Source organism: Thiocapsa sp. UBA6158, assembly GCF_002423035.1.
Taxonomy (GTDB): domain Bacteria; phylum Pseudomonadota; class Gammaproteobacteria; order Chromatiales; family Chromatiaceae; genus Thiocapsa.
This window is the reverse complement of record NZ_DIUM01000114.1, coordinates 1-57,671: the sequence shown is the minus strand read 5'-3', so window position 1 is coordinate 57,671 and position 57,671 is coordinate 1. Positions and strand designations below refer to the sequence as shown.

Genomic DNA, 57,671 nt, shown 5'->3' with positions numbered 1-57,671 from the left:
ACCCCTGGAGCCTGCGCGGTTTAAAAATCAAATAAATATATAGACTTAAACCGCGTCCCTGCTAAAGGCCGTGGATGCACCAAACGTCGAGCTCACTATAACTGCCCCATCCTAAACCGCGCCCACCGAGGCCGTTATTCACCGCGACGGAAGACCGACGCAGAGACGTCGCATGTCACCAAAGGCGCGGTTTCGTCACTGAATCCCTTCGCGCTCGAGCTGCTTCTTCAGCACCTCGATCTGGATATCGAGGTCCATCACGTCGGTCTTCAGCAGCCTCTGGTGTTGCTCGTCGAACACCTGCTCGACCGTCACCAGGACATTGCGAAAATTCTGCTCCAACTCGCGCGAATCCGCCAGGCGATGGGTCCGCGCATAACCGTCGGCGACCTGCTGGACACCGTCGAGATAGACGCTCAAAAACTTGCGCGCCCGAAACAGATCGGTGGGGCGATCGGCGATCTGATTCAGGATCGACCGGCCCTGCGAGCCGATCCGTTGCAGGCGGATCTTCAGCTCCGGGTTGGCGATCGTCGTCGCCGCACGGTCCAGGTCGATCAGCTTGCGCTCCGCCTCTTCCAAGGCCGCCGCGACCTTGCGCGCCCGCTCGTCGTCGGTCGCGAACGGACGTGCCCGAGCGAGCGGCTCGAGCCCGTAGACCAAATGAAAGCCGATCATCGCGACCGTCGCATAGACGAGGCTGAGCGCTGGCCCCTGACCGACCGACAACCAGGCGGCCAATCCGGTCGCAACGCCTGTCAGTAAACCGCCGATGGTCTTCAGCGGGATACGCTGGAGCCGCGTAAACCGCAGGATCTGTTGGGCGTGCTCCGCGCGCAGCCCGCGACGGGTCAGATCGGCTGCCGCCATGAAAAGCGCAAAGATCCCGCCGTCGAACAGGACGACATCCAACCGACCCGCCCCGAGCCCGATCAAGGCACCGATCAGGAGCGGGATCGGCAGCAGGAACAGGAGCGTGCCCTTCGCGCGAGGTTTACCCCGAGCGGGCATGTTCGTATCGGGATCAGGGTGACGATCCGGCCTGACCCCGAGAATCAGCTCGGTCAGACTCAGGGTCCGACGTTGCTCGGGAGGTGTGCTCGCGGGGCCGGCCATCAGAGGACGAACATCGCCTGACAGGAGACCAGACCCACGCTGAAGGTGAGCAAGACGCCGCCGAGCAGACGGATACCTAAAGGGGGTCGCGTTGGCGATGGAGGGACGATCGTCCGTAACTCGGGCATACGAGGATTCCGCTGCGGGATGTACTCTAGGGCGTAAGCCCGACCTGCTCAGAGCAGCTTCACCAGCGCCGTCAGTGCGCCGACCTGAGCGAACATGAGAGGGATGAGCCACATCAGCAAGGTGTTGCGGCTGCGCTCGATCGCGGTCATGACCTCGCCGCGGATCTGTTGGATCTCCTTCTGGAGTCGCAACTCGGTTTCGCGTAGCTCGCCGCGTAACTGCTCGATGTCGGTCTTGACCTCGCCGCGGAGCTGCTCGATCTCCGTCTTGACCTCGCGGCGAAGCTGCTCGATCCGCACCACAGTTTATCGCAGAATATCCCAGATTCGATGTCCCGGTCCCGACCGGCCTCGGACGATCGGCAGCCGGAGGTCGAACGCCCGTCATCCGGTATTGCGCATCCCGGCCGCGATCGCATTGATCGAGCGCAGCAGCGGGTCCAGCCACTCTTCGCGCTTGGCCTCGTCCTGCTCGGCACGGTAGCGTTCCAGCAGAGCGACCTGGATATGATTCAAGGGATCCAGATAGATGTTGCGACGCGCCAGGGAGTGCTGAAGATCCGGGGTCTCCTCCATAAGACCGCGCAAACCGGCGACGTTCATGACCTGTGTGAGGGTGCGTCCGTATTCGGCCTCGATGACGCCGTAGATCGCCTGCGCCCGCTCCTGGTTCTCGGCCAAGCGGGCGTAGGCCCGTGCGATATGCATCTCGGCCTTGAAGAGCGACATCTGCGTGTTGGACAACAGCGCGCGGAAATAGGGCCACTCCTGATACATTTTCTGGAGCTTCACGAGGCGATCCAGCTCGTTGCCGCGATAGCGCTCGATCGCGTAGCCGATGCCGAACCAGGCCGGCAAGGTCTGACGCGACTGGGCCCACCCAAAGACCCAAGGGATGGCACGGATGGATTTCAACGAACGATCCGCCTTTTTGCGATGCGACGGGCGCGATCCGATATTCAGCAGGGCGATCCCGTCGAGCGGCGTACACTCGTAGAAATAGTCGAGGAAGCCCTCGGTGTCTTGCGTCAGTTGCCGATATGCCTCCTCGCCGTAGCGGGCGAGCTCGTCCATGATCCCGAGATAATCCTTGCGGTCCTCGGGCGGCGGCTCGATCAGGCAGCGGCTGGCCTTGATGAGCCCGCTGATGCCCAGGGTCAGCTCGTAGCGCGCGGTCTCCGGATTCGCATAACGATACGACAGCACCTCGCCCTGCTCGGTGAGCTTGATCTGTCCGTGCACCGTATCGGTCGGCTGCGCGAGGATGGCCTCGTGGGTCGGCCCGCCGCCGCGCCCGACCGTACCGCCGCGCCCGTGGAAGAGGCGACAGGAGACGCCCTGATCGTCGGCGAGCTGGATCACGCGGCGCTGCGCCTCGTAGAGACGCCAGCTCGAGGCCAGGATGCCGCCGTCTTTACAGGAATCCGAATACCCGAGCATCACCTCCTGCTGATTGCCCGAGGCCTTCAGCAGCGCACCGTAGGTCGGATCCCGGAACAACCGCCCCATCACCTCGCCGATGCGATTCAGGTCATCGATGGTCTCGAACAGTGGCGAGATCTGGATCTTGCAGAACCAGCCCTGGCGATCCTTGCCGGCGAGTCCGGCAAGCCGCGCCAACAGCATGACTTCCATGACATGACTGGCGTAATGGGTCATGGAGATGACGTACTGACCAAACAGGTTCTCGCTGATCTCCGCGCGCATGCGCGCCATCACCTCGAAGACCTCCAGTGTCTCTCGGGTCTCCGGGGTCAAGGTCGCCTTGTCGATCACGAAGGGGTGCGGATGGGCAATGGCCTCCGCCAAGGCCATCAGGCGCTGCTCTTCGTCGAAGGCCTGATAGTAGGGAGCACCGGCCTGGCGCGCGAACAGCTCGGTCACGGCCTCGGTGTGGCGGATCGATTCCTGGCGGATATCGAGATGAACCAGGTGAAAGCCGAAGGTCTCGGCGAGCCGGATGAGATCCTGCAAGGGGCCGGCGGCCGCGTTGGCATCGCCGTGGTGGTGCAGCGAGTCGCGAATCAGATAGAGGTCGGCGAGAAAGTCGCGCTCGCCGGCATACCCGGCCGGTTGTGTCGGATCGTGCCGTCCCGACATGCGCGCGCGTATCCGCTCCAGATTCGCGTCGAGACGATGATCCATCATCGCCAGTTTGCGCCGATAGGGCTCATGCACGTAGCGGCGCAGGCTTTGGCCCATGGTGTCGACCCAATAGTCCTCGTCGGAATCGAGGCTGTCCATGAAGGCCGGCGACGGCTGGCAGATGGAGCTGGCATGACTGAGCATACGGTGCAGCTTGCGGATGCGCTCGAGATACAGCTCCAGGACCAGCTCGCCGTGCATGCGAACGGCAAGCTCGGTGGTCTCGGGTTTTACAAAGGGATTGCCGTCGCGGTCCCCGCCGATCCAGGAGCCGAAACGGATGAAGCTCGGGACCTTGATCCCGCATTGCGCCCCGTAGACTCGGCGCACCGCCTTCTCAAGGAAGCGATAGATCTGCGGCACGGCCTCGAACAGCGACTCGCGGAAGAAATAGAGCCCTTGGCGCACCTCGTCGGTGACCTGCGGCTTGTGGATCCGGACCTCGTCGGTCTTCCACAGGATCTGGATCTGGGTCAGGATCTCCTGGAGTCGGTCCTCGAGCTCCTCGTCGTTGAGCTTGCTGCGGTGCAGATCCTGGCCGACCAGAAAGATCCGCCGGAAGGTCTCCAAGGTCGTGCGTCGCTTCGCCTCGGTGGGATGGGCGGTGAAGACCGGCAGATAGATCAGGTGCTCGAGCAGACTCTGGAAGTTTTCCGGGCTCACACCGTCGTCCTTGAGCCCTCGCGCCATGTCGTCGAAGGAGCCGACCCAGAGCCGTTGCCCCGCCGAGATCAGATCCATGCGGGCGAGATAGGCGTTGAGCTCCTCGGCGGTATTGACTAGGCCGAAATAGATGTTGAAGGCACGGATGACCTCCGAAAGGGTCTGGGCGTCCAGCCCCTCGATCCGCTTCATCAGCTTCTCGCGCAGCTCGGGGTCGTCGCCTTCGCGCAGCTGCATGAAGCCGTCGCGCAGACGCTCGACGATCACCAGCACGCGCTTGCGGCTGTGCTCGCGCAGCACCTCCCCGAGCAGGGCAGTGAAGAGCTGAACATCGCGCTCCAGGACTTGATCTTGCGGAACATCATTCATCGGGCGTTACTCTGTGCGGACAGCCGCCATAGGGGCCATCGCGAATAGGGTGCGAATCGAGACCCGGATACTACCCTGCCGAAGGCCGACCGACAAAAACCATGCGCATATCACGGATATCCCGTCGAACCAAATGGATGGCGCTCTTGCCCTTGATGTACCCGACCACTTCGGAGACGGCGTACTTGGGCGGAATCGCAATCAGCATGTGCACTTGTCGCTACGGGCTATTCGGCCGACACCTTCGCGAGACGAAACGTGACGGGCGTAGAATAAGAGCCACGGATTCAGGAGAGTATTGCACAGACGGATCAGCAAGCCGCGGACGCGGCATCGCAGAGTTCGATCTGGTTCTGCTCGCCGCGCTCCATGCGGGGAACCTAGCCGTATCGCGAGGAGGGCTTTCGGGAGGGCGAGCCCTACCGATCCTTCGGATTGGAAACCGACGACGGTCGGGGCAATATCGTCGGTATGGCAACCGACAGCGACACAGGCGAATCCTATCGCTTCACCGGCACCGACCGGGTCGACGGGGATTGCAGCGGCAGAGTCATGTACACCGGCGGTTTCTATTACGATCGTTATGTCAGTCCGAACGGTTCTTCCGTCGAATTCATCTCGACCGACTTGGGCGCTGTTCTGTCAGGACCCTCACGACGCATTTCGACGCGGGCTATCGTAAGGTAGCCGTTCGGGCAGTCGAACAAGGCTTCGGCTCGGTCGAACTGCGTGGTTCATCAAAATCCGACGCCGACGCCAACAACGCGGCGGCGCTCCTTGGCCGGCAACATCATCTCGCCGAGCCGTTGTCGACACGCAGACAGTGCACGCTGAAGAGACCCTGCTGATCCGTCCAGACCTGCTCGGCGACGAAGCCGGCGTCACCGGCGAGTCGATGGAAGGAGTCGATCCCGTACTTATACGAATTCTCGGTATGAATGGTCTCGCCGGCACGAAAATCGAAGGTGCTTCCCGCGACCTCCACGCGCTGTTCGACCCGGCTCACCAGGTGCATCTCCACGCGACTCAAGTCGGTATCGAAGAAGGCCCGATGCGTGAAGGCATCCAGATCGAAGTTGCCATCCAGCTCGCGATTGATGCGTGACAGAAGGTTGAGATTGAATGCCGCGGTCACGCCTTGGGCGTCGTCGTAGGCCGCATTGAGGATCGCCGGATCCTTTGGCAAGTCGACCCCGATCAGAAGCCGTCCGCCGGTGCCGAGCAGCTCGGCAACCCGACCGAGCAAGAGGCGCGCATCGTCGGGGTCAAAGTTCCCGATGCTCGAACCCGGAAAGAAGGCGGCCAGGTCGGTCCAGTCCGGCTCCATGGGGAGTCTGAAGGGCGCCGAGTAATCCGCGCAGGCGGCGCGGATCGACAGACCCGGGAAACGCTCGGCGAGGGCATGCGCAGACTCCAACAGGTGCTCTTTGGAGATATCCACGGGCATGTAGACGCTGGGCTGCAGCGCGGCGAGCAGGGTTCGGATCTTGAGACTGCTGCCGCTCCCGAGCTCGATCAGGACATTGTCCCGGCCGAGCAGGTCGGCCATCTCCGAGCCGTACTCGCGCAGGATCCCGATCTCGGTCCGCGTCGGGTAATACTCGGGCAACTCGGTGATGGCATCGAAGAGCTGCGAGCCGCGCTGGTCGTAGAAGAGTTTGGGCGACAGACGCTTGGCCGGACGCCCCAGCCCTTCCAAGACCTCGGCGCGCACGTCCGCCGGAGTCGGACGGTAATCGAAGAACCGGATCGTTCCCGGGGTCTGCAGCGGGCGGCGTGCGCTTGCCGTTTCTCGGTCCGTCGTCTCCGGCGTAAACAGCTCCGTCTCGGAGCGTTGCAAGGCGCTGAATTGGGTCATGGTGTCGTCTCCGCGAGTCGAAATCCCTTGAACTGCCAGCGCTCTTGGGGATAGAAGAAGTTGCGATAGGTCGCACGTATGTGGTCCTGCGAGCTGGCACAGGAGCCGCCCCGAAGCACCATTTGATTGCACATGAATTTGCCGTTGTACTCGCCCAGTGCACCCGGCACCGCACGATAACCCGGATAGGGCAGATACGCGGACGCCGTCCACTCCCAGACATCGCCGAAAAGCTGTTTGAGCCCGCCCATCTGCCCCGCTGTGCCGCGTGGGGCAGGACACGGATGGAGATACCCTGCGCCGACGAAATTGCCCGTGATGTCGACACCCTCCGCGGCATGCTCCCACTCCGCCTCGGTCGGGAGCCGCTTGCCGGCCCAGGTCGCGAAGGCGTCGGCCTCATAGTAGCTGACGTGGCAGACCGGCTCGGCTGGATTCAGCGGGCGCATCCCCCCGAGCGTCATGATCTGCCAGTCCCCGTCGACCTCCTCCCAATAGAGCGGTGACTGCCAGCCCTCCTTGCGGACGGTCGCCCAACCATCGGACAACCAAAGGGCCGGATCGCGGTAGCCGCCGTCGTCGATGAATTGTCGAAATTCGCCGTTGGTCACGGGCCGATCGGCAAGGGCAAAGGGTGCGAGAAAGACCCGATGGCGGGGCCCTTCGTTGTCGTAGGTAAACCCCTGCGGGTCCGCGCCGATCTCGAGCAGCCCGCCCTCGAAACCGACCCAGCGCAGCGGATCCGGATCATTCGGCGGGGCGTACGGCAAGTCGTCGCGGTAGGCGGGCCGCAAGGGGTTGTAGGCAAAATTGCCCTTGATGTCGGTGACCAAGAGCTCTTGATGCTGCTGCTCGTGATGCAGCCCGATGCTCAGACGTTGGGCGACGGTCGGCCAATCGACCGAGGGACAGTCCTCGATCAGCCGGAGCATCGCCTCGTCGACATGATGCCGATAGTCGTAGACCTCCGCGACCGTCGGCCTGGACAGGAGACCTCGCTCGGGCCGAGGCCAGAAGCCGGTTCCGGTCTGCTCGTAGTAGCTATTGAAGAGGTACTCGAAACGCGGGTGGAAGACCCGGTAGCCGGGCAGGAAGGGACGCAGCAGGAAGGTCTCGTAGAACCAGGAGACATGCGCCAGATGCCACTTCGGCGGGCTCGTCTCGATCCGTGTCTGAAGCATATAGTCTTCGATCGCGAGCGGCTTGCACAGCTGCTCGGTCAAGGCGCGGACACGCCTGAAGACGCCCGACAGATCCGCTCGCACGGCATCGTCCTGGTGGACCCTTGCGGGATGAAGGGGCATGTGAGTCTCGCTCTCGGTTGTTGACGGATCAGGTTCCATGGACACGTGCAGCCGAAGCGGCGACTCGTTGGAGCTCGGTGACACCCGAATCCCACGCCGCCTCACCGCCGAGCTCGGGAGATCGTGGAAGTGCCGCGCACGGTCGTGCGACGGATCCCTATTATCGCATTGATCGCCGGCCCGCTCGCAATGGTGCGTCCAGGTCGCCGAATTTCCAGCGTGGCGACGAAAGAATGGCGAATGCCTGGGCTTAATCCGCAACGAGCGCTAGGGATGTGCTGCGGACACCCCATCTAACCCGAAAGATATCGCAAACGTTCAACCGCATCGCCGGGACCTCTCGCGGGTTCGGGCGCTGGAGCAGCCGATGACCCGCACCCCGTTCTTCCCGAAATTCTCCGACCTGCCCGCCGAGCTCCCGATTTTCCCCCTGCCCGGCGCAATCGTGATGCCGGGAGTCCAGTTACCGCTCAACATCTTCGAGCCGCGCTACATCAATATGGTCGCCGACGCGTTGGGATCGAATCACTTGATCGGCATGATTCAGCCCACCAGCGAGACGATGACCGATGAGGTCCCGGAGATTCACCGCATCGGCTGCGCCGGTCGTATTACCTCCTACAGCGAGACGACCGACGGCAGAATCGTCCTGGTACTCACCGGCGTGTGCCGCTTTCAGGTGATCAGCGAGATCGCCGGAGAGCACGGTTACCGGCGAGTCCGCGCGGACTGGGAGCGCTTCGCGGCAGACTTCCAGGAGAGCGACTCGCCGATCGCGGATCGCAAGGGATTCTTGACCTCTCTGAAGGCCTACTGCGCGCTGCGCGGCGTCGAGGTCCCCTGGGAGGACGTCGAGCAGATGGCCGACAAGGACCTGACCAACCTTCTGTGTGCCCATCTCCCGCTGAGCCCGGAGGACAAACAGGCATTGATCGAGACCCTTCCGACGGGCGACCGGGCCGCGCTGATGCGGGGGCTTCTGGATATGTCCGCGGCGGCGAGCATGGATACCGCCGAGCACCGTCACTGAACCGCATCGGCACGAACAGACGGCGTCGGTGATCGGATCGGCGCCGCTGCGGACAAGGTCGGTTTCCGAGTCGAGCGGGGTTGAAAAACTGTCCGTAGATCTCAGTTCCGTATGCTGAGAGTCGTCAACGAGCGAAGGGTTAATCCAATGGCAGTAACACTGACAGAAGCCGCCGCCAGTCATGTGGCCGGTATGCTCAGCAAGCGTGGACATGGCCTGGGTTTGCGCGTCGGCACCCGCAAGAGCGGCTGCACGGGATTTGCGTACGACGTCGATTACGCGGACGCCGTGGACCCGACCGATCGAATCTTCGAAAGCCACGGCGTCAAGGTCGTCGTCGACGAAGACAGTCTCGGCCGCATCGACGGCATGGAGATCGATTTCGTGCGCTCCAGCCTTCTCAACCAAGGCTTCGAGTTCCGCAACCCCAAGGTCAAGGATACCTGCGGCTGCGGGGAGTCCTTCAGCGTCTGAATCGCGTCCGGGACGACACGGGATATCTTGGCGTTGTCTTGGATCGACGATCTTCACACTGCCGCGGGGTCGACGCAATACAGGGTTTTCGAAGATCGCGAGGTCAAGGCACCGTCGCGGCGCGCGGCCGAGGCGATACCGATGCTCGACATCGAGCAGCCTGTCTCGATCGGAGCCCCGTGATGAACCCTTCAGTCTCAACTTGGAACGATCCGCATCCATGCTCAACGACGAAATGACCGAGATCCTCGAGAACTTCGAGCTTCTCGGCGATTGGGACGAGCGCTATCAGTACCTGGTCGAGATCGGCGAGCGTTTGGCGCCGATGCCGCCCGAGGATAAGACCGACCGCAACCGTGTCATCGAGTGCATGAGCCTGGTTCATACGGCTGCGCACCCGATGCCGGACCAACCCGGACATCTGACCTACAGGGGTGATTGCGACACCGCGATCATCAAAGGCGTCGTCGCCCTGCTGGTCGGACTCTTCTCCGGGAAACGTCCCGAGGAGATCGAGGCACTGGATGTCGAGGAACTGTTCGAGGCGCTTCGGCTCCAAGAGCACCTAAGCCCCAATCGACATGTCGGTGTTTACGCAATCGTCAACAAGATGAAGGGCCAGGCAAAGTCCGCAATCGGTTGAGATTCCGGCGCCCTCGGCTCGAGCACCGAGCAGATACCCCACGCTTCAGGGTTCGTCGTCTCTCCGTGGCCCCCGTTGCATGACCGTCACGCCGGATCCCGGGCGAGTCGTCGCACGGCGCGCCGGCATGGTGCATGGAGCCGCCGAGCGTACGTCCGCCCGACAACATGGATTCGATGCATGTCCTCACTACGACCCCTGACCCGTTGGTTGATGTCTGTCCCCCTCGTCGTCGCCGTGACCCTGACGGCGCCGAATTCCGCCTCGGCTGTCGCCGTCTTGGTCGCGGAGGTCGGATCCATGCCCTGGGCCGAACGGGTCGAAGCCCTCGGGACGCTGAAGGCGAACGAATCGGTCAACATCACCGCAAACGTCACCGAGACCATCTCGGCAATCCATTTCGACGACGGCCAACGGGTCGAAGAAGGCGACATCCTGGTGGAGCTCACCAGCGTCGAACAGCACGCGCTGCTCGACGAGGCACAGGTGCGGGTCGGCGAGGCGGATCGGCAATACGAGCGGGTGAAGGCATTGGTCGCACAAGGTGCTGCATCCGAATCGCTTCTCGACGAGCGCAAGCGTGACCTCGACACAGCCCGCGCCGTCTTGGTAGCCATCGAGTCGCGCCTGTCCGACCGTCTTATCAAGGCGCCGTTCGACGGCGTGCTGGGTCTGCGCAACGTCAGCCGCGGGACCCTGGTCGAACCCGGCGATACGATTACGACGCTCGACGACGACAGCTTCATGAAGCTGGATTTTACGGTCCCGAGCGTCTTCATGAACGCGCTTGCGCCGGGGCTGAGAATCGAGGCACGCGCCGCGGCCTATGGGGATCGTACTTTCGAGGGCGTGGTGCGGGGTGTCGACAGTCGGGTCGACCCAGTCACCCGCTCCATTCAGGTCCGCGCACTCATCCCCAACCCGGAGCGCACGCTCAAACCCGGCCTGCTGATGCGGGTCGAGCTGTTGGTGGACCCGCGCGACGCACTGGTCGTGCCCGAGGCCGCGATTCTGCACCAAGGCCAGGAGCACTTCGTTCAGCTCGTCGTCGAGGGCGAAGCGGGTCTGACCTCGGAGCGGCGTCAAGTCCGAATCGGCGCGCGCAAGCCGGGGCTGGTCGAGGTGCGCGAAGGGCTCGCGGAAGGCGATCGCGTCATCGAAGACGGCCATCTGAAGGCTCGGCCGGGACAGCCTGTCGAGATCGTGATCAGGGATGACTCCTCGGTCGATGCGCGGGCCGCGAGGAACCCGACCCCATGATCCTATCCGACATCTCGGTCACCCGCCCTGTCCTCGCCACCGTCCTCTCGCTCCTGCTTGTCGCCTTCGGTCTGGTCGCCTTCGATCGGCTTGCGCTGCGCGAGTATCCAGACATCGACCCGCCGGTTGTCTCGATCGAGACCGTCTATCCGGGTGCCGCGGCCAACGTCGTCGAGACGCGGATCACCCAGCTGATCGAAGACCGAATCGCGGGTGTGGAGGGCATCCGCACGGTCGAGTCCGTCAGCGAGGACGGACGTTCGGCCATCACCATCGAGTTCAACATCAACCGCGACATCGACGGTGCAGCCAACGATATCCGCGATCGTGTCTCGGCCGTGCTCGATCAACTCCCGACCGAGGCCGATCCGCCCGAAATTCAAAAGGTCGACAGCAACGAAGACGTGATCATGTGGCTGAATCTGGTCAGCGATCGGATGAGCGTTCCGGAGCTGACCGACTACGCCAGACGCTATCTCGTCGATCGATTCTCGGTCATCGACGGCGTGGCCCGCATCCAGGTCGGCGGCAGTCAGGTGTATGCGATGCGCGTCTGGCTCGACCGCAACGAGCTGGCCGCGCGCGCTTTGACGGTGGCCGATGTCGAGGCAGCACTGCGTGCCGAGAACCTGGAGCTCCCCGCGGGCAGCATCGAATCGGTCGATCGCCAGTTCAGCGTGCGCATCAACCGCACCTTCAACGGCTCGGACGACTTCGCACGTCTCGTGCTGGCGCGCGGGACCGACGGTCACCTGGTACGCCTCGGCGACGTCGCGCGCGTCGAACGCGGCACCGAGGAGAATCGCACCTTCTTTCGCGGCAACGGCGTCCCCATGGTCGGCATCGGCGTGGTGAAGCAATCGACCGCAAACACGGTTGCGGTGGCGGACGCAGCCAAGGCTGAGGCCGCTCTCATCAACGCGAACCTGCCGGAAGGCATGGAGATCAAACAGAGCTTCGACTCATCGGTCTTCGTCAAGGACGCCATCAAGGAAGTCTACAAGACGCTCGCGATCGCCATCGGCCTGGTCATCTTGATCATCTTCCTGTTCCTGGGCAGCGTGCGCGCGATGCTGGTGCCGGCCGTTACCGTCCCGGTCTCGATCGTGGCGACCTTCACGGTCCTGCTCGGACTCGGTTTCTCCGTCAACATCCTGACCCTGCTGGCATTGGTCCTGGCGATCGGGCTGGTCGTGGACGACGCCATCGTGGTCCTCGAGAACATCCATCGCCGCATGGAACAATATGGTGAGACGCGGCTCGTTGCAGCCTATCGCGGGACCCGTCAGGTCGCCTTCGCCGTTGTCGCCACCACCATCGTCTTGATCTCGGTCTTCGTGCCCATCGCCTTTCTGCAGGGGGATGTCGGACGACTCTTCGCGGAGTTCGCACTCACCATGGCCGCGGCCGTGGCCTTCTCGTCTTTCGTCGCCCTGTCGCTGTCACCGATGCTCGCCTCCCAGATCCTGCCGCAATCGCATCGGCGCGCATCCCTCACCCACGGGGTCGATTGGGTCTTTCAGCGGGTACGGCGCGGCTACGGCACCCTGCTACGGTTCCTGCTGCGTCAGCCCTGGATCGTCGTGCTCGCCTTCATCGGCACACTCGGCGCTGCCGTCTGGCTGCTTGAGCAGATCCCGCGGGAATATGCGCCGAAAGAGGATCGCGGTGCCTTTTTTGTCCTGATCAACGGCCCCGAAGGCGCGTCTTTTGGATACATGAGCGGGTATATGGACGAAATCGAGAAGCGACTCATGCCCTATGCCGAGTCGGGGGAGGCGATCCGACTGCTGGTGCGTGCGCCTCGTACCTTCTCCAATACAGCGCTCTTCAATACCGGCATCGTCGTGATGGTCCTGAACGACTTCGACAAGCGTCGTTCGGGCTGGCTCATCATGGACGAGGTGCGCGCCAAACTTGCCGACCTGCCCGGCGTGACCGCCTTCCCGGTGATGCGTCAGGGATTCGGCGCGCGCATCCGGAAGCCGGTACAGTTCGTGATCGGAGGCGGGACGTACGAAGAGCTGGCGCAGTGGCGCGACCTGCTGCTCGAGGCGATCGAAGAGGATAACCCCGGCCTGAGCGGCATCGATTGGGACTACAAGGAGACCAAGCCGCAGCTCAAGGTCGAGATCGATTACGATCGCGCGGCCGATCTCGGGGTGACGGTCGGCAACATCGGGCGCACGCTCGAGACCATGCTCGGCTCGCGCAAGGTGACGACCTATCTGGACGCAGGGGAGGAATACGACGTCATCCTCGAAGGTGAGCGCGACGAGCAACGCACGCCGGGAAGCCTGGAAAACCTCTATGTGCGCTCGGACCGCAGCGGCGAGCTGATCCCGCTCTCCAACCTCGTCCGGGTGATCGAGTCGGCCGATTCGCAGAGCCTGAACCGCTACAATCGGCTGCGCGCCATCACCATCGAGGCAAACCTGGATTCAGGACTTGCCCTCGGCGACGCGCTGAGCTACCTGGAGGCGAAGGTCGCCGAGCACCTGCCCGAAAAGACCCAAATCGACTACAAGGGACAGAGCCGCGACTTCCGATCGAGCAATCAGGATATTCTCTTCGTCTTCGTTCTTGGCCTGCTGGTGGTGTTCCTGGTTCTGGCCGCCCAGTTCGAGAGCTGGATTCACCCGTTCGTCATCATGTTGACAGTCCCGCTGGCCATTGCAGGTGCATTGCTTGCCCTCTGGCTGACCGGACAAACGCTCAACATCTACAGTCAGATCGGGCTGATCATGCTGGTCGGGCTCGCCGCCAAGAACGGCATCCTGATCGTGGAGTTCGCCAACCAGCTGCGCGACCAGGGCAAGGAATTTCGCGAGGCGCTGCTCGAAGCGGCCGACGTGCGTCTGCGCCCCATCGTGATGACCGGCATCACGACGGCTGCCGGCTCGCTCCCGCTGCTGCTCTCGAGCGGTGCCGGCGCCGAGACCCGCACGGTCATCGGTACCGTCATCCTCGCAGGTGTCCTCGCAGCAACCGTCTTCACCTTGTTCGTGGTTCCGGTCGCCTACGACCTGCTCGCCCGTCACACCGGGTCGCCCGGCGACGTGAAGCGTCGACTGGAGCGCGAAATGGAGGCATCCTGAGGAACCGAGCGACTCGGCCGAGCGTGTCCGCCAGCACCAACGGGATACCGACCAGGGCCGGCAGGTTCGCGACGAGGTCGATCAGCCCATGATCTGGATCAACGCCCGGACCGGGCCAAAACTGCGCCTGTGCTCCGGACAGGGTCCGAGTCGGCGCAGCGCCTCGATGTGTGCGCGTGTTGGATAGCCCTTGTGCCCGGCAAAGCCGTAGCCGGGAAAAGCCAGATCCAGGTCGCACATGAGACGATCGCGCGCAACCTTGGCCAGGATCGATGCAGCGCCGATCGATGGGACCAAGCCGTCGCCGCCGACGATCGCCTCGGCCTCGCACCCCACATCCGGACAACGATGACCGTCGACGAGCACCCGTGTCGGCCGCACAGTCAAGGCCGCAACCGCGCGCTGCATCGCCAGCATGGATGCCTGGAGGATATTGATCCGGTCGATCTCCTCCGCACTGGCCCAAGCGATCGACCACGCCAGTGCCCGTTCGCGGATCTCGAGATCCAAGACGTCGCGCCGAGCCGGAGTCAGTTTTTTCGAATCGTCGAGGCCCGAGATCGGGCGAGCCGGATCCAAGATCACCGCCGCGGCGCTGACCGGCCCCGCAAGTGGTCCCCTCCCCGCCTCATCGACGCCGGCGACCCATAAAACCGCGTCCGGAGTGACCAATTCTGCCTGCCTCATATCCGCATCGTCGAGGCCATCAAATCACTTATCCCCGACACGGTTTTAGTAAAAAACGAAAAAATTCTTGAATCGCGTCCCCACCGGGGCTGTTTGCACATCCAAGTGACCATCCAAGGCGAGACGCCACCGTTCAAACCGGACGCGATTCAATACGCCAGGAGATCGAGAACTGCTTGTGCTGCGCTCGCGGCGGCATCCTGTCGCAGCCAAAGATGGATGCGTCGATACTCGGCCTGAATCTCGGCGACGCGCTCCGCATCATCCAGAAACGCCAGAACGGCCGGCGCCAAGAGATCGGCGCGGCAGCGGTCTTGGATAAACTCGGGCGCCAGATCCTTCTCGGCCAGGAGATTCGCCATAGCGATATAGGGCACCTTGACCAGACCGAGCTGTTTGACCAGGTGATAGGAGATCGGATGGACGCGATAGGCGACCACCATCGGGCGCTTGGTCAGCAGGGTCTCCAGCGTGGCCGTTCCCGAGGCGGTCAGCACGACATCGGCGGCGGCGAGGACCTCGCGGCTGCGACCGTCGACCAGAGTAATCGGTAGATCGGGCGCAAGCTGCGCCAAGACTTGGCTGAAGCGCTCGCGCAGCCGAGCATTGACCAACGGGATCAGGAACAGCAAGTCCGGGCGGGCGGCGAGACAACGCGCGGCGGTCTCGATAAAGGGTCCGGCCAGACGCTCGACCTCGCCCATCCGACTGCCCGGCAGTAGGGCGAGGATCGATCCGGCCTGCGGCAGACCGAGGGCACGTCGCGCGCCGTCACGATCGATCTCGATCGGGATCTCGTCGGCGAGCGGATGACCGACATAGCGTGCCGGCACGCCGTGCTCGCGCAGAAAAGTCTCCTCGAACGGAAAGACGCTCAGCATGAGATCCACCGAGCGTCGGATCGACTTCACCCGACCCGGACGCCAGGCCCAGACGGTGGGACTGACCATGTGCACGGTGCGGATGCCTGCACCGCGCAGCCGGCGCTCCAGACCGAGATTGAAATCGGGCGCATCCACGCCGATGAAGACATCCGGGGGATTCTCGACGAAATAGCGCACCAGCTCGCGTCTGAGTCCGAGAAGCTCGCGAAGCTGACCGAGGACCTCCATCAACCCCATCACGGAGAGCCGTTCCATGGCGAAGAGGGTCTCGCAACCCTCCTCCTGCATCCGTGGCCCGGCAACACCGACGAAGCGGACCTCGGGGACCCGTTTGCGGATCTCGCGAGCCAAAGCGGCTCCCAAGATGTCGCCCGACGCCTCGTTGGCGACGATCCCGATGCGCAACATCAACGCACGATGCTGCGGTTGCTGTCGGCGATGAAGTCGGCCATGACGCCGAGTTCCGGAACGTCCGCGGACATCCGATTCAGCTCCGCGATCGCCTCGGCGAGCTTCAGGTTTCCCATGTAGAGCGTTCGATAGGCCCGCTTGATCGCCTGAATGGCGACATCGGAAAACCCGCGACGCCGCAACCCCTCGGCGTTGATACCGCGAGGCTCGGCCGGGTGCCCGCCGACGGTCACGTAGGGGGGAACGTCTTTGCTCAGAACCGATCCCATGGCACAAAAACCGTGAGCACCGATCCTGCAAAACTGGTGGACGATGGTGAAGCCGCCGAGGATGGCCCAGTCCTGGATCTCGACGTGTCCGCCCAAAGAGGCGGCGTTGGCCATGATGACGTTGTCGCCGATGCGGCAGTCGTGTGCCACATGGACATAGGCCATGAAGAGATTGTCGTTGCCGATCCGGGTCACGCCCTTGTCTTGGACGGTGCCGCGATGCAGCGTCGTGAACTCGCGGATCTGATTGCGATCGCCGATCTCGAGGCGCGTCGTCTCGCCGCCGTATTTCTTGTCCTGGGGATCTTCGCCGACGCTCGCGAACTGAAAGACGCGATTGTCCCGGCCGATCCGGGTCGGTCCCTTGATCACGGCATGGGGGCCGATCCGGCTTCCCGCGCCGATCTCGACATCCGGGCCGATGACGGCGAAGGGGCCGACCTCGACATCGGAATCCAGCGCCGCCCCCGGATCGACCAAGGCGGTCGGGTGAATCAAGCGGTAAAGTCTCGGGCCGTACACATGATCTCGGCGCTGGCCACGAGACGATCGTCCACGCGCGCCTCGCCATCGAATTTCCAGATCCCGCGACGCACGGGGCCGAGCTTCACGTCCAGAATCAACTGATCGCCGGGCTCGACGGGTCGTTTGAAACGCGCCTTGTCGATGCCGACGAAGTAGTAGAGCTTGTTGCCGACCTCTTCCGGGCGCGAGGCCATCGCCAGCAATCCGGTCGCCTGCGCCAGCGCCTCGATGATCAAGACGCCGGGCATCACCGGTCGTACCGGAAAATGGCCGGTAAAAAACGGCTCGTTGTAGGAGACGTTCTTCAAGGCGATCAGGTACTCGTTCACCTTGTAGTCGATGACCTTGTCGACCAATAGAAAAGGATACCGGTGCGGCAAGAGGCTCAGTATCTTGTGGATATCCATTGTGCTCACGACGTCCTCCGAGCGATCAAGACGCAAATCAGAATCCGTCGGCGTGGGATGCGATCCCTCCATGCTAGGTAGCCTCCCGCCCAGTTGTTTCGTTCATCGTATCGATATGGTTCTCAAGTTGTTTGATGCGTCGCGCCAACTCGTCCAGATGTCTGAACCGAGCCACGTTGCGACGCCAATCAGCGCTTGGCATGGCCGGGATCCCGCTGCTGTAGGAGCCGGGCTCCAAGACCGATCGGGTCACCATGGCCATCCCCGTAAAATGGACTCCGTCGCCGATCTCCAGATGACCGGCCATCCCGACGGCACCCGCGATGGTGCAGTTTCGACCGATTCGGGTCGAACCCGAGATACCGGTATTCGCCGCCATCGCCGTATTCTCGCCGATCTCGACGTTGTGGCCGATCTGAATATGGTTATCCAGCTTCACCCCGTCGCCGATCAGGGTATCTGCGATCGCACCGCGATCGACCGTCGTATTCGCGCCGATCTCGACATCGTCGCCTAGAATCGCGCGCCCGACCTGCGGGATGCGCACCCACCGATCGCCGTCGCGCGCAAAACCGAAACCTTCCCGCCCGATAACGCTGCCGGGGTGCAGGAGTGCGCGTTTGCCGACAAGGGTGCCCGAGCAGAGTGTCACGCGCGCCACCAATCGACTCTCCTCGCCGACCCGCACACCCTGTCCGAGGATACAACCGGGTCCGAGAAAGGCGCGTGCACCCACGACCACGCCGGCCTCCAGGACGCAGGTCGGACCGACCCATGCCGTCGGGTCCACCAGTGCCGTCGGATCCACGACCGCGCTATGGTGGATACCGCCGACGATTGTCGGCTCCGGATACAGAATCCTCGCCGCTTTCGCAAAGGTCAGGTAAGGGTTGTCGCTCAGCAGGACGGGTACCCGACAGGCATCTGCATCCGCATCCGATAGGATCACGCAGCCGGCCCGAGTCTGCCCGAGATGGCGCTTGAAGCGCCCGTCGCCGAGAAAGGTCAGTCCGGTTGCATCGGCGGAACTCAGCGGCGCAATGCGGCAGACACGCGCGTCGGGATCGCCCCGTAATGGAACCGACAAACGTTGCGCCAATTCGCCGAGCGAGATCTCCAAGGCCTCACCAACCTCGCCGCATCGGTGCGGACGGCATCATCACTTGTCGACGAACTCCTGCTTGAGTCGCTCGATGACTTGCGCAGAAATATCGATGCGTGGACTGAAGTAAACCAGCCCCTCGCTGATGACGAGATCGATCTTCTCCTCCTTGGCGACCTCGACGATCACCTCGCGGACCTGCAGGGCCAACTTGGTACGAAGCTCGTTCTGCCGCAACGCGAAGTCTTCCTGAAACTCGTCCCTCGCATATTTGAGCTTACGGGTTCGACTTCGAATATCGTTCTGCAAGCGCTGAATCTCGCTCTCGCTCATCAAGGCACCTTCTCGCTCCAGGCGACCTTGCAACGCCGAGATCTGATCCTGCTGCTCGCGCAATATCCGCTCCCGATCTTCGACCTCGCGTTGAAGCGCAGCGCGGGCAGCCTCGTATTGAGGAGACTGCTCGACGACCCGGTTGGGATCGACTACCGAGATCCTGTAATCGGATGCGAGCACAAGGCTCGACAGCAGGACCGACGCGAACAACGACGACCAAAGAGCGGCTAACCTCACGCATCGACTCCCTTAGAAGGTCTGTCCGAAACCGAACTGGAAGACTTGGGTGTCGTCGCCTTCTTCTTCGTTGAGCGGAGCCGCCAGACTGATCGAAAGTGCACCGATCGGCGACAGCCAGGTTGCCGAGAGACCCGCCGAATAGCGCAGGTCACCGATGTCGAATCCAGTCGGCTCGATGAGATTGGAAGCGTTGGTCTCCCAGACGTTGCCGAAGTCCAAGAAAGCTCCGAGTCGCAGAGTCTTGGCCAGCTCCGCTCCGCCGGGTGCGGGGGCGAACAGCTCGACACTGCCGGCCATCCTTAAGTTACCTCCGACCGGATCGTCGTCGCCGATCTCGCGCGGTCCGAGCGAGTTGGCGACGAAACCGCGCACCGACCGGGGACCACCTGCATAGTAGTTCTCGAAGAACGGAAGAGACTCGGTGTCGCCGTAGCCCTCGCCGTATCCGACATCGCCGCTCAAGGACACCACGAAGCGCGAGGTCAGAGGGACATAGAGCTGCTCCTGGTAGGTGAGCTTGTAATATTGTAGATCGCTTCCCGGGACAGCGAGGTCTGCCCTCAGCACGCGCAATCCACCCTTGGTCGGGAAGATCGCGGTATCTCTGCTGTCGTTCGTATAGCTCGCCGAGAGTATAAAGTCATTGAAGACATTGCCGTTTTCCTCGACGAACTCTTGTGCAAGCTCGGAAAAGTCGCCGGCGATGAAATTCGTATACTGATAACGGATACCGAGGCCGGCACGGCTGGTCTCGGAAATGGGCAGACCGAAGTTCATGCCCAGTACGCCGACGTCGGTCGAGTAATCCGCACCGATCAACTCGTCGAAATTCGTTTCACGGTAGGCGATATTAAAACCCCGACTGATACCGTCCACCGTATAGAAGGGGTTGGTATAAGCGATCTGATAGAGCTGGGTCGCTTCGCTCGTGTTGACTCCGAACGAGACACGCTTGCCGGTTCCCAGGAAATTGTTCTGCGTCACGCTGGCGTTGAGCAAAATACCCTGCGATTGGGAGTAACCGACGCCCGCCGAAAGGTTCCCCGCAGGTTTCTCGGTCACCGTCACATCGACATCGACTTGGTCGGCGGAACCGGGCACGGCAGGCGTCTCGATGGCGACATCCTCGAAGTAGCCCAAACGCTGGAGACGCTCGCGCGACTTGCGGACCAGCTCGGCCGAGAACCAGGCCGACTCCAGCTGGCGCATCTCCCTGCGCAGGACCTCGTCGCGGGTTCGGGTATTGCCCTTCATGTTGACGCGACGCACGTAGACGCGCTGTCCTGGATCAACGAAGAAGGTCACCGTGACCGTGCGCGCCTCCTCGTCGATCTCGGGAATGGTGTTGACGTTCGCGAAGGCATAACCGCGATCGCCGAGCAGGTTCGAGATCCGCTCCGAACTTTCGGTGGTCGCCCGACGGGAGAAAAAGTCGCCGCGTTTGAGCTGAATCAGAGGGAACAGCTCCTCGGCCGGGATCGATGGCTCGCCGGCAAGCTTGATGTCGCCGATCCGGTAGGGTTCGCCCTCGTCGACGACGACGGTGATATAGATCTCCTTCTTGTCGGCGCTGATGGAGACTTGAGTCGACTTGATGTCGAACCGAATAAAGCCACGGTCTAGATAGAAGGAGCGCAGGGTCTCCAAATCACCGGCGAGCTTTTGCTTGGAATACTGATCGTTCTTGGAATAGAACGAGGTCCAGCCGGTGGTGCCGAGCTCGAAGCGCTTGAGCAGCTCTTTTTCGGGGAACGCCTCGTTGCCGATGACGGTGATCTGCTTGATCCGCGCTGTCAGCCCCTCGGTGATCTCGATGCGGACCGCCACGCGGTTTCGCTCGAGCGGCGAGACCGTCGACTGAATCAGCACGCCGTATTTGCCGCGGGAGAAATACTGACGCTCGAGCTCCTGCTCGATCCGGTCGAGAACCGAGCGATCGAAGACTCGCCCTTCCTTCAGCCCGATGTCGGACAAGGCAGCCGTCAACGCCTTGGTGTCGATGTCGCGGTTGCCGGTAATGTCGATCGAGGCGATCGCGGGTCGCTCGCGGACCCACAGCACAAGGACGTTGCCCTCACGCTCGACACGCACATCGTCGAAGAAACCGGTTTGGTAGAGCGAGCGAATGATCCCGCCGGTCACGCCGTCTCCGACCGTGTCCCCGACCTGTACCGGCAGATAGTTGAAGACGGTGCCGGGTGCGATCCGCTGCAGGCCCTCCACGCGGATGTCGGCGATCTGAAACACCTCGGCGGCGACCGGCATGTTGATCGCCAGCAGAAGGGTCACCAAAGCGAGCTGCCGACGTGCGCAGCAACGGAGCATCAGAGGTATCGCGCGCAAGACAGGGTCCCCTCGATCAAGCCGAAGTCTGCGGCGCAGTCGGCGTTTTAGGGTCGCCAGTATAAGGGATTCGACGCGCCTAGCCCAATAGCCGGGAGAGATCCAAGTAGAAGGCCAGCGACATGAGTGCCGCCAGGAGAAAAAGGCCGATCTTCTGGCCCTGCATCTGGGCCTCCTCGGAGAGGGGACGACCCTTGACCCACTCGATAAAGAAGTACAACAGATGCCCTCCGTCCAGCACAGGCACCGGCAGGAGGTTGAGGATGCCCAGGCTGATGCTCACGACCGCGAGGAATTTCACGAAGGATTCCAATCCATAGCTCGCGGTTCTCCCGGCCGTCTCCGCGATCGTGATGGGACCGCTGAGGTTCTCGACCGACGCCTGACCGATCAACATGCGCCCCACGACACGCAGCGTCATGACGCTCATCTCGACGGTCTTGGAGACGGCCCGATCAAGCGATTCGACGGGACCGTAGCGCACCTCGACGCTGTAATCGTCCATCAAGCCCTCCGGAACCAGCACGCCGGCCCCGATCCGACCAATGGTGTTCCCCTCGACCTGAGTCGATCGCGGCGTCACGCTCAACGTAAGGCGCTCGCCGTCGGCACGCTCGATCTCGATCGACAAGGCCTCGTCCGGATGCTCCTGGACCACGCCGACCCAGTCCTGCCAGCCTTCGATCGGACGGCCGTCGGCCGACAGGATACGATCACCGGTCTGTAGTGCGGCGTCCTCGGCCGCTTCGCCGGGGACCAGCTCGCCGATCACGGCGGGCAAGGTCGGACGTTTCGGAGAAAGACCCAGGCGACCGAGGAGGTCCGGCTCCTCGGCCAGACTGCGCACCGCATCGGAGGGGATCCAGCGCGTCAGCTCGAGGCCCGAGGCGTCGCGCACCTGAACCGCCAACTCACGCCCGTCGAGCGATTTCCCGACGAATGCGATCAGGGCCGTCTCCCAACTTCCCGCCTCGCGGTCGCCGACCCGAATCAGCTCGTCGCCGGACTGGAAGCCGGCCGCGGCAGCAATCGATTGAGGCTCGACGTCGCCGACGATCGGCCTTAAGCCCGAGTCGCCGGACATGAAGATCGCCCAATACGCGAAGATCGCGAAGAGGAAGTTGAACAGTGGACCGGCGACGACGATCGCCGAGCGCTTCCAAAGCGCCTGGCGGTTGAAGGCGAGATGAGCCTGTGTCGCCGGAACCTCCTCTTCGCGCTCGTCGAGCATCTTGACATAGCCGCCGAGCGGGACCAGCGCGACGACATACTCGGTCGCATCCGGATGACGCTGAACGCGAATCAAGGGCCGTCCGAAACCGATCGAGAAGCGCAGAACCTTCACGCCCAAGCGTCTGGCGACCCAAAAGTGCCCGAACTCATGTACGGCGATCAGGATCGCGAGCGCGACGACGAAGGAGCCGATCGTAAAGAGGATGTCCATCTTAAATCGCGTCCGGAGTGGCTAATGAGGGAGGAGTTGCGGGCAAGGACTCCGGTCATCAACGGCGATCGGAGTGACGCGATTTAAGTCTTTGATTTAAATTCTGAGTTAAACCGCGTCGGCGACGACATCACCGGGGAGCAGGGACAGCCCCCTCTGTAGGGCGACTGAATACCGGTCCGGAGGCAGTTTAAATCACCCGCGATCGGACCAGGTGTTCAGCGCGCTCGCGTGCCCGCCGATCCACGTCCAGGAGGAATGCGAGATCCTGGCCCGCAACGTCTTCGTTCGGAAGCGCCTCGAGCGTCGCGTCGACGACGGCGGCGATCCCCGGGAGATCGAGGCGTCGATCCAGGAAGGCGGCCACGGCGATCTCGTTGGCCGCGTTCAGGATCGCCGGCGCGGTGCCGCCTTGGCGTGCAGCCTTGAAGGCCAGCCCGAGGCAGGGGAAACGCGCAAGATCCGGCTCTTCGAAATTCAGCTGTCCGACCTTGAAGAGATCCAGGGGCGCTACGCCGGCATCCAGGCGCGCCGGCCATCCGAGCGCATGGGCGATCGGGGTACGCATATCGGGGTTGCCGAGCTGGGCGAGTACGGAGCCGTCTTGGTATTGGACCAAGGAGTGGATCACGCTCTGCGGGTGGACGACAACCTGGATGCGATCGGTGTCGGTCCCGAACAGCCAGCAGGCCTCGATGACCTCCAGACCCTTGTTCATCATGGTGGCCGAGTCGACCGAGATCTTGCGACCCATCGCCCACGTGGGATGCGCGCAGGCCTGATCGGGGGTGACCGACGCGAGTCGTTCGATCGGCCAATCGCGCAGCGGGCCGCCGGACGCGGTCAACAGAATGCGTTCCACCCCGACCGACGGCAGGCCCTCGCAGAAGTTCGGCGGCAGACATTGGAAGATGGCGTTGTGCTCGCTGTCGATCGGAAGCAGCTCCGCACCGCTCTCCTCCACGGCACGCATGAGCAAGGCTCCGGCCACCACCAGCGACTCCTTGTTGGCGAGCAGCAGACGCTTGCCTGCACGGGCTGCGGCCAGCGTGGGCGGCAGACCCGCGGCACCGACGATCGCCGCCATGACGTATCGGGTCTCGGGCATGGTCGCGACCTGCTCGAGCCCTTCGACACCCGAGAGGATCTCCGGGCGCCCCGGCATGTCCGCGAGCAGCTCGCGCAGACGCTGCGCCGCAGCCTCCTCGACCATCACCGCGATCTGCGGTCGGTGACACCGGCACTGCTCGGCCATGCGCTCGCTGTCGCGATTTGCCGTCAAGGCGACCGCGTGAAACTGCTCGGGATGACGGGCGACGACATCGAGGGTGCTTACGCCGACCGAGCCGGTCGAGCCGAGGACAGTTACGCCGATCACGTCGCGACTCCAATCAAGGTGATACCCAAGGCAAACACGGGCGCGGCTGCCGTCAAACTGTCGATTCGGTCGAGCATGCCGCCATGTCCGGGCAAAAGATGACTCGAATCCTTCAGACCGCGGCGACGCTTGAGGAGACTCTCGTAGAGATCCCCCACGATCGAGATCATGACCGATACGCCGCAAACCAGCAGTATCAGGAGGGTTGCCATCGGCGTCGCGGACAGGATCCACCCGAACATCAGAGCGCAGGCAACGGCCCCGGCCATCGCTCCGTAGACGCCGACCCGCGTCTTGCCAGGACTCAGCACGGGCGCAAGCTTTGCGCGACCACCACCCCAGGCACGGCCGACGAAATAGGCCATTGAATCGGCCGTCCACATCAGAAAGAGCAGGAAGAGGACGAGTGCCGGCCCCGTATTCGGGAGCCCATGCAGATGAATCAGTGCTGCCCAAGGACCGACCAAGACAAGAAAACCGGCACCAAGCAGAGACCACTGAAGGTCCTCGACCCTCGGGATCTCCCTGATCCGCGGCAGGGCCACCGCCTGACCCGCCCACCAGAGGGCACTCAGACCGAAGAACCAAGACTGCCCCTGCGGCCAGATCCAGAGGAGCGCCATCGCGAACAAGATCGCAAACGAATAGAGGATGCGTGGGATCGGCCGCGTCAATCCGGCCAGCGTGCACCATTCCACGGCCGCCAGCATCAGGACCCCGGCCAAGACGAGTGCGAAGGCAGGGGTCGGCAGCCAGAGGACTGCAGCGATGACGAGCGGCACCAAGGAGAGTGCCGTGATGGTCCGACGCTTCAGTGCGTTGGATGCAGGCAAGGCGTCAGCCCCGGCCATAAGCTCTCATCGGGGCCTGCATCTCGACCTGCTCGCCGGTTCGCCCGAAACGCCGCTGCCGGCACGCATAGTTCTCCAGGGCTCGACCATAGGCGGCCGCATCGAAGTCGGGCCACAGCAGATCGGTGAAATACAACTCGGCATAGGCGGATTGCCACAGCACGAAGTTGCTCAGGCGTTGCTCCCCGCCGGTGCGAATAAAGAAGTCCGGCTCCGGGAGATCGGGGAACGACAGGCGGCTTGCGAGGGCATCCTCGTCGATCGCATCCGGATCGAGTGCCCCGCTGAGCGCGTCGGCCACGAGTCGCCGGGCGGCCGCAGTGATGTCCCAGCGCCCCCCGTAATTGGCGGCCACTTGCAGATTGAGGGACCGGTTGCTTGCGGTCAGCTCTTCGGCCTCGGCGATCCGTCTCTGGAGCTTCTCCGGGAAGGCCCCGCGCTCGCCGATGATACGCAGTCGAACATCGTTCTCGTTGAGGCGGCGCACCTCGCCGCGCAACGCGCTCATGAAGAGCTCCATGAGGATGTTGACCTCCGAGCGCGGGCGCCGCCAATTTTCGCTGCTGAAAGCAAAGAGTGTCAGGGTTCCCACACCGCGTCGGACGCTTTCTTCGACAATGGCACGGACGCTTTTCACGCCCTCCCGATGGCCTGCCGTGCGGGGACGATCGCGCTGCTTGGCCCAGCGGCCGTTGCCGTCCATGATGATGGCGACGTGCCGAGGCACGGATGGATCCGGATCGCTCATTCCGATTGCGGGCGTTGCAATATCCACGGTGGTCATTGTCCGGATTGCCCGCCCGCCTCAGATCGACATCAAGTCCGCTTCTTTCTCCGCCAAGACCGCATCGACATCCTTGATGTACTGATCGGTCAGCTTCTGAACCAGCTCCTGACCGCGGCGCTCCTCGTCCTCGGAGATCATCTTGTCCTTCACGAGTTCCTTCAGATCATGATTGGCATCGCGGCGAATGTTGCGCACGGCGACCCGCGCCTGCTCGGCCTCGTTGCGGGCAACCTTGATGAGATCGCGTCGCCGCTCTTCGGTGAGCGCCGGCATGGGGACACGAATGACCGTCCCGGCGGTATTGGGATTGAGCCCGAGGTCCGATTGCATGATAGCCTTCTCGACGGCCTGCACCATGTTTCGTTCCCACGGCGTCACGGCCAGCGTTCGCGCGTCCTCCGCGCTCACGTTCGCGACCTGCCGGATCGGCATCTCGGAACCGTAGTAGGAGACCATGACATGGTCCAAAAGGGATGGATGCGCCCGGCCGGTTCGGATCTTGGCCAGCTCGTGGCTGAGTGCATCGACACTTTTGGCCATGCGCTCCGCAGCGTCCTTCTTGATATCGTCGATCATGTCAGTTCCCGCTCACGACCAACGAGCCGACGTCTTCGCCGCGGATCAACCGCGAGAGCGCACCGGGCTCGTTGATATTCATTACACGTAGTGGCATGCCATGGTCGCGACACAACACGATAGCCGTCGTGTCCATGACCTGCAGCCCTTCACGAAGCGCACGATCATAACTGATGCGGGGATAGAAGGTCGCCCCCGGATCGATCATCGGGTCGGCCGAGTAGATGCCGTCAACCTTGGTGGCCTTGATCAGAAGATCGGCACCGACCTCGATCGCACGCAGACTGGCCGCCGAATCGGTCGTAAAAAACGGGTTTCCGGTCCCGGCGGCAAAGATGACCACGCGACCCTTGTCGAGATGCCGCATGGCACGCCGCCGGATGTAATCCTCGCAGACCTGATTGATCTTCAGGGCCGACATGACGCGCGCCGCGACACCCATACGCTCGAGCGCATCCTGCATCGCCAACCCGTTCATGACGGTGGCGAGCATCCCCATCTGATCCCCGGTCACACGGTCCATTCCCTTGGCCGCAAGACCCGCCCCGCGGAAGATGTTCCCGCCGCCGATGACGAGCGCCACCTGAACACCGATGCCGGCGAGATCGCGGATCTCGCCGGCAAAGCGCTCCAGAACCTCAGGATCGATGCCGTAAGCCTCGGAGCCGACCAAGGCCTCGCCGCTGAGCTTGAGCAGGATGCGTCGATATACGGGCGCCGTCATGGCGGGAGAACCTCGTCATGGGTTGAGTCGGAGAAGGCTGCGTGAATCACGCAACCTTCGGGGCCCAGTCGGTCGGGGCGCGCGGGTCAGGTCGAGCGAACCTGCGCCATGACCTCTTCGGCGAAGTTCTCGACCTTCTTCTCGATGCCCTCGCCGACCTCGACGCGGGCAAAGCGATGGACCGTTGCACCCGCCTGCTTCAGGAGCTTCTCAACCGAGGTCTCCGGATCCTTCACGAACGGCTGACCGAGCAGGGTCACCTCTTCGAGATACTTGCGCACGCGCCCGTCGATGATCTTGTCGACGATCGCCTCGGGCTTGCCGCTGTCGAGCGCTTGCGCCTTGAAGATCTCGCGCTCTTTGGCGAGCGTCTCGGGCGGAACCTCGTCGGCTCCGAGACACAGCGGATTGGTCGCTGCGATATGCATGGCGATGTCGCGCCCGAGCGTCTCGTCGCCGCCGCTCATCTCGAGCACCACGCCGATGCGAACACCGTGACGATAGCTGTAGAGACTGCCTTCCACATCGTCGAAGCGCACCAAACGACGCACCTGGACATTCTCGCCGATCTTGGTGATCAGGGCCTCGCGGGCTTGGTCGACGGTGCTCGCCGGGTCGTCGCAAAGTGCCGTCGCCGACAGTGACTCGGCATCGGCCATATCGCCGGCGAGCGCCGTCGCGGCGGTTGACTGCGCAAAGCCGAGAAAACTGGCGTCTTTCGCCACGAAATCGGTTTCACAGTTGATCTCGACCAAGACACCGCGCTTGCCGTCGGGAGCGATCTCGATCATGACCACGCCTTCGGCTGCGGTGCGCCCGGATTTCTTGGCAGCCTTCGCCTGACCGGCCTTGCGCATCGCCTCGATGGCCGCTTCGATATCGCCGTCGGACTCCACCAGCGCCTTCTTGCACTCCATCATGCCGGCGCCGGTGCGCTCCCGGAGCTCTTTCACCAATGCCGCTGTAATCGCCATCGTTTGCTTCCTCTGTCCCCTCGGGGACGACTTCGGGTTGTACTGGAAGACGTTCGCACCCGAGTGCTCGGGAGCGAACGAAGACTGGATGCGCGCGCGGATCGGATCCGGAGCGCGCTCGGGTCGCGCAGCCGATCTACTCGGCTTCGGCAACAGCGCTCGGCGCCGACTCGCTCTCGACAGGTGCATTGATAAAGGTATCGCCGCCGCGCCCGACCATCGCGGCCGCGGTGTTGCGGCCGTCGAGGATCGCATCCGCCGCGCCGCTGATGTACAGGCGCACCGCACGGATGGCGTCGTCGTTGCCCGGGATCACGTAGTCGACCTTGCTCGGATCGTTGTTGGTATCGACCACGCCCACCACCGGGATGCCCAGCTTGTTGGCTTCGGTCACGGCGATCTTCTCGTGACCCACATCGATCACGAACATGGCGTCCGGGAGGCCGTCCATGTCCTTGATACCGCCGATGCTCTGCTCGAGCTTCGCACGCTCGCGCGCGAGACCCAGTGCTTCCTTTTTGTTGAAGCGCTCGATCGTGCCCTCCGCGAACATGGTCTCGAGCTCCTTGAGTCGCTTGACCGAGTGCCGGATGGTCTTGAAGTTGGTCAGCATCCCCCCGAGCCAGCGATGATTGACGAAGGGCATCCCGCAGCGCAGGGCCTCCTCCTGAATCGCCTCGCGTGCCGCACGCTTGGTGCCGACGAAGAGGATACGGCCGCCGTTGGCGGTCAGCGAGCCCATGAAATTGACGGCCTCTTGATAGAGCGGCAGCGTCTTTTCCAGGTTTACGATATGGATCTTGTTGCGTTGTCCGAAGATGAAGGCCCCCATCTTGGGGTTCCAATAGCGGGTCTGGTGTCCGAAATGGACGCCCGCTTCCAACATCTGGCGCATGGTCACGTCGCTCAAGGTCTTGCTTCCTGTGGTCTGGGTTGGGCCTCCACGCATCCCAAGCGGCAACCTGATTGCCAGGCACCCGGCCGGTTGTGTCGATGCGTGTGCGGACATTGTTTCGGCGCCCGTGATCCGGGGCCGGTCTCGATTCGGCGTTGCGCAACCCGGTGATCCCGGGCGTACAGCCGTTTTGCGCAGGATCTCGGCAGCGCTTCGGCTCGCCGAAAGCCCGACAGCAGCGGATTTGCCGCAGCGCGCCGGGTTTTATACCATAGCCCGTTCCTTACGGGCAATTACCTCAAGGTTTTCTGTGAGATCCGGACCTGATGTCGATTCAGCGACGCACGCCATGAGTGTGCCAATCAAAACACCCGAGGCCGTCGAGAAGATGCGCGTGGCGGGCCGACTGGCAGCCGACGTTCTCGACATGATCGTCCCCCATGTCGTCCCGGGCGCGACCACGGACGAGCTCGATCGCATCTGCCACGACTACATTACACGCGTACAGCGGGCCATCCCGGCGCCCTTGAATTACCGCGGCTTTCCCAGATCCATCTGTACCTCCGTAAACCACCAGGTCTGCCACGGGATCCCGGGAAACAAACGCCTCAAGAAAGGCGATATCGTCAACATCGACATCACCGTCATCAAGGACGGGTATCACGGCGACACCAGCAAGATGTTCTTCGTGGGCGAGCCGAGCATCCTGGCGCGTCGTCTCGTCACGGTCACGCAACAGGCGATGCGGCTCGGCATCGCGAAGGTGCGCCCCGGCGCGACCCTGGGAGACATCGGTCACGCGATTCAGCAGTTCGTCGAGGCACAGGGATGCTCGGTGGTGCGCGAATATTGCGGGCATGGGATCGGTCAGGCGTTTCACGAAGAGCCGCAAGTCCTGCACTACGGCAAGCCCGGCGAGGGCTTGGTCCTGAAGGCGGGCATGTGCTTCACCGTCGAGCCGATGGTCAACGCCGGCAAGCGCTTCATCAAGCTGCTCCCGGACGGCTGGACGGTCGTCACCAAGGACCGCAGTTTGTCGGCGCAGTGGGAGCACACCGTCCTCGTCACCGATCAGGGACACGAGATCCTGACCTTGCGCGCCGAGGAGCGCACCGACAAATCCATCGCGGCCGTGCCCGCCGATCAGCGCGCCGATCAGCGCAAGGCGGAGCGCGACATCGTCGCACGCCCATGAACGCCGCACCGCGCCCCCAGGCCTTGCCGAATGAGGCTGTGGAGGCGAGGCCGGCGGCCGATCCGATGGCCCCGATCACCGATTGGAAGGACCGTCTCAGAGCCGGGCGCGACCGACTCTTCGCAGACTTCGACCGAGGCGCACCGGTCGGGAGCCTGGTCCTGCGACGCAGCCTCCTCATTGACGAAGTCCTGCGCGAGGTCTGGGACCATCACCTCGGTCGGACCGTGGACGCCGCCTTGGTCGCCGTCGGCGGATACGGGCGGCAGGAGCTCCAGCCGGCCTCCGACATCGACATCCTGGTCATCGTCGACGCCGATGCCGACGCGCGCCTCGCCGCGCCCCTGGAAGGTCTCGTGACCTGCCTGTGGGACATCGGCCTGGAGGTCGGGCACAGCGTGCGCACCCCCGAGGAGTGCGCGCGCGAGGCCGCCGGCGACGTGACCGTCATGACCAATATGATGGAGGCTCGCCTGATCCGCGGCAGCAGCGCGCTGTGCCATCGGATGCGCGACGTCGTCAGCCCCGAGCGCATGTGGGACAGCGAGCAATTCTTCGCCGCCAAGACCCGGGAGCAGCGTACACGCTGGCAGAAATACGGCGGCACCGCCTACAACCTCGAGCCCAACATCAAGGAAAACCCGGGCGGCTTGCGCGATATTCAAATGATCGGATGGGTCGCCAAGCGCCACTTCGACGCCGAGACCCTGCATGAGCTGGTCGGTCACGGCTTTCTGACCGAATCCGAATATGCCACGCTGATCGACGGGCAAACGCTGCTGTGGCGGATCCGTTTCGCGTTGCATCGTATCGCCGGACGGCGCGAGGACCGACTCCTGTTCGAGTATCAGCGGACCCTCGCCACCCAATTCGGCTTCGAGGACGGCCCGAACAACCTTGCCGTCGAGCAGTTCATGCAGCAGTACTACCGCACCGTCCAAGAGCTCAATCGGCTCAACGAGATGCTGCTGCAGTTGTTTCGCGAGGCGATCCTCCTGCATGACGACGTCGGCCCCCCGCTGCCGGTCAACAAGCGCTTCCAGTCACGCAGCGGCTATCTCGAGGTGACCTCGGCGAGCGTGTTCCAGCGCTACCCGATCGCCCTTCTCGAGATCTTCCACGTCCTTCAGGTCCATACCGAGCTCGAAGGCGTGCGCGCCAGCACCATCCGGCTGATCCGCGAGAACCGCCACCGCATCGACGATGACTTCCGCGCCGATCTGCGCGCGCGCAGCCTCTTCATGGAGATCCTTCGTCACCCGAGCGGTCTCATCCATGTGATTCGACGCATGAACCGTTACGGCGTGCTGGCGGCCTACATCCCGGCGTTCGCCAACATCGTCGGACGCATGCAGTACGATCTGCTCCATGTGTACACGGTCGACGAGCACACGCTCTGTTTGCTACGCAATCTTCGCCGCTTCACCATCACCAAGCACGACGACGAATTCCCGCTCTGCAGCGCGATCGCCAGGCGCATCCCCAAGCCCGAGCTCCTGTATCTCGCAGGGCTCTTTCACGACATCGCAAAGGGCCGCGGCGGAGACCATTCGCTGCTCGGCGCCGACGACGCCCGGGAGTTCTGCCGGCTCCACGGACTGCCCGAGTTCGACAGTCGGCTCGTCGGCTGGCTGGTGGAGAAACATCTGCTGATGTCGATGACGGCCCAGCGCAAAGACATCAGCGATCCGGAGGTGATCCAGTCCTTCGCCGCCGTCGTCGGCGACCCGACACGATTGGATTATCTCTATCTATTGACGGTTGCGGATGCCCGAGCGACCAATCCCGAGCGCTGGAACAGTTGGAAAGACGCACTGCTGCGCGAGCTGTATCACGGGACGCGCCGCGCGCTGCTGCGCGGACTCGAGAATCCCCAGGCCCAGGACGAGCTGATCGAGCAGAAACAGACCGAGGCGAGGCGCCTGGTCGCGCGCTACGGCGGGGATCCTGCCGCCTGCAATCGGCTCTGGAATAGATTCGGCCTGGATCTGTTCCTGCATAACTCTCCCGACGAGATCGCCTGGCAGACACGCCAGATCCTCGCGTGCGAGCCCGATCAGCTGCCGCTCGTGGTGATTCGCCCGGTCACGGCGCGCGGAGGGACCGAGATCTTCATCTACACCAGCGACCGCGCAAACCTCTTCGGGCGCATCACCGCGCTCCTGGATCAGGTCGGCCTCAGCATCATGGATGCACGCATCATGACCACCGACGCAGGAATGGCGGTCAACACCTATCAGGTCCTGGACCAGGACGGCAGCCCCATCCATGACGCATTGAGGATGGAGGAGATTCGCTCCTGCTTGGTCGCGGATCTCGCCGAGGATGCCGAGGAGGAGATTCAAGTCGCACGTTCCATGCCGAGACGCCATCGGTATTTTCCGACCGAGACGCGCGTGACCTTCTCCCCCGACGAACCCAACCGCCGCACCATCATGCGCCTCGCCACCCTGGATCGCCCCGGCCTGCTCGCGGACGTCGGCGCGGTCTTCCAGAATTGCGGCATCCGCCTTCAAAACGCCAAGATCGCGACGGTCGGCGCCGAGGTCGACGATGTCTTCTTCATCACCAACGACGACGAAACCCCCATCACCTGCGAAACCGCCCTATCCTGCTTGCGACGCGAGATCCACGATCGGCTGGAAGGCCATGGAAAACGCTGAACATCGCGATATCGTCGGGCTCGGGATGCCGGCAGGTTTGAAGGCTCGCTTCAAGGGCATGCGATTCGGCACCGTTGCGCTGATCGTCGGACTCCTGTCGATCCCGGCTGCGATCGCGGCCGACGCAAACCTCATCGTGCCCATCCAGCCTGTTAGCCAGACCTTCGGCGACCCACCTCCGGGGAGCACGCCGACACCATGGCTCGACGAGGTGCGCGCCCAACGACAGGCGTGGGAGGCCCGACGCGAGGCGACACGTAGTGCCTACGAGGCCCGCCGGCGAGCCAACAATCCGAGGGCAGCAGCCCAGCAAGAGGCGTGGGAAGAGGATAGACGCCGTCGACGTGCAGACCGTCTCGAACGCATGGATCAGGAGCGCGAGCTCTTTCGCAGCCTCGGACCCGATCAGCTCCCGCGGCCTTGGCCGTGGGTCACCGGGATGCCCACCCTGCCGGAGATCGGCAGCGGCGCGGCGTCGCCCGACGTCCCGGACGAGGAGTCGATCTTTGCGCCGCCCGGCTGGGACAATCACTGGTATTTCAGGGGATTCTGATATCGTTCGAGCATGAGTCTCGGCGCCTCAACCGGCCTCGATCAACTCGAGCGCGTTGCCGTCCGGATCGCGACAAAAGAGCGCGCGCCGCCCCGAGCGGCTGAGGGTGTAGGAGAGTCCCGCGGCCTCGAGCCGCGCCGTCACATCCTCCAGGCCGCTCACCCGCATCGCGAGATGCCGGTCTCGACCGCCGTGCGCTGGACGGCCCGCGACCGGATCCGGGTTCGGCAGCTCGAGCAGGTGGATCTGCTGATCGCCCACCCAGAGCCAGGCCCCGGGAAACGACAGGTCCGGGCGCTCGGGAGCAAGCTCGAGACCGAGAATCCCCTGATAGAACGCGAGCGCCCGCGCGGTATCGGCGACGATCAGACTGACATGATGAATGGCATGGACCAGCGGCATCGGATCCCCTCGGCATGGAGCCGGCTTGGACGTTCGCCTATACTATAACGCCAACTCAGGATGACCCGATGAACCCGGATATCGGGCGCTTGCAGCCCTACCCTTTCGAACGACTCGCCGCACTGAAAAGCGGACTGGTCCCGCCGGCGGATCGCGACCACATCGCGCTTTCCATCGGCGAGCCGAAACATCCGACCCCTGCGCTTGTCACGGAGACGCTGCTCGCCCACCTCCATCAGCTCGCCGTCTATCCGACGACCCGCGGCATCCCGGCCCTGCGCGAGACGATCGCGGCCTGGCTGTCGAAGCGATTCAAGCTCGGATCGGCCGATTCGACGGGGCCGGGTACGCTCGGCATCGACCCGGAAACGCAGATCCTGCCGGTGAACGGTACCCGCGAGGCACTCTTCGCCTTCGCCCAAGCCGTGATCGATCGCGCGCAGGACGCGCTGGTCTTGATGCCCAACCCCTTTTATCAGATCTACGAGGGGGCTGCCTTTCTGGCCGGTGCACAGCCGCGCTATCTCGCCTGCGAAGCGGCGAACGGCTTTGTCCCGGATTTCGAGGCGGTGGACGACGCGACTTGGCGAGCCTGCCGTCTGCTGTACATCTGCTCGCCCGGCAACCCGACCGGCGCGCTGCTTGATCATGCGACCTATGCGCATCTCATCGAGCTTGCGCACCGGCACAACTTCGTCATCGCCTCGGATGAATGCTACTCGGAGCTCTATCTGGACGAGGCCGACCCGCCACTCGGGTTGCTTCAGGTCGCAGCCGCCATCGGCAACACTGCATTCAGTCGCTGCATCGTCTTCCATAGCCTGTCGAAGCGCTCCAACGCGCCGGGCCTGCGCTCGGGTTTCGTTGCCGGCGACGCCGAGCTGATCCGCGGCTTCTTCGCCTACCGGACCTATCACGGATGCGCCATGCCCCTGCCGCATCAGCAGGCCAGCATCGCGGCCTGGAGCGACGAGACGCATGTGCGGGAGAATCGACGGCTCTATCGCGAGAAGTTCGGCGCGGTCCTGGAGATCCTCGGGGACGTGCTTGCGCTCGCGCCGCCGAAGGCCGGCTTTTATCTGTGGCCCGAGACACCGATCCCGGACACCGACTTCGCCGCGCGCCTCTTCGCCGAGGAAAACCTGACGGTGCTGCCCGGCCGCTTCCTGTCGCGCGTGGTCGACGGAGCCGACCCGGGGATGAACCGTATCCGGCTCGCCCTGGTCCCGCCGCTCGACGAATGCGTGGATGCCGCGCATCGGATCCGACGCTGCCTGGAGCGGATCTGACGGCGGTGTCTTCACGTAAGCCTTTCGCACCTTTGCGATTCACATTCCCGAGACCTGCGTTTGCCGAGGTCTTCAACACGACAGCAGAGAACACCCCATGAGCGACCAGCAATCCATCATTGAAGAGGCCTTCGAGCGACGTGCCGAGATCACCCCGCGCACGGTCGAGACCCGCGTGCGCGATGCCGTGCAGGACACCATCGAGCGACTCGACCGCGGGGAGCTGCGGGTCGCCGAGAAGCACGACGGCGACTGGGTCGTCCACGAATGGCTCAAGAAAGCGGTCCTGCTGTCGTTCCGGATCGAGGACAATGCCTTCATCAAGGGCGGCTTCACCAACTATTACGATAAGGTTCAGTCCAAGTTCGCCGACACCAACTCGCGCGAGTTCCGCGACGGCGGGGTTCGGATCGTGCCGCCGGCGACCGCGCGCAAAGGCGCCTACATCGCACCGAGCTGCGTGCTCATGCCCTCCTACGTGAATATCGGCGCCTATGTCGACTCCGGCACCATGGTCGACACCTGGGCGACCGTCGGCTCCTGTGCTCAGATCGGCAAGAACGTGCATCTCTCGGGCGGTGTCGGGATCGGAGGCGTGCTCGAGCCGGTGCAGGCCGCACCGACCATCATCGAGGACAACTGTTTTATCGGCGCACGCTCGGAGGTCGTCGAAGGCGTGATCGTCGGCGAGGGTGCCGTGCTGTCGATGGGCGTCTACATCGGTCAGAGCACCAAGATCTACAACCGCGAGACCGGCGAGATCCTCTACGGACGCGTCCCGGCCGGCGCCGTGGTCGTCCCCGGCAGTCTCCCGGCCAAGGATGGAAGCCACAGCCTCTATTGCGCGGTCATCATCAAGCAGGTCGACGAGAAGACCCGCGGAAAGGTCGGCATCAACGAGCTGCTGCGGGACATCTAAGGACGTGGTCGCGCTCTACGGCATTCCCAACTGCGACACCATGAAGAAGGCCCGCGCCTGGCTCCACGCACATGGTGTCGACTATCGGTTCCACGATTACAAACGCGAAGGGCTCGACGAGACCCGCTTGCGCGCCTGGGTCGCCGAGCTGGGCTGGGAGGCGCTCGTGAACCGTCGGGGCACGACTTGGCGTAAGCTGCCCGAGGACGTGCGCGAGGGCATGGACGCGGAGGCCGCGATCCGGATCATGCTGGAGTCCCCGTCGATCATTCGTCGACCGGTGCTCGACACGGGCGAGGTTCGACACGCGGGTTTTTCGGAAACCGATTACGAGAGGCTGCTCGGCTGATGGCGATGTCCCCGACCCTGGATCTGGCGTGCGAGCTGATCCGCCGCCCTTCCGTCACACCCGACGACGCGGGCTGTCAGGCACTCATGGCCGAGCGGCTGACCACGATCGGATTTCGGATCGAGAAGATGCCTTTCGGGGAGGTCGCCAACCTCTGGGCCAGACGCGGCGAGAACGGCCCGCTCTTCTGCTTCGCCGGCCACACGGACGTGGTTCCGACCGGCCCGACCGAGCAGTGGGACTCGGCCCCCTTCGAGCCGACCATCCGCGACGGCCGTCTCTTCGGGCGCGGCGCCTGCGACATGAAAGGCTCGCTCGCGGCCATGATCACGGCGGTGGAGGCGTTCGTCGAGGATCATCCGGACCATCGCGGATCCATCGCCTTTCTGATTACAAGCGACGAAGAAGGACCGTCCGTCGACGGGACCCGCCGTGTCATGGAGCGATTGCAGCAGCGCGGCGAGAAGATCGACTATGCCTTGGTCGGCGAGCCCTCGGCGCGCGAGCGACTCGGCGACACCATCAAGAACGGTCGACGCGGGAGTCTGAACGGCGTCCTGCGGGTGCTCGGCAAGCAGGGTCACGTCGCCTATCCGCACCTGGCGAAGAACCCCTTCCATGCCTGCGTCGATGCCTTGGCCGCACTCTGTGCCGAGGTCTGGGACCAGGGCAACGAGCACTTCCCGCCCACCAGCTTTCAGATCGCCAACCTGAATATGGGCACGGGCGCGGAGAATGTGATCCCGGGCCGACTCGAGGCCCAGTTCAACCTGCGCTTCTCCACCGAGCTGGACCCCGAAACCATCCAGGCGCGCGTGCGCTCGATCCTCGACGCAGGCGGTTTCGACTACGACCTCGACTGGCGGCTCTCTGGAAACCCTTTCCTGACGCCGGCCGGCGAGCTGGTGGCCGCCTCCCGCGAATCGATCGCCGCGGTCACCGGCATCCAGACCCAGCTCTCCACGAGCGGCGGCACCTCCGACGGGCGCTTCATCGGACCCACCGGCGCCCAGGTCGTGGAGCTCGGCCCGGTCAACGCCACCATCCATCAGGTCAACGAGTGCGTCGGGGTCGCCGAGCTCGACGAGCTCTCGGAGATCTACCGAGGCATCCTCGAGCGTCTCTTGGCGCCGGCCTAAACCACGTCCGGGGCGACATGGGATGTGTCGATTTGGCTCGGCCTTGCAGGGGTCAACAAGCCTGGGGGTAGAGGCGGTTCAGAGTTTCGATTGTTTCTCCGGATCGGCTTTCAACCCCGCAGACGACGATGGTCGTCATCGACGAGGTGGAGACCGACAACTGGGGTATCGGCGGAGAGAGCGTGACGCTGCGGCGCCGTCGAGACTCGGTTTAATCGCCCAGAATGTAACCCAAGTCGATCTCGACGGCATCGAACGGCGGGATGCGCATCTTCCGCTCATCGACGCCGGGCGCGGCGACGCTGGCGATGACCCGGTAGCTGCCTCCGTCGAGTTGCCAGGCGACCAGTGATCGTTCCTCGGGCCAGATCAGCCAGTAGTAGGATACCTGTTGCTGCTGAAGCAGCAGAAACAGGGTCAGCGTGTCCTTGCGCTCATGTCCAGGCGAGACGATCTCGCACACCCAGTCCGGGACGATCTCAACCACCCCGCTCGGGCGCTCCGGCAGCCGTTCTTTGCGCCAGCCCGCGAGATCGTGGGTCGGGCACTGGTGTGCGGAATAGTGGACGCTGACCTCGCTGGCGATCCACCAGCCGCCAGGGCCAGAGGTGCGTCGTAACGAGTCGAGCTCGGCGATCGTATTGCTTTGCACGAAGCCGTGCTCGATCCGCGCCATCGGGCGCTGGACGATCTCGCCATCGATCAGCTCGACACGCTCATCGGAAGCATCGAACAGATCGGCCAGGGTCCTGAGTTTGAATGCTTCCATCGCTGTCGCTCCGCTGGGTTTAAATCAACGTTTAACCTAAACAGCGCCAACTCCGACGTGCAACCTAGATCCGGCCAAGGCAGCTCCACCCCGAAACCGATGTCGATCGCTCCGGACGCGGTTTAGAGCCCGAAGCCGCCCATCAAGGCCCGAATCTTTTCCTTGGTCGGGTGAAGCACCACGCCGCGCTCGGTCACGATGGCATCGACCAGCTCAGCCGGGGTGACGTCGAACACCGGATTGCGGGCGACACACCCGACGGGTGCGAGACGACGATCCCCGCAGCTCAGCAACTCTTCCGAGTCGCGCTCCTCGATCGGAATCGCGTCACCGCTCGCGATCTGCATATCGATGGTGGACGTGGGTGCCGCGACCATGAACTTGATGCCGTGGTATTTCGCCAGGATCGCGAGGCTATAGGTCCCGATCTTGTTGGCGACATCGCCGTTGGCGGCAATCCGATCCGAGCCGACGATCACCCACCCGACCGAGCGGCCGGCCATCAGGCTCGCCGCCGCGCCGTCCGCCTGCAGGGTCACCGGGATGCCGTCGTGCATGAGCTCCCAAGCGGTCAGCCTCGCCCCTTGCATCCAAGGCCGCGTTTCGTCGGCGAAGACGCGCCCGACCTTGCCGGCCGCGTAGGCGCTGCGAATGACGCCGAGCGCGGTCCCGTAGCCGCCTGTGGCAATCGCCCCGGCGTTGCAATGGGTGATGATGTCGGTCGGACCCTCGATCAGCGCTGCACCCAGCTCGCCGATCACCCGGTTGGCGGCACGATCCTCGGCATGGATGGCCAGCGCCTCGTCCACCAAGGCCGTGAAGGGATTGCGTTCATCCAGACGGGAGATCAGGCGGCGCATCCGATCGATCGCCCAGAAGAGATTGACCGCGGTCGGCCGCGAGGCAGCCAGACGCTCGAGGTCGGATTCGATCACCGCCTTCCAGCCGACACCGGTGGCCGCATAGGCGTCGCGCCCCGCGAGTGCGACCCCGTAGGCCGCGGCGACACCGATCGCCGGCGCACCGCGCACCACCATCGCACGGATCGCATCGGCCACCGCACCCGCATCGGTCAGTCGCAAGAACTCGGCGCGGTCGGGCAGCAGACGCTGATCGGCGAGATAGAGGGCATCTGCGTGCCAGAGTGCCGCGTCGTCCGGGGTCGGCACGGTCGGGATCGTTGTTTCCATCGGGGGCTCCTTGTGGCATGTTCTCGCCATTGTCACCCATCCCCCGCCCCGACTGAAAGGACCGACCGATGCAAGCCGAGCTTTTGATCCATGCCCAGTGGGTATTGCCCGTCGATCCATGGGATCGTCAGCTCACCGATCATGCGGTTGCGATCGCGGACGGGCGTATCCTCGCCGTACTGCAGTCCGAGGAGGCGCGCAGCAGTATCGAGGCCCAACGGGTGATCGAGCTGCCGGGTCACCTGCTCATCCCGGGTCTGATCAATGCGCACACTCACGCGGCCATGGTGCTGATGCGGGGACTGGCCGACGACCTACCCCTCATGACCTGGCTGCACGAACATATCTGGCCGGCCGAGCAGCGTTGGGTCGACCCGGGATTCGTCGCCGACGGAACCCGGTTAGCCGTGCTCGAGATGCTGCGCGGCGGCATCACCTGCTACAACGACATGTATTTCCATCCGGAGGTCACGGCACAGGTGAGTGCCGAGGCCGGGATGCGTGCCGTGATCGGCATGATCGTCGTGGATTTCCCCACAGGCTATGCCGCGAATGCCGACGAATACATCGCCAAAGGGCTCGCCCTGCACGAGCACTATCGGGACCACCCGTTGATCCGGGTCGGCTTCGCACCTCATTCGCCCTACGCGGTATCGGATGCGCCGCTGCAACGGGTGCGTGCGCTTGCGGACGAGCTGGAGGTACCGATTCATATCCATCTGCATGAGACGCGCGACGAGGTCCTCCAATCGCTGCGGGATCACGGCGAACGACCCATCTCGCGACTGAATCGGCTCGGATTGCTCGGCCCCGGACTGGTGTGCGTACACATGACCCAGCTCGAAGAGGACGAGATCGCGCTCTTGGCCGACACAGGCGCCCATGTGGTGCATTGTCCCGAGTCGAATCTGAAGCTCGCGAGCGGTTTTTGCCCGGTCGCAAAGCTCGTGGATGCCGGAGTCAATGTCGCGATCGGCACCGACGGCGCGGCGAGCAACAACGATCTGAACATGCTCGGGGAGATGCGCACGGCGGCCCTGCTCGGCAAGGGCGTGGCAGGCTCGGCCTCCGCGCTGCCGGCGGCAACGGCTTTGCGGATGGCGACCATCAACGGCGCCCGAGCCCTGGGGTTGGAGGATGAGATCGGATCGCTGGAGCCCGGCAAGTCAGCCGACTTGGTTGCTCTGGATCTACGCGACTCCCACACCCAGCCCCTCTATCATCCGGTCTCGCAACTGGTCTATGCCGCCAGTCAGCAACAGGTGCGTCAGGTCTGGGTGCGGGGTCGGCAGTTGATTCGCGACGGCCTGCCCACCGGACTCGACAACGCTCGGATCATCGCAGCGGCGCAGAACTGGGGGGAGCGTCTCGGGCGCTGAACCATCTCCGGTACGACATGGCTAGCTGCAGGGGCGACTTCAGTCACCCCTGCCTGGTTTTGGCCGTTGCCTTCTCGCAGTTCGCCTAAGCCATGAATCGCCTAAGCCAAAGACAGACGCACTTTAGAACAGATCCATCAGGACCCGTTGGGCCTCGGCAATTGCGACCGTCTCGCCGGTGGACCATGATGAGCTGCCCGATCCCACGATCTCGAGTCGGACCGGGGCAACGCCACGCCCCAACATCCCGATTTCACGGGCCGCCGCCTTCGAGAGGTCGATCGTACGACCGCGCGAGAAAGGGCCGCGATCGTTGATGACGACGTCCACTGAACGGCCGTTCGCCTTATTCGTCACCGTCACCCGCGTGCCGAACTCCAAGGTCCGATGTGCCGCGGTCAGTGCATCCATGTCGAACCGCACGCCGCTTGCTGTGCGCCGGCCGTCGAAACGGTCTCCGTAGTATGAAGCCACACCATCCGTGACATTGGCCTGAAGGGTTGCCGTAGGAAGAAACGCCAACAGTGCGAGCGCTGGGGTCAACCAGATGTTCTGTCGAATCAAAACAGAGTTCTCCGTTCGTAACGATTGGTGTTTGAGCCGAGATTCGCATGCCTTGCGAATCGCGACGAAGGCCGAGTCTAACGGCAGAGCGCATTTGAATCCACCCTTTGGCGGACACGAAACGCTCGGCGCGCGTCTCCCGAGAAAGACGCACAAGGGAGGTTCTTCACGATCGGCGACCGTGAAAACAGTCAATCGATGGGGACCGTTACCCTCAGAGGCGGTCCGCCGGCCCCGTCTCGGGGCGTTCGACAGTCAAGACGTCGAGTTCTGCCCCATTGGTCGCAGACGTGCGCTCGCCTCGGAGGGTTTCCGCGGCGTCCCGGCGAGTGAGGTGAACCGATGTGCTCGGACCGGGGGGATCCGGAGGCTGGGCGCTTGGTGCTTGCTCGGGCTGTTCCGGGTGTCGACTCGGCTCCGGCGTCGGAGGCTCGGGGAACGCGATCCGCGTCCGCAGGACCGGCCCCGAAAAGGCGGCACTCAAGGCCTCGTCACGGCCGTAGATATCCTGTCGGAAGCCGACCTTGCCCTGCTCGTCAGCGAAGGCCGTCAAATAGTAGAGCAGCACCGGCAACCTGTCCGCGAGGTCGACGTAGCGCGTCCGCCCGCGCTCGACCACGCGATCGATCCCGGAGCGATCCCAGCCGGGCTGGTCGAGAATCGCCTCCGCGAGCGCCAGCGGGTCTTGCACCCTGACGCAACCGTTGCTCAGTGCGCGCGCCTGACGGCCGAACGCAGCCTTTCCCGGCGTGTCATGGAGATAGATCGCATGGCTGTTCGGAAACATGAACTTGACGCGGCCGAGGGCATTTTTGGGTCCAGGCGCCTGGACAAGCCGATACCGCGTGTAATCGCCGCCATTTCCCCCACCGACCTGCTTGCCGGTTCGTCGATCGACCAAGCGATAGTCGCCGGAGACCCTGGCCATCTTCTTCTGAATGGACACGGGCACCGTCCAGGTCGGATTGAAGACCAAGTGCTCCATGGTGTCGCGAAACATCGGAGTTTGGGTCTCGGGCGTCCCGACGATGACGCGCGTCGACCAGACGAAGTCGCTGCCGCGTGCCAAGTGAACCTTGTATGCGGCCACATCGACGAAAACATAATCTTCCGGCAGATCCTGATAGAGCCAGCGCATCCGCTCCAGGTTGATTCGGATTTGCCCGGCTTTCGTCTCGTCGCCGTGCCCGTTGAGCGCAGCGAGGGTCGAAGGACCCACGACGCCGTCGGCCGTCAGTCCCGATCGCCGCTGAAAAGACACCACGGACTCGTGAAGTGAGGTGTCGAAGAGATCGTCGTCGGATGACGCCGAAACCGCCGCGCCATCGATGCGCGCGAGTCGCTCCCGCAGCATCGCGACGCGCGGATGCCGGCTCCCTTGGACAAGATTCGACCCGGCCGGCAGAGGCGGTAGGCGCGCGAGAGCGGTGTGAGCGGTGTATCGCTGCAGCGCTTTCTTCAGGTCGTCGTACCAGAAGGGACGGGGAAACAGCGCGCTCAAGCCCTGATGGAGATCCTTGCCGCCGAGTGCACGATGCATATCGGCCAGAAGAACCTCGCTGGACGCGGGAGATCTGTCGTGCCATTTCGAATCGACGGCAACCGGATCGAGCTTGCCGTAACGATGGTGGTGAACATAACGCGCCAAGGCATCGCTGAGGACGAGATCGGCGGCAATCCGTGTGTTGCCGGTCAGGGAATCGAGGACACCCGGCTCGCCGAGTCGACGCAGACTTTCGACATGGAAGTCCTCGGGTCGGAAGCCTTCGGACAGGCTGCGCTGCGCGAGGCCCAAAAGGCCCGAAACCCGCGCCGGGTCGACCCAGACAAAGACGTCTCCGCGCTGCGCGTAGAACTCCGCCAGCAATCGACCGGACAACAAGGGCACACCCTCGACAGCGACGGTTCGCGCGTCGCGGATCGAATCGAGCGTCGGGCGCAGCAAGCCATCCGTCAATGCCGGCGCGGAGACAACAGCCAAGAACCAAAACAGACCAACCAAACGCCAACGCATACCGGGTATCCCTCAGGTCCGGCCCCCAAGCCGATCAACATTCGCCGATCAATTGCGTTCTGCCGTTTTCGTCCAGGGTCTCCAGGCGCACCGTAAAACCCCACAATCGCCTGATATGGCGCAGCATCTCTTCGACTGAATCACCCAAAGGCCGGCGATTGTGCCGATAGTGCCGCAAGGTCATGGAACGGTCGCCGCGACGATCGACGTTGAAGACCTGAATGTTCGGCTCGCGTGATCCCAGGTTGTATTGTTCGGCCAGTGATTGACGCAACGCCCGGTACCCCTGCTCCTCGTGGATGGCAGTGACCTCCAGGTGCTCTTCGCGGTCGTCGTCCGAGATTGCAAACAATCGCAGATCACGCATCACTGTCGGAGAAAGATACTGTGCAACAAAACTCTCGTCCTTGAAGTTGCGCATGGCAAAATCCAAAGCCTTCAGCCAGTCACCGCCGGCAATGTCCGGAAACCAGTGGCGATCCTCGTCCGTCGGCTGCTCGCAGATCCTGCGGATATCGCGCATCATCGCAAAGCCGAGTGCGTATGGATTGATCCCGTTGTAATAAGGCACGTCGAACGTGGGCTGGAAGACCACCCCGGTATGCGATTGCAGGAACTCAATCATGAATCCATCGGTCACGAAGCCATCGTCGTACAGATGATTCATGAGGGTATAGTGCCAGAAGGTTGCCCAGCCCTCGTTCATGACCTGCGTTTGGCGCTGCGGATAGAAATATTGGCCCAGCTTACGGACAATCCGAACGATCTCGCGCTGCCACGGCTCGAGCAGCGGCGCATTCTTTTCGATGAAGTACAGCAGGTTCTCCTGCGGCTCTTCCGGCCAGCGCACGTCCTGCTCTCCGCCCCCGTCGACATCGAAGGTCGGCAAGGTCCGCCACAAATCATTGACCATCGATTGCAGATAAGCGGCCCGATCTTTCTGCCTGCGTTGCTCCTCGGCGAGGGTCAGTGGTGTCGGGCGCTTGTAGCGATCGACGCCGTGATTCATCAAGGCATGGCAGGAATCGAGCAACATCTCGACCTCGGCCTCGCCGTACCGCTCCTCGCATTCGGCGATGTAACGCCGCGCGAAGACCAGGTAGTCGATAATCGCATCGGCGCTGGTCCAGGTGCGGAAGAGATAGTTGCCCTTGAAGAAACTGTTGTGACCGTAACAGGCATGCGCGATGACGAGCGCCTGCATCGGCAGCGTATTCTCCTCCATGAGGTACGCGATACAGGGATCGGAGTTGATCACGATCTCGTAGGCCAATCCCATTTGACCGCGCCGATACGTCTGCTCGGTGGCAACGAACTGTTTTCCGAACGACCAGTGCGGATAATTGATAGGCAAACCGACCGACGAATAGGCATCGATCATCTGCTCGGAGCTGATGACCTCGATCTGATTGGCATAGGTATCCAGGCCGTAGACGTCGCGGGCGAGACGGCCGATCTCTCGATCGAACCTCTCGAGCAGCGGGAACGACCATTCAGAAGAGTCCGAGATGAGGTTCTTGCTCATGCCGCTTGCCTCCTGAACAACTCCCTGAATACGGGAAAGATATCTTCGGGACCATCGATCTCCTGCATCGCAAAGTGCCGGTGCATGGCCCTGACCTCTTGGTAGGCGTACCAGAGGCTTTGATGCTGGCGCGGGGTGATCTCGACATAGGCGAAATAGCGCATCAACGGCATTAATTTCTCCACCAGCAGATCACGACAGACCGTGGAGTCGGAATCCCAGTTGTCTCCGTCCGACGCCTGTGCGGCGTAGATGTTCCATACCGACGAGTCGTAGCGCTCTTTCAGGATATCGTAGGCGAGGTTCAACGCGCTCGACACGACCGTACCGCCGGTCTCGCGCGAATAGAAGAACTCCTGCTCGTCGACCTCTTGAGCGATCGTATGATGACGAATGAAGACGACATCGATCTTGTCGTAATTCCGCTGAAGGAACAGATACAGCAGGATAAAGAATCGCTTCGCGAGGTTCTTGCGGACCTGATCCATCGAGCCCGAGACATCCATGATGCAGACCATCACGGCCTTACTCGTCGGCTCGGGCAGCTTCGTGAAGCTCTGATAACGCAGGTCGAAGGTGTCGATGAAGGGCAAAGCCGCAATCCGGGTGCGCAGCCGATCGATCTCCTCGCGAATCTCGCGCACGCGAGCATCCGTCTCGTCGGTGCCGCCGTCGAGCAGCGTCTGTAGCTCCTCCTCGAGCTCGCGCGCACGCGCACGCAGCGGTGCCCCGATTGCCGTCCGGCGTGCAATGGCTCCTTTGAGCGAGCGCACGACGTCGATGTTGGAGGGTGATCCGTCGGTCGAATAACCGGCCCTGATCGTTTTGAACTCGGTCGTTCCCATCAGCTGGTTCCGCACCAGATTGGGAAGCTCGAGGTCGTCGAACAAAAGGTCCATGAATTCTTCGCGCGACAGCTCGAAGACGAAGTCGTCGTCGCCTTTCCCGCCCTTCCCCGCCTTGCCTTGACCGGAACCCTCCCCGCCGCCGCCTTCCGGTCGCCGGATTCGATCTCCGGTGACGAAGTCCTTATTGCCCGGATGCACCATGTCCCGGATACCGCCTTTGCCGTGATGAAACACCGGCTCGGAGATGTCCTTGGACGGAATACCCACACGCTCGCCCGAGTCGATATCGGTAATGCTGCGTCTATTGACGGCATCGGCGACCGAGCGCTTGAGCTGCGACTTGTAGCGCTTCAAAAAACGCTGTCTATTGACCGTGCTCTTGTTCTTGCCGTTCAGTCGACGGTCGATAAAGTGTGACATAAGGACTCTTGCCTACTCGGCTGGGTGAAACAACGACTAACCGCGCAAGCCCCGGCCCACGCCTGCGATCGACTTCTTCATCGCCCGCCCCGTTGCAGGTTTCCAAACCGGCATTATGCTGCCGGGCGCGACGGCCGTTCAACCGATCGACCGACGTCGGGGCGGGCCGGAGGCGGCCTGTCCTCGCAGCGAGAGTCCCCAGACCATCGAGAGAGACGCCGCTGCGATCGGCGTCTCCTCGATACATCTACTGCGACTTGCGAACGCGCAGATACCACTCCGACAGAAGCCTGACCTGCTTCGGCGTATAGCCCTTTTCCGTCATGCGATCGACGAACTGATCGTGCTTCTTCTGCTCGTCGACCGACGCCTTGGCATTGAAGGAAATGACAGGCAGAAGCTCCTCGGTATTGGAGAACATCTTCTTCTCGATGACGACACGCAACTTCTCGTAGCTGGTCCACTTTGGATTGGCACCGCCGTTGTTCGCGCGGGCCCGCAGAACGAAGTTCACGATCTCGTTTCGGAAATCCTTCGGGTTGGAGATCCCCGCCGGCTTCTCGATCTTTTCGAGCTCTTCGTTGAGTCCGCTGCGATTCATCATCTCGCCTGTATCCGGGTCGCGATATTCCTGGTCCTGAATCCAGTAATCGGCATAGGTCACATAGCGATCGAAAATGTTCTGGCCGTATTCGGCGTAAGACTCGAGATACGCCGTTTGAAGCTCCTTGCCGATGAATTCCGCGTATCGAGGCGCGAGGTACTGCTTCAGAAAGCTCAGGTAACGTTCGTGGGTTTCCGGGGGCAGCTGCTCACGCGTGATCTGGCGCTCGAGCACATACAGCAGGTGGACGGGATTGGCCGCCACCTCGCTGTGATCGAAGTTGAAGACCTGCGAGAGGATCTTGAACGCAAAGCGTGTCGAGATTCCCGACATGCCTTCGTCGACCCCGGCGTAGTCCCGATACTCCTGCATGGACTTGGCCTTCGGATCGGTGTCTTTGAGATTCTCGCCGTTGTAGACACGCATCTTCGAAAAGATACTCGAGTTTTCCGGCTCCTTCAGACGCGTCAGGACCGAGAACTGGGCCATCATCGACAAGGTTCCCGGCGCACAGGGCGCATCGGCGAGCGAGCTGTTGTAGAGCAGCTTCTCGTAGATCTGCGTCTCCTCGTTGACGCGCAGGCAATAAGGAACCTTGACGATAAAGACGCGATCGAGGAACGCCTCGTTGTTCTTGTTGTTGCGAAAGCTCTGCCATTCCGACTCGTTGGAGTGGGCAAGGATAATGCCTTGGAACGGCAAGGCGGAAAGACCCTCGGTCCCGTTGTAGTTGCCTTCCTGCGTTGCCGTGAGGAGCGGATGCAGCACCTTGATCGGTGCCTTGAACATCTCGACAAACTCCATCAAACCTTGGTTCGCGCGGCACAGTGCACCGGAGTAGCTGTAGGCATCCGCGTCGTGTTGAGCGAATCGCTCCAACTGCCGGATGTCGACCTTACCGACGAGCGAGGAGATATCTTGATTGTTCTCGTCGCCGGGCTCCGTCTTCGCGATTGCAACCTGCTCGAGAACCGACGGGTAGAGCTTGACGACCTTGAATTGCGTAATGTCGCCGCGGTATTCCTGCAGACGCTTGACCGCCCAAGGCGACATGATGGTGCGCAGGTAGCGCGATGGAATGCCGTAGTCCTCTTCCAGGATCGGGCCGTCTTCCTCGGGCGAAAACAATCCGAGCGGTGATTCAAACACGGGCGATCCGTGAATCGCGTAGAAGGGTCGCTCCTCCATGAGCTCCTTGAGCTTCTCGGCGAGAGAGGACTTGCCGCCGCCGACCGGTCCGAGCAGATAGAGGATCTGCTTCTTCTCTTCGAGACCTTGAGCCGCATGCTTGAGATACGAGACCAAGTGCTCGATGGCCTCCTCCATCCCGTAGAACTCGGAGAATGCGGGATAGCGTCGAATCATCTTGTTTTGGAAGATGCGACTGAGCCTCGGATCGTCGCGGGTATTGACGAGCTCCGGCTCACCGATCGCCGTCAGCAACCGCTGCGCCGCGCCGGCATAGACGCTCGGGTCGGACTTGCACAGTTGCAAGTACTCGTCCAGGCTCAGCACCTCCTCGCGGGATGCCTCGTAGCGTGCCTGGTAGCGTTCGAAGATCGACATAACTGTTACCTCACTCGGAAGCTGATGTTGCTCGCCCGACCCATTGTCGACCGCATCTCACCTCGGTGTATTGCTCGGGGCGAACTTTGGGAAAGACAAGGCTTGACTTCGAATGTCAGCAATATACGCGCCATGGGGTAGACGCCGCGTCTGCACCGCGCCGGGGCCTGCGCGGGTCCAGCTCAGGGCACCAACGCACCGGCGCGGTCAAGTCTCGCACCAAAATAGTGCACACACTCGCAGGGAAGTCGTCGGCGCCTATCGGACCTCTCGAATGGCAAGACGAGCCCCCACGAGCGCTATAGAGCCGTCTCGGTCGAACTGGTTCAGCCGAGGTTCAGCCGGTCATCCCGATCAGCATGCGTCGGTGGTGGGCAACATGTGCCCCACGCCGATGCATAGAGACTAGCACCAAGACGCCGCGCCGGCTTAGAAGACAGCGCGCCGGCGCAGGGGTTCAGCCCGCGAGCAACCTCGCCGAGGGGCGCACGTGCAGGGTCGGATCACCGCGCCGCCTCCTCGGTCGACACCCGAACAGCGCCCCGTCTCGACACCGCCGGACGATGCGTTCACATCAGGCGCGACGCCCCTGTATGAAGTCGTTCAACAGGGCGCGCGTCGATGCATCATGATCCGCGGAAACACGCCCCTCGGAAAGCTCGCCAAGGATGACCCCGGCCAGCTGCTTGCCGAGCTCCACTCCCCATTGGTCGAAGGAATTGATACCCCAGAGCACGCCCTGCACGAAGATCCGATGCTCGTAGAGGGCGATCAAGGCACCCAACGTAAAGGGCGTCAGGCGCTCCATCAGGATACTGTTGGTGGGACGGCTGCCGGAAAAGGTTCTGTGCCGCGCAAGAAATTGCGCCCGCTCCCTCGGAACGCCGGCGCTCAGCATCTCGGCGAGCGCTTCCTGCTCCGTCCGCCCGCGCATCAGTGCCTCGGTTTGCGCAAAGAAGTTCGCCATGAGCTTCGGGTGATGATCCCCGAGCTCGTTGTGGCTCTTGATCGCGCCGATGAAATCCGCCGGGATCATCTGCGTGCCCTGATGAATGAGCTGATAGAAGGCATGTTGACCGTCGGTGCCCGGCTCGCCCCAAACGACCGGACCGGTGGTGTAGTCCACGGCGATGCCCTCGCGGGTGACGCCTTTGCCGTTGCTCTCCATATCGCCTTGTTGAAGGTACGCCGGCAAAAGCCTCAGATACTGATCGTAGGGCAGGACAGCATGGGTTCGTGCACCCCAAAAATTGGCGTACCAAACCCCGAGCAGACCCAGCACGACAGGCATGTTCTCCGCCGGCGGGGCGGTACGGAAATGCTCGTCCATCGCAAAGGCACCCTCGAGCAGCTCCACGAAGCGCTCGTAACCGACCGCCAACGCGATCGGCAGACCGATGGCCGACCAGAGCGAATAGCGCCCGCCCACCCAATCCCAAAACCCGAACATGTTCCGGGTGTCGATCCCGAAGGCGGACACCTTCTCGGCATTGGTCGAGACCGCAACGAAGTGCTTGGCAACTGCGGCCGGATCCCGCGCCGCCGCCAGCAGCCAGTCGCGAGCGCTGGTGGCATTGGTCATGGTCTCCTGTGTCGTGAAGGTCTTGGAGGCCACGATGAAGAGCGTGCGTGCCGGATCCAGGTCGTTGAGCGTCTCCAGGAGATGGGTCCCGTCGACATTCGAGACGAAGTGGACGCGCAGATCATTGCTGCCGTAGGCGCCGAGCGCCGTGCAGACCATCTTGGGCCCGAGGTTGGATCCGCCGATGCCGATATTGACGACATCGCGGATGGACTCGCCCTGAAATCCCTTCCACTCGCCCGAGCGGACCAGCCCGACGAAGGACTCGAGGCGCTCGAGCACGCGATTCACACCCGGCATCACGTCTTGACCGTCCACCTGGATCGGTCGATTGGAGCGATTGCGAAGGGCCACATGCAACACCGCGCGCTCCTCGGTGTTGTTGATGGGCTCGCCGCCGAACATCCGAGCGATCCAGCCGCTCACCTCGGCGGTGTCGGCCAGATCGAGCAGCAGCGCGAGGGTCTGCGGCGTGACCAGGTTCTTCGAGTAGTCCAGACGCAGTCCCGCGACAGACAGGCGCATCCTCTCGGCGCGGCCGGGATCGGACGCAAAGAGATCGCGCATCACGACGTCCTGCATCTCGTGTCTGTGCTGCTCCAGCGCCCGCCACGCGGGTGTTTCATTGATGAGCGATGTCATGAGGTTCTCCTGATAAGACATTGGCGAATTCTGCGGCTGTCGGGGCCTTACTCGTCCATCCCTTCGCGCCAGGACTGATCGTCTCTGTCGAACAAGCGGTTGGCCTCGGGCGGCCCGCAGGATCCGGCCGGATAGGTCTGGATGAAGTCGCGCTCGGTGGACCACAGCTTGAGCACCGGATCCACCACCCGCCAGGCCCAATCCACCTCGTCGAAGCGCAGAAAATGGGTGTGGTCGCCCTCGACCACGTCCAGGATGAGCGCCTCGTAGGCGTCGATCTGCTCGGCGGGGATGGTGCATCGGCTCGCGTCCAGCCGCTCGGTCTGGGTGCGCATCTCGAGTCCGGGTTGCTTGACCTGGATCTCCATGCGGATGCACTCGTTGGGCTGGATGTTGAGCAGAAGCCAGTTGGGTTTGAGCTGCTCGATGGCCGTGTAGCGGAACAACTGTTGCGGCGGGTGTTTGAACCGGATGGCGATCAGGGAGTTGCTGCGGGCGAGACGCTTTCCGGTCCGCAGATAAAAGGGCACGTTGCGCCAGCGCCAGTTGTCGATGTAGAGCTTCAGCGAGGCATAGGTCTCGGTGGTGCTGTTGTGTCCGACGCCGGGCTCGTCGCGATAGCCTCCAACCTTGCTCCCGCGCAAATCGCCGGGTCCGTATTGCGCCCGAAAGGCCTGCGCATGCACCGCCTCGCGCGGGATCGGCCGGATGGAGCGCAGGACCTTGACCTTCTCGTCTCGCAGCGCCTCGGCATCCAGACAGGGCGGAGGCTCCATCGCCACCAGTGTCAGCATCTGCAGCAGATGGCTCTGGATCATGTCGCGCATGGCGCCCACTCCGTCGTAGAAGCCGGCGCGCTCATCGATCCCGGCGGCCTCGGCGTGCGAGATCTGGACGTGATCGATATAGTTGCGATTCCAAAGGGGCTCGAGCATGAGATTGGCGAAGCGGAAGACCAGGATGTTCTGAACCGTGCTCTTGCCCAGATAGTGATCGATCCGAAAGATCTGCGACTCGCCGAAACAGTGCCTAATGCGTCGATCGAGGATCGCCGCACTCTCGAGGTCGAATCCGAAGGGTTTCTCGACCACCAGACGTGACCAACGCCCGTCCTCGGTATTCAGACCCTGAGCGGCGAGGTTGTCCACGATGCCGCCGTAGTGCTTGGGCGCTACCGCCAAATAGGTCATGAGGTTGGCCGGGATGTCCGCTTCCTCACGCAGCCGTTCGGCCAAGCGGAGGTAACCGGCGGACTCCTCCAGGTCGCCCTCGACGAAGCGCATCCGAGCGAGCAGACGCTCCAGCACGCGCGCCTCGCTCGCGCCGGGCAGCCGTTCGACGAGCCTCGCCCGAACCTGCTCGCGCCATTCGTCATCCGACCAGGCACGCCGGCCGAATCCGATGATCCGCGTCTGCGGATGGAGGCGTTCCGCCGCCTCGATGTGGTAAAGCGCCGGGAGCAGCTTGATGCTCACCAGGTTACCCGTCGAGCCGAAAATCAGGATGGTGCAGGGATCCGACATAGCCTTGGTGCCTCGATCGCGGACAAATGTGATAACGTGAGCCCTGTCATACTGTTGCCACGCCAGGCGTGCCGCGCCGGCAACCGCTTCGCTCGGATTTAGGGACCCTCCATGGAGCCATCGCCTCTTCTATCCCCGGACATTACCGCGCCGGAGCGGCCGCTGCATATCCTCGTGGCGAGCAGCGAGGCTCATCCGCTGATCAAGACCGGGGGGCTGGCCGATGTCGCCGCCAGTCTGCCGGCTGCATTGCGCGACCTGGGTCACGACGCGCGACTCATCCTGCCGGCCTATCCTCGGGCCGCACGCCAGTTGCGCGACACCAAGATGCTGTGCGAGCTGAAGATCCCGACGAGCCGCACCCAGGTGCGCATTCTCGAAGGCAAGCATCCGGATCACGACCTGCCGATCTATCTGGTCGACGCACCCGAGCACTTCTGTCGCGAAGGCAACCCTTATACCGATCTCAGCGGACGCGACTGGGGCGACAACGCCGAGCGTTTCCTGCTCTTCTGTCGGGTCATTGCACTGATCGCTCGCGGGCTGCCGGCAATCGGCTGGCACCCGGATGTGCTGCACGGCAACGACTGGCAAACCGGGCTGGCTCCGGCCCTCTTCCAGGATCTGCCGCGACGTCCCGCAAGCGTGTTTACGATCCACAATCTCGCCTACCAAGGTCTGTTCGATCGTGCGACCTTCGACCGCCTCGGCCTGCCGCCCGCACTCTGGAGCGTTTCGGGCTTGGAGTTCCATCAGAGGATGTCCTTCATCAAGGGCGGGATCATCTTCTCCGACCGCGTCAACACCGTCAGCCCATCCTATGCCATGGAGGTGCGCACGGCACGCTTCGGATGTGGACTCGACGGACTGCTGCGTCAGATCGGCAGCCGCTTCAGCGGAATCCTCAACGGGGTCGATTATCGGATCTGGGATCCGCTGACGGATCCCTTCATCCTCCAATGCTATGACCCGGAGACCTTCGGACTCAAGGCGGAGAACAAGCTCGACATCCAACGCGAGGTCGGGCTTCCGCGCAACGAGGACGCCTTCGTGCTCGGCTATATCGGACGATTGGTCGAACAGAAGGGTGTGGATCTGATCCTCGCCATGCTCCCGCGGCTTCTCGAAGACCCGCGCACCCAGGTCGTGTTTCAAGGGACCGGGGAGCGCAGCACGGAGCAGGCACTTCTGGCCATCGCGGCACTCTATCCACGTCAGGTCGGGGTCTTCGTCGAGTACGAGGAGTCACGCGCACATCGCATCGAGGCCGGCTCGGACGCCTTCTTGATGCCGTCGCGCTTCGAGCCCTGCGGGCTCAACCAGATCTACAGCCTGAGGTACGGGACGCCGCCCATCGCCCACCGCACCGGCGGGCTGGCCGACACCGTGGTGCACGCGACCCCGGAGACGCTCGCCGACGGCACCGCGACGGGCTTTCTGTTCGAGGAGCCACGCGCGGAGACACTGCTCGACGCCGTTCGGCAGGCACTGCAACTCTACCGCGACGATCCGCGGGCGTGGCGTAAGCTCGCAACGACGGGGATGCACCAGGACTTCAGTTGGGAGGCAAGCGCACGCGGCTATGTGCGGCTTTATGCCGAGGCAATCGCCGAGCAGGCGATCGCACAGGGGACGGATGAGGCGAGCGATCAGGCGAACGCCGCATTGGCTTAGCCGCCCGCTCGGGCGGAGTCCGTTGGGCGTCTAAGGGTCGGCTCCTGGCGACAGGTGCGCGGGGCAGGTGTCTTCAGGCGTGCGGGTTCCAGCGGGGTCAGGCGGCCTGAGCCGGGATGAAATCCCCGGTGCGGGTCACGCGGTTGTGCTCGTCGAGATAGACGAGCGCCGGCTTGTGGGCGTCGGCCTCTGCCTCAGTCATGGCAGCGTAGGCGCAGATGATCACCCGATCGCCAGGCGCCGCCTTGTGCGCTGCAGCCCCATTGACCGAGATCACGCGCGAGCCAGGCTCTGCGCGGATGGCGTAGGTCGTGAACCGCTCGCCGTTGGTGACGTTGTAGATTTGGATCTGCTCGTACTCGCGAATACCGGCGAGCGTCAGCAGCTCATCGTCGATGGCACAGGAGCCTTCGTAATCGACTTCCGCATGGGTTACGCAAGCGCGATGCAGTTTGCACTTCAACAAGGTCAGATGCATGTCTTCAATCCTCAGAAAGGCCGTTCCGGCCGCGTCTTCGTGCCCTGAACGAAGCGCTCTCGATCTTAGAATCGGCGTAGTTTACCGCAGCGTTTGTTGCGGCGCAGCATTCGTGTCGGACTGCAGCCTGAGATTGTCGATCAAACGCGCCCGGCCGAGATAGGCTGCGGCGAGGATCACCAGATCCCGGTCGGTCTGCGTGGTCGGGCGCAAGTCTTCCGTCGTGCGCACCCGGATATAGTCTGGAGTCAAACCGGCCTCGCGCAAAGCGTCCTCGGCCTCCCGCTCGACCGATGCGGCGGCATTCCCTGCCAGCAAGGCGTCCCGAGCCTGCGTCAAAACACGCCGCAGTGCCGGTGCACGCGCCCGCTCCGACGGCGTAAGGTAGCTGTTGCGCGAACTCATGGCGAGCCCGTCGGACTCGCGCACCGTCGGCACACCGACGATCTCCACCGGCACGGCCAGATCCTCGACCATCCGCCGGATCACCAAGAGCTGCTGAAAATCCTTCTCGCCGAACAGCGCGACATCCGGCTGCACCATGTTGAACAGCTTGCACACCACGGTCGCCACACCGCGGAAATGTCCAGGGCGGCTCTCGCCGCAGAGGACATCGGAGAGTCCCGGCACCTCCACGCGCGTCTGCTCCTCGCTGCCGCGCGGGTAGACGGTCGCGACACCCGGGGCAAACAAGAGGTCGCAACCCGCCTCCTCGAGCAGCTCCCGGTCGCGCGCCAAGGTCCGCGGATAGGCGTCCAGGTCCTCGGCGGGACCGAACTGCATGGGGTTCACGAAGATGCTCGCGACCACCCGCGGCGCGCGCGCGCGGGCCTCCGCGATCAAGGTCAGATGCCCGGCATGCAGATTCCCCATGGTCGGGACGAACGCCACACGCTCCCCCGCCACACGCCAGGCACGGACTTGCTCACGGAGCTCTTCCAGCGTTTCAATCGTTTTCATCGCCCTTTCCCGCCAAGGGGTTCAACTGTGTCCAACCGTGCATATTCGGCTTGGATTCGACATCGCCTGGCCATCAATAAGGTGTTTCGTCACGACCGGGGAACTCACGCGACTTGACGCCCTGAACATAGGCCGCAACGGCATCCGCAATCGAACCCTGCCCGATCATGAAATTTCGGCTGAAGCTCGGCGGACGTCCCGGATTGAGTCCCAACATGTCATACAGCACGAGCACCTGGCCATCGCATCCTGCCCCGGCGCCGATCCCGATCACCGGGATGGCCAAGGTCAAGGCGATCTCGGAGGCCAGAGCCTCGGGGACGCACTCCAGGACCAAGAGGCTCGCACCGGCCTCCTGCATGGCGATGGCATCGTGTCGGATCGCCTCCGCCGAGGCGTGATCCCGGCCCTGGAAACGATAACCGCCGATGCGGTGCACCGACTGAGGCAGAAGTCCCAAATGCGCGCACACGGGCACGCCTTGCTCGGTGAGACGCCGGACCGTTTCCAGCATCGGCGCCCCGCCCTCGAGCTTCACGACCTCCGCCCCACCCTCCTGCATCAGCCGCCCGGCCGCGTCGATTGCCCGCTCCGGTGTGGAGCAGGCGAGAAAGGGCAGATCCACGACAAGCAGTGCCCGCCCCCGTCCGCGCGAGACACAGGCGGCGTGATAGACCATCTGCTCGAGGGTGACCGGCACGGTCGTGCGATGCCCCTGGAGGACCATCCCGAGAGAATCCCCGACCAGCATCAGATCGACACCTGCGGTGTCGAGCAGGCGTGCGAAGCTGGCGTCGTAACAGGTAAGAGAAGCGATAGGCTCGCCCTTCGCCTTCATACCGGCGAGGGTGGAGACCGAGATCGGCGAGAGAGACATGTTCGACTCCGAGGGTCAGGCTCGATATGAGCGAGGATAATGGCCGCGATCGAGCAACGCTACCCCGCGCTCGATCAGGTCTGGGCTGGCGAATCAACCGCCGCTTTCCACAATGCCCGTCGTCTCCGTCCCGGGACCTGCGGTATCCCTCGTCTTGCGCCGCCGCGGACGCCGCCGCCGTTTGGCACCCCCTTCGGTCATGGTCGCGCGCTCCTGCCCGCTCGCTTCCTGAAAACGCGTCCACCAGGCCGCCAGCTCCGGATCCGCCTCACCGGCCTCCGCGCGCAGGACCAGAAAGTCATAGGCTGCCCGGAACCGCGGATGCGTCACCAGGCGTTGCGGACGCTTGCCGTCACGCTGCTCGAGCCGAGGCTGCATCGACCAGATCTCGCGCATCGGCAGCGAAAAGCGCTTCGGAATCGCAACGAGCGCTTGCTGGCGTGCACAGATCTCGCTCGCCGCCAGGAACATGGCCTCGTTGGCGGCCTCGCCGCCGGCCAGATACTCCTCGAAACGCTGCCGGACCGGCTCCCAGAGGAGCACGCCGAACAGGAAGGCCGGCGTGACGGACTTGCCCTCGTTCAGGCGCTTGTCGGTATTGGCCAAACCCCGACTGACGAAGGTCACGGGAAAACCCTGGTCTTCCCGTGCCAAGCAGTTCTCGGTCGCCGGAAACAGCTCCCCGAAGAGTCCGTACTGGCGCAACTTCTCGAAGACGCCGAGGCCATAGCCCGAATGAAAGAGCTTGATCAACTCATCGAAGAGTCGCGCCGGGGCGATGTCGGCGAGCAGGTGTGCAAGCTCGAACAGAGGCTGCTCGGTCTGCGGCTCGATCGTAAAACCCAGCTTGCAGGCGAAGCGCACCGCCCGGAGCATCCGCACCGGATCCTCGCGATAGCGCTGCTCCGGATCGCCGATCAGACGCAGCCGACCGGCCTTGATGTCCTCGAGCCCGTCGGCGTAATCGATGAGCGAAAAATCGGCGATGTTGTAGTAGAGCGCATTGACCGTGAAATCCCGGCGCAAGGCGTCTTCGGCGATGGTGCCGTAGGTGTTGTCCCGGAGGATCCGACCGTTCTCCATCTGCCGGTCGTTCTCCTCGCCGTCAGAGGTCGTGGTCCCTCGGAAGGTCGCCACCTCGATGATCTCGCGGCCGAAATGGACATGCGCCAAACGAAAGCGCCGCCCGATCAGACGACAGTTGCGAAAGACCTGCCGGACCTCTTCGGGAGTCGCGTCGGTCGCCACGTCGAAATCCTTCGGCTCGTGACCGAGCAGAAGGTCACGCACGCCGCCGCCGACCAAATGGGCTTGAAAATTCTCTTGCTTTAAACGGTAGAGCACCTTGAGTGCGTTCTCGCTGATGTTCGCGCGCGAGATCCCGTGCTCGGGCCGAGGCACGATCAAAGGGGTCGCCGCGATCGCGTCCGGGCTCGTGTTTTGGAAAGGTTCCTGCATCACCTTTTCGGAGGAATTCCTGATCGCTGAGGGCCGCGCTCATGACGGCGACACCCGGTGCCGAGCACGACGGGGCGCGGGAATGCGGCCGTTGGTAAGAGAAAAGTCACGGGTGTGACCGAAACTGATGCGTTGTCTTAAAATACGGCCTTGATCATCGGTTGGTCC

Annotated in this window: 51 protein-coding genes and 1 pseudogene; 16 read left to right on the top strand and 36 right to left on the bottom strand. The window is 63.1% G+C overall.

What is annotated here, in order from left to right; translation table 11 throughout:
* Nucleotides 1–195 precede the first annotated feature (195 nt).
* From B4N44_RS15810 to B4N44_RS15790, 5 genes and pseudogenes are all read right to left on the bottom strand, one after another.
* Complete coding sequence (locus tag B4N44_RS15810) at nt 196–1,116, bottom strand: 5-bromo-4-chloroindolyl phosphate hydrolysis family protein (protein ID WP_296702771.1); 921 nt, start codon at nt 1,114–1,116, stop codon at nt 196–198.
* Complete coding sequence (locus tag B4N44_RS15805; RefSeq protein WP_296702769.1) at nt 1,116–1,244, bottom strand: hypothetical protein; 129 nt, start codon at nt 1,242–1,244, stop codon at nt 1,116–1,118. The genes B4N44_RS15810 and B4N44_RS15805 overlap by 1 nt, the downstream gene beginning before the upstream one ends.
* A 48-nt stretch (nt 1,245–1,292) precedes the next feature.
* Nucleotides 1,293–1,544 (bottom strand): hypothetical protein, encoded by a 252-nt coding sequence (locus B4N44_RS15800; RefSeq protein WP_296702766.1) that lies wholly within the window; start codon nt 1,542–1,544, stop codon nt 1,293–1,295.
* 84 nt (nt 1,545–1,628) lie between these two features.
* A complete protein-coding gene (gene ppc / locus B4N44_RS15795; protein WP_296702764.1) occupies nt 1,629–4,421 on the bottom strand; it encodes a phosphoenolpyruvate carboxylase in 2,793 nt (930 codons plus the stop codon).
* A 121-nt stretch (nt 4,422–4,542) separates the two neighbouring features.
* Nucleotides 4,543–4,635, bottom strand: a pseudogene (locus B4N44_RS15790) (transposase); the annotation flags it as partial.
* Nucleotides 4,636–4,856: 221 nt separating this feature from the next.
* On the opposite strand from B4N44_RS15790, the gene B4N44_RS15785 reads away from it, so the two are divergent.
* Entirely contained in the window at nt 4,857–5,108 is a 252-nt protein-coding gene (locus B4N44_RS15785; RefSeq protein WP_296702761.1) for a hypothetical protein, read from the top strand.
* 103 nt (nt 5,109–5,211) lie between these two features.
* On the opposite strand, the gene egtD is transcribed toward B4N44_RS15785, so the two are convergent.
* The gene (gene egtD / locus B4N44_RS15780) at nt 5,212–6,279 is read right to left on the bottom strand and encodes an L-histidine N(alpha)-methyltransferase (protein ID WP_296702758.1); all 1,068 of its coding nucleotides are present in this window, start codon (nt 6,277–6,279) and stop codon (nt 5,212–5,214) included.
* The gene (egtB, locus tag B4N44_RS15775; RefSeq protein ID WP_296702755.1) at nt 6,276–7,583 is read right to left on the bottom strand and encodes an ergothioneine biosynthesis protein EgtB; all 1,308 of its coding nucleotides are present in this window, start codon (nt 7,581–7,583) and stop codon (nt 6,276–6,278) included. The genes egtD and egtB overlap by 4 nt, the downstream gene beginning before the upstream one ends.
* Before the next feature lie 367 nt (nt 7,584–7,950).
* Here egtB and B4N44_RS15770 point away from each other — a divergent pair, with 367 nt between their 5' ends.
* From B4N44_RS15770 to B4N44_RS15750, 5 genes are all read left to right on the top strand, one after another.
* Nucleotides 7,951–8,613, top strand: a complete 663-nt coding sequence (locus B4N44_RS15770; protein WP_296702753.1) for an LON peptidase substrate-binding domain-containing protein — start codon at nt 7,951–7,953, stop codon at nt 8,611–8,613.
* Between the two features lie 147 nt (nt 8,614–8,760).
* Nucleotides 8,761–9,087 (top strand): HesB/IscA family protein, encoded by a 327-nt coding sequence (locus B4N44_RS15765; protein WP_296702751.1) that lies wholly within the window; start codon nt 8,761–8,763, stop codon nt 9,085–9,087.
* Between the two features lie 220 nt (nt 9,088–9,307).
* Complete coding sequence (locus B4N44_RS15760) at nt 9,308–9,730, top strand: SufE family protein (protein WP_296702747.1); 423 nt, start codon at nt 9,308–9,310, stop codon at nt 9,728–9,730.
* Nucleotides 9,731–9,910: 180 nt separating this feature from the next.
* Nucleotides 9,911–10,990: an efflux RND transporter periplasmic adaptor subunit gene (locus B4N44_RS15755; protein WP_296702745.1), complete on the top strand. Its 1,080-nt coding sequence runs from the start codon at nt 9,911–9,913 to the stop codon at nt 10,988–10,990.
* Entirely contained in the window at nt 10,987–14,088 is a 3,102-nt protein-coding gene (locus B4N44_RS15750) for an efflux RND transporter permease subunit (protein WP_296702743.1), read from the top strand. Before B4N44_RS15755 ends, B4N44_RS15750 begins: the two co-directional genes overlap by 4 nt.
* An 81-nt stretch (nt 14,089–14,169) precedes the next feature.
* Here B4N44_RS15750 and rnhB read toward each other — a convergent pair whose 3' ends face one another.
* The 15 genes from rnhB to rpsB all read right to left on the bottom strand — a co-directional run bounded on the left by rnhB (nt 14,170) and on the right by rpsB (nt 28,921).
* Complete coding sequence (gene rnhB, locus B4N44_RS15745) at nt 14,170–14,775, bottom strand: ribonuclease HII (RefSeq protein WP_296702741.1); 606 nt, start codon at nt 14,773–14,775, stop codon at nt 14,170–14,172.
* A gap of 149 nt (nt 14,776–14,924) precedes the next feature.
* The gene (gene lpxB, locus B4N44_RS15740; RefSeq protein WP_296702810.1) at nt 14,925–16,067 is read right to left on the bottom strand and encodes a lipid-A-disaccharide synthase; all 1,143 of its coding nucleotides are present in this window, start codon (nt 16,065–16,067) and stop codon (nt 14,925–14,927) included.
* Nucleotides 16,067–16,837 (bottom strand): acyl-ACP--UDP-N-acetylglucosamine O-acyltransferase, encoded by a 771-nt coding sequence (gene lpxA, locus B4N44_RS15735; protein ID WP_296702738.1) that lies wholly within the window; start codon nt 16,835–16,837, stop codon nt 16,067–16,069. Before lpxA ends, lpxB begins: the two co-directional genes overlap by 1 nt.
* On the bottom strand, nt 16,834–17,343 hold the full coding sequence (gene fabZ / locus B4N44_RS15730; protein ID WP_296702736.1) for a 3-hydroxyacyl-ACP dehydratase FabZ: 510 nt from the start codon (nt 17,341–17,343) through the stop codon (nt 16,834–16,836). The genes lpxA and fabZ overlap by 4 nt, the downstream gene beginning before the upstream one ends.
* A gap of 1 nt (nt 17,344) precedes the next feature.
* A complete protein-coding gene (gene lpxD, locus B4N44_RS15725; protein ID WP_296702735.1) occupies nt 17,345–18,391 on the bottom strand; it encodes a UDP-3-O-(3-hydroxymyristoyl)glucosamine N-acyltransferase in 1,047 nt (348 codons plus the stop codon).
* A 39-nt stretch (nt 18,392–18,430) separates the two neighbouring features.
* A complete protein-coding gene (locus B4N44_RS15720) occupies nt 18,431–18,889 on the bottom strand; it encodes an OmpH family outer membrane protein (protein WP_296702733.1) in 459 nt (152 codons plus the stop codon).
* Nucleotides 18,890–18,958: 69 nt separating this feature from the next.
* On the bottom strand, nt 18,959–21,292 hold the full coding sequence (gene bamA / locus B4N44_RS15715; RefSeq protein WP_414718162.1) for an outer membrane protein assembly factor BamA: 2,334 nt from the start codon (nt 21,290–21,292) through the stop codon (nt 18,959–18,961).
* A 79-nt stretch (nt 21,293–21,371) separates the two neighbouring features.
* On the bottom strand, nt 21,372–22,736 hold the full coding sequence (gene rseP / locus B4N44_RS15710) for an RIP metalloprotease RseP (RefSeq protein WP_296702729.1): 1,365 nt from the start codon (nt 22,734–22,736) through the stop codon (nt 21,372–21,374).
* Nucleotides 22,737–22,926: 190 nt separating this feature from the next.
* Entirely contained in the window at nt 22,927–24,114 is a 1,188-nt protein-coding gene (gene ispC, locus B4N44_RS15705; protein ID WP_296702726.1) for a 1-deoxy-D-xylulose-5-phosphate reductoisomerase, read from the bottom strand.
* Nucleotides 24,111–24,965: a phosphatidate cytidylyltransferase gene (locus B4N44_RS15700; protein ID WP_296702724.1), complete on the bottom strand. Its 855-nt coding sequence runs from the start codon at nt 24,963–24,965 to the stop codon at nt 24,111–24,113. The genes ispC and B4N44_RS15700 overlap by 4 nt, the downstream gene beginning before the upstream one ends.
* Nucleotides 24,952–25,713, bottom strand: a complete 762-nt coding sequence (gene uppS / locus B4N44_RS15695; protein WP_296702806.1) for a polyprenyl diphosphate synthase — start codon at nt 25,711–25,713, stop codon at nt 24,952–24,954. Before uppS ends, B4N44_RS15700 begins: the two co-directional genes overlap by 14 nt.
* 57 nt (nt 25,714–25,770) lie before the next feature.
* Nucleotides 25,771–26,328, bottom strand: coding sequence for a ribosome recycling factor (gene frr / locus B4N44_RS15690; RefSeq protein WP_296702721.1), 558 nt, complete (start codon nt 26,326–26,328; stop codon nt 25,771–25,773).
* Between the two features lies 1 nt (nt 26,329).
* Nucleotides 26,330–27,052: a UMP kinase gene (gene pyrH / locus B4N44_RS15685; protein WP_296702719.1), complete on the bottom strand. Its 723-nt coding sequence runs from the start codon at nt 27,050–27,052 to the stop codon at nt 26,330–26,332.
* Nucleotides 27,053–27,138: 86 nt separating this feature from the next.
* Entirely contained in the window at nt 27,139–28,026 is an 888-nt protein-coding gene (tsf, locus tag B4N44_RS15680; RefSeq protein ID WP_296702717.1) for a translation elongation factor Ts, read from the bottom strand.
* A 136-nt stretch (nt 28,027–28,162) separates the two neighbouring features.
* Complete coding sequence (rpsB, locus tag B4N44_RS15675; protein ID WP_296702804.1) at nt 28,163–28,921, bottom strand: 30S ribosomal protein S2; 759 nt, start codon at nt 28,919–28,921, stop codon at nt 28,163–28,165.
* A gap of 349 nt (nt 28,922–29,270) precedes the next feature.
* Between rpsB and map the strand changes: the two genes are divergently transcribed.
* The 3 genes from map to B4N44_RS15660 all read left to right on the top strand — a co-directional run bounded on the left by map (nt 29,271) and on the right by B4N44_RS15660 (nt 33,332).
* A complete protein-coding gene (map, locus tag B4N44_RS15670; protein WP_296702716.1) occupies nt 29,271–30,116 on the top strand; it encodes a type I methionyl aminopeptidase in 846 nt (281 codons plus the stop codon).
* A 65-nt stretch (nt 30,117–30,181) separates the two neighbouring features.
* Entirely contained in the window at nt 30,182–32,779 is a 2,598-nt protein-coding gene (gene glnD, locus B4N44_RS15665; protein WP_296702713.1) for a [protein-PII] uridylyltransferase, read from the top strand.
* On the top strand, nt 32,766–33,332 hold the full coding sequence (locus B4N44_RS15660; RefSeq protein WP_296702711.1) for a hypothetical protein: 567 nt from the start codon (nt 32,766–32,768) through the stop codon (nt 33,330–33,332). The genes glnD and B4N44_RS15660 overlap by 14 nt, the downstream gene beginning before the upstream one ends.
* Nucleotides 33,333–33,359: 27 nt before the next feature.
* Here the strand turns inward: B4N44_RS15660 and B4N44_RS15655 are convergent, their stop codons facing one another.
* Nucleotides 33,360–33,734: a VOC family protein gene (locus tag B4N44_RS15655; protein ID WP_296702708.1), complete on the bottom strand. Its 375-nt coding sequence runs from the start codon at nt 33,732–33,734 to the stop codon at nt 33,360–33,362.
* A gap of 68 nt (nt 33,735–33,802) precedes the next feature.
* On the opposite strand from B4N44_RS15655, the gene dapC reads away from it, so the two are divergent.
* From dapC to B4N44_RS19825, 5 genes are all read left to right on the top strand, one after another.
* On the top strand, nt 33,803–35,023 hold the full coding sequence (gene dapC, locus B4N44_RS15650; protein ID WP_296702706.1) for a succinyldiaminopimelate transaminase: 1,221 nt from the start codon (nt 33,803–33,805) through the stop codon (nt 35,021–35,023).
* A gap of 97 nt (nt 35,024–35,120) precedes the next feature.
* The gene (gene dapD / locus B4N44_RS15645) at nt 35,121–35,942 is read left to right on the top strand and encodes a 2,3,4,5-tetrahydropyridine-2,6-dicarboxylate N-succinyltransferase (protein WP_296702703.1); all 822 of its coding nucleotides are present in this window, start codon (nt 35,121–35,123) and stop codon (nt 35,940–35,942) included.
* 4 nt (nt 35,943–35,946) lie between these two features.
* Complete coding sequence (locus B4N44_RS15640; protein ID WP_296702700.1) at nt 35,947–36,291, top strand: ArsC family reductase; 345 nt, start codon at nt 35,947–35,949, stop codon at nt 36,289–36,291.
* Between the two features lie 5 nt (nt 36,292–36,296).
* The gene (gene dapE / locus B4N44_RS15635) at nt 36,297–37,430 is read left to right on the top strand and encodes a succinyl-diaminopimelate desuccinylase (protein ID WP_296702801.1); all 1,134 of its coding nucleotides are present in this window, start codon (nt 36,297–36,299) and stop codon (nt 37,428–37,430) included.
* An 89-nt stretch (nt 37,431–37,519) separates the two neighbouring features.
* A complete protein-coding gene (locus B4N44_RS19825) occupies nt 37,520–37,645 on the top strand; it encodes a tautomerase family protein (protein WP_349681097.1) in 126 nt (41 codons plus the stop codon).
* Here the strand turns inward: B4N44_RS19825 and B4N44_RS15630 are convergent.
* Together B4N44_RS15630 and mtnA are read right to left on the bottom strand one after the other, a co-directional pair.
* Complete coding sequence (locus B4N44_RS15630; protein ID WP_296702698.1) at nt 37,642–38,199, bottom strand: Uma2 family endonuclease; 558 nt, start codon at nt 38,197–38,199, stop codon at nt 37,642–37,644. The two genes, B4N44_RS19825 and B4N44_RS15630, sit on opposite strands and share 4 nt — an antisense overlap.
* A 122-nt stretch (nt 38,200–38,321) precedes the next feature.
* Nucleotides 38,322–39,389 carry an S-methyl-5-thioribose-1-phosphate isomerase gene (mtnA, locus tag B4N44_RS15625; RefSeq protein ID WP_296702695.1) on the bottom strand — a complete coding sequence of 356 codons (1,068 nt, stop codon included), beginning with the start codon at nt 39,387–39,389 and terminating at the stop codon, nt 38,322–38,324.
* A 68-nt stretch (nt 39,390–39,457) separates the two neighbouring features.
* Between mtnA and B4N44_RS15620 the strand changes: the two genes are divergently transcribed.
* The gene (locus tag B4N44_RS15620; protein WP_296702692.1) at nt 39,458–40,768 is read left to right on the top strand and encodes a TRZ/ATZ family hydrolase; all 1,311 of its coding nucleotides are present in this window, start codon (nt 39,458–39,460) and stop codon (nt 40,766–40,768) included.
* 123 nt (nt 40,769–40,891) lie between these two features.
* On the opposite strand, the gene B4N44_RS15615 is transcribed toward B4N44_RS15620, so the two are convergent.
* From B4N44_RS15615 to zwf, 7 genes are all read right to left on the bottom strand, one after another.
* A complete protein-coding gene (locus B4N44_RS15615; RefSeq protein ID WP_296702690.1) occupies nt 40,892–41,332 on the bottom strand; it encodes a septal ring lytic transglycosylase RlpA family protein in 441 nt (146 codons plus the stop codon).
* 214 nt (nt 41,333–41,546) lie between these two features.
* Nucleotides 41,547–43,346: a L,D-transpeptidase family protein gene (locus B4N44_RS15610; protein ID WP_296702687.1), complete on the bottom strand. Its 1,800-nt coding sequence runs from the start codon at nt 43,344–43,346 to the stop codon at nt 41,547–41,549.
* A gap of 34 nt (nt 43,347–43,380) precedes the next feature.
* The gene (locus B4N44_RS15605) at nt 43,381–44,871 is read right to left on the bottom strand and encodes a SpoVR family protein (protein WP_296702685.1); all 1,491 of its coding nucleotides are present in this window, start codon (nt 44,869–44,871) and stop codon (nt 43,381–43,383) included.
* Nucleotides 44,868–46,139: a YeaH/YhbH family protein gene (locus tag B4N44_RS15600; RefSeq protein ID WP_296702681.1), complete on the bottom strand. Its 1,272-nt coding sequence runs from the start codon at nt 46,137–46,139 to the stop codon at nt 44,868–44,870. Before B4N44_RS15600 ends, B4N44_RS15605 begins: the two co-directional genes overlap by 4 nt.
* A 247-nt stretch (nt 46,140–46,386) precedes the next feature.
* Complete coding sequence (locus B4N44_RS15595) at nt 46,387–48,309, bottom strand: PrkA family serine protein kinase (RefSeq protein ID WP_296702678.1); 1,923 nt, start codon at nt 48,307–48,309, stop codon at nt 46,387–46,389.
* Nucleotides 48,310–48,883: 574 nt separating this feature from the next.
* On the bottom strand, nt 48,884–50,533 hold the full coding sequence (pgi, locus tag B4N44_RS15590; RefSeq protein WP_296702676.1) for a glucose-6-phosphate isomerase: 1,650 nt from the start codon (nt 50,531–50,533) through the stop codon (nt 48,884–48,886).
* A gap of 47 nt (nt 50,534–50,580) precedes the next feature.
* Entirely contained in the window at nt 50,581–52,056 is a 1,476-nt protein-coding gene (zwf, locus tag B4N44_RS15585) for a glucose-6-phosphate dehydrogenase (RefSeq protein ID WP_296702673.1), read from the bottom strand.
* A 111-nt stretch (nt 52,057–52,167) separates the two neighbouring features.
* On the opposite strand from zwf, the gene glgA reads away from it, so the two are divergent.
* A complete protein-coding gene (glgA, locus tag B4N44_RS15580; protein ID WP_296702671.1) occupies nt 52,168–53,730 on the top strand; it encodes a glycogen synthase GlgA in 1,563 nt (520 codons plus the stop codon).
* A gap of 97 nt (nt 53,731–53,827) precedes the next feature.
* Here glgA and panD read toward each other — a convergent pair whose 3' ends face one another.
* From panD to pcnB, 4 genes are all read right to left on the bottom strand, one after another.
* A complete protein-coding gene (gene panD, locus B4N44_RS15575; RefSeq protein WP_296702667.1) occupies nt 53,828–54,208 on the bottom strand; it encodes an aspartate 1-decarboxylase in 381 nt (126 codons plus the stop codon).
* Between the two features lie 81 nt (nt 54,209–54,289).
* Complete coding sequence (gene panC, locus B4N44_RS15570) at nt 54,290–55,168, bottom strand: pantoate--beta-alanine ligase (protein WP_296702665.1); 879 nt, start codon at nt 55,166–55,168, stop codon at nt 54,290–54,292.
* A gap of 73 nt (nt 55,169–55,241) precedes the next feature.
* Nucleotides 55,242–56,045, bottom strand: coding sequence for a 3-methyl-2-oxobutanoate hydroxymethyltransferase (panB, locus tag B4N44_RS15565; protein WP_296702662.1), 804 nt, complete (start codon nt 56,043–56,045; stop codon nt 55,242–55,244).
* Between the two features lie 93 nt (nt 56,046–56,138).
* Nucleotides 56,139–57,503 carry a polynucleotide adenylyltransferase PcnB gene (pcnB, locus tag B4N44_RS15560; RefSeq protein WP_296702660.1) on the bottom strand — a complete coding sequence of 455 codons (1,365 nt, stop codon included), beginning with the start codon at nt 57,501–57,503 and terminating at the stop codon, nt 56,139–56,141.
* Nucleotides 57,504–57,671 lie beyond the last annotated feature (168 nt).

Bases quoted from the DNA above. Each gene is read 5' to 3' on its own strand.
- B4N44_RS15805 (WP_296702769.1), bottom strand. From the start codon at position 1,244: ATGCCCGAGTTACGGACGATCGTCCCTCCATCGCCAACGCGACCCCCT.
- rseP (WP_296702729.1), bottom strand. From the start codon at position 22,736: ATGGACATCCTCTTTACGATCGGCTCCTTCGTCGTCGCGCTCGCGATC.
- tsf (WP_296702717.1), bottom strand. From the start codon at position 28,026: ATGGCGATTACAGCGGCATTGGTGAAAGAGCTCCGGGAGCGCACCGGC.
- B4N44_RS15765 (WP_296702751.1), top strand. From the start codon at position 8,761: ATGGCAGTAACACTGACAGAAGCCGCCGCCAGTCATGTGGCCGGTATG.
- B4N44_RS15595 (WP_296702678.1), bottom strand. From the start codon at position 48,309: ATGTCGATCTTCGAACGCTACCAGGCACGCTACGAGGCATCCCGCGAG.
- map (WP_296702716.1), top strand. From the start codon at position 29,271: ATGAGTGTGCCAATCAAAACACCCGAGGCCGTCGAGAAGATGCGCGTG.
- ppc (WP_296702764.1), bottom strand. From the start codon at position 4,421: ATGAATGATGTTCCGCAAGATCAAGTCCTGGAGCGCGATGTTCAGCTC.
- B4N44_RS15655 (WP_296702708.1), bottom strand. From the start codon at position 33,734: ATGCCGCTGGTCCATGCCATTCATCATGTCAGTCTGATCGTCGCCGAT.
- pcnB (WP_296702660.1), bottom strand. From the start codon at position 57,503: ATGCAGGAACCTTTCCAAAACACGAGCCCGGACGCGATCGCGGCGACC.
- glnD (WP_296702713.1), top strand. From the start codon at position 30,182: ATGGCCCCGATCACCGATTGGAAGGACCGTCTCAGAGCCGGGCGCGAC.
- B4N44_RS15770 (WP_296702753.1), top strand. From the start codon at position 7,951: ATGACCCGCACCCCGTTCTTCCCGAAATTCTCCGACCTGCCCGCCGAG.
- rpsB (WP_296702804.1), bottom strand. From the start codon at position 28,921: ATGCGCCAGATGTTGGAAGCGGGCGTCCATTTCGGACACCAGACCCGC.
- B4N44_RS15610 (WP_296702687.1), bottom strand. From the start codon at position 43,346: ATGCGTTGGCGTTTGGTTGGTCTGTTTTGGTTCTTGGCTGTTGTCTCC.
- zwf (WP_296702673.1), bottom strand. From the start codon at position 52,056: ATGTCGGATCCCTGCACCATCCTGATTTTCGGCTCGACGGGTAACCTG.
- panB (WP_296702662.1), bottom strand. From the start codon at position 56,045: ATGTCTCTCTCGCCGATCTCGGTCTCCACCCTCGCCGGTATGAAGGCG.
- egtD (WP_296702758.1), bottom strand. From the start codon at position 6,279: ATGACCCAATTCAGCGCCTTGCAACGCTCCGAGACGGAGCTGTTTACG.
- egtB (WP_296702755.1), bottom strand. From the start codon at position 7,583: ATGCCCCTTCATCCCGCAAGGGTCCACCAGGACGATGCCGTGCGAGCG.
- dapC (WP_296702706.1), top strand. From the start codon at position 33,803: ATGAACCCGGATATCGGGCGCTTGCAGCCCTACCCTTTCGAACGACTC.
- B4N44_RS15605 (WP_296702685.1), bottom strand. From the start codon at position 44,871: ATGAGCAAGAACCTCATCTCGGACTCTTCTGAATGGTCGTTCCCGCTG.
- panC (WP_296702665.1), bottom strand. From the start codon at position 55,168: ATGAAAACGATTGAAACGCTGGAAGAGCTCCGTGAGCAAGTCCGTGCC.
- uppS (WP_296702806.1), bottom strand. From the start codon at position 25,713: ATGAGCGATCCGGATCCATCCGTGCCTCGGCACGTCGCCATCATCATG.
- B4N44_RS15755 (WP_296702745.1), top strand. From the start codon at position 9,911: ATGTCCTCACTACGACCCCTGACCCGTTGGTTGATGTCTGTCCCCCTC.
- B4N44_RS15750 (WP_296702743.1), top strand. From the start codon at position 10,987: ATGATCCTATCCGACATCTCGGTCACCCGCCCTGTCCTCGCCACCGTC.
- B4N44_RS15700 (WP_296702724.1), bottom strand. From the start codon at position 24,965: ATGGCCGGGGCTGACGCCTTGCCTGCATCCAACGCACTGAAGCGTCGG.
- lpxB (WP_296702810.1), bottom strand. From the start codon at position 16,067: ATGTTGCGCATCGGGATCGTCGCCAACGAGGCGTCGGGCGACATCTTG.
- B4N44_RS15600 (WP_296702681.1), bottom strand. From the start codon at position 46,139: ATGTCACACTTTATCGACCGTCGACTGAACGGCAAGAACAAGAGCACG.
- dapE (WP_296702801.1), top strand. From the start codon at position 36,297: ATGTCCCCGACCCTGGATCTGGCGTGCGAGCTGATCCGCCGCCCTTCC.
- B4N44_RS15660 (WP_296702711.1), top strand. From the start codon at position 32,766: ATGGAAAACGCTGAACATCGCGATATCGTCGGGCTCGGGATGCCGGCA.
- frr (WP_296702721.1), bottom strand. From the start codon at position 26,328: ATGATCGACGATATCAAGAAGGACGCTGCGGAGCGCATGGCCAAAAGT.
- mtnA (WP_296702695.1), bottom strand. From the start codon at position 39,389: ATGGAAACAACGATCCCGACCGTGCCGACCCCGGACGACGCGGCACTC.
- B4N44_RS15760 (WP_296702747.1), top strand. From the start codon at position 9,308: ATGCTCAACGACGAAATGACCGAGATCCTCGAGAACTTCGAGCTTCTC.
- dapD (WP_296702703.1), top strand. From the start codon at position 35,121: ATGAGCGACCAGCAATCCATCATTGAAGAGGCCTTCGAGCGACGTGCC.
- B4N44_RS15630 (WP_296702698.1), bottom strand. From the start codon at position 38,199: ATGGAAGCATTCAAACTCAGGACCCTGGCCGATCTGTTCGATGCTTCC.
- rnhB (WP_296702741.1), bottom strand. From the start codon at position 14,775: ATGAGGCAGGCAGAATTGGTCACTCCGGACGCGGTTTTATGGGTCGCC.
- glgA (WP_296702671.1), top strand. From the start codon at position 52,168: ATGGAGCCATCGCCTCTTCTATCCCCGGACATTACCGCGCCGGAGCGG.
- fabZ (WP_296702736.1), bottom strand. From the start codon at position 17,343: ATGGAGGGATCGCATCCCACGCCGACGGATTCTGATTTGCGTCTTGAT.
- panD (WP_296702667.1), bottom strand. From the start codon at position 54,208: ATGCATCTGACCTTGTTGAAGTGCAAACTGCATCGCGCTTGCGTAACC.
- pyrH (WP_296702719.1), bottom strand. From the start codon at position 27,052: ATGACGGCGCCCGTATATCGACGCATCCTGCTCAAGCTCAGCGGCGAG.
- pgi (WP_296702676.1), bottom strand. From the start codon at position 50,533: ATGACATCGCTCATCAATGAAACACCCGCGTGGCGGGCGCTGGAGCAG.
- B4N44_RS15810 (WP_296702771.1), bottom strand. From the start codon at position 1,116: ATGGCCGGCCCCGCGAGCACACCTCCCGAGCAACGTCGGACCCTGAGT.
- B4N44_RS15620 (WP_296702692.1), top strand. From the start codon at position 39,458: ATGCAAGCCGAGCTTTTGATCCATGCCCAGTGGGTATTGCCCGTCGAT.